Annotated in this window: 50 protein-coding genes (1 of these 50 running past the window's edge); 33 read left to right on the forward strand and 17 right to left on the reverse strand. The window is 42.4% G+C overall.

The window, feature by feature from the left end; translation table 11 throughout:
- Window positions 1-248: 248 nt before the first annotated feature.
- Window positions 249-602, reverse strand: a complete 354-nt coding sequence (locus AC1XUD_RS25250) for a hypothetical protein (protein ID WP_483363826.1) — start codon at window positions 600-602, stop codon at window positions 249-251.
- A gap of 179 nt (window positions 603-781) precedes the next feature.
- On the opposite strand from AC1XUD_RS25250, the gene AC1XUD_RS25255 reads away from it, so the two are divergent.
- Together AC1XUD_RS25255 and AC1XUD_RS25260 are read left to right on the forward strand one after the other, a co-directional pair.
- Window positions 782-3,076, forward strand: a complete 2,295-nt coding sequence (locus AC1XUD_RS25255; protein WP_483363827.1) for an ATP-dependent helicase — start codon at window positions 782-784, stop codon at window positions 3,074-3,076.
- A 128-nt stretch (window positions 3,077-3,204) separates the two neighbouring features.
- A complete protein-coding gene (locus tag AC1XUD_RS25260; protein ID WP_483363828.1) occupies window positions 3,205-4,701 on the forward strand; it encodes a DUF4301 family protein in 1,497 nt (498 codons plus the stop codon).
- Window positions 4,702-4,779: 78 nt separating this feature from the next.
- Here AC1XUD_RS25260 and AC1XUD_RS25265 read toward each other — a convergent pair whose 3' ends face one another.
- On the reverse strand, window positions 4,780-5,253 hold the full coding sequence (locus tag AC1XUD_RS25265; RefSeq protein ID WP_483363829.1) for an Lrp/AsnC family transcriptional regulator: 474 nt from the start codon (window positions 5,251-5,253) through the stop codon (window positions 4,780-4,782).
- A 461-nt stretch (window positions 5,254-5,714) separates the two neighbouring features.
- Between AC1XUD_RS25265 and AC1XUD_RS25270 the strand changes: the two genes are divergently transcribed.
- A complete protein-coding gene (locus AC1XUD_RS25270) occupies window positions 5,715-6,737 on the forward strand; it encodes a toxin-antitoxin system YwqK family antitoxin (RefSeq protein ID WP_483363830.1) in 1,023 nt (340 codons plus the stop codon).
- 15 nt (window positions 6,738-6,752) lie between these two features.
- On the opposite strand, the gene AC1XUD_RS25275 is transcribed toward AC1XUD_RS25270, so the two are convergent.
- On the reverse strand, window positions 6,753-8,030 hold the full coding sequence (locus tag AC1XUD_RS25275; RefSeq protein ID WP_483363831.1) for a D-alanyl-D-alanine carboxypeptidase/D-alanyl-D-alanine-endopeptidase: 1,278 nt from the start codon (window positions 8,028-8,030) through the stop codon (window positions 6,753-6,755).
- 53 nt (window positions 8,031-8,083) lie between these two features.
- Window positions 8,084-9,574: an ArnT family glycosyltransferase gene (locus AC1XUD_RS25280; protein WP_483363832.1), complete on the reverse strand. Its 1,491-nt coding sequence runs from the start codon at window positions 9,572-9,574 to the stop codon at window positions 8,084-8,086.
- A 177-nt stretch (window positions 9,575-9,751) separates the two neighbouring features.
- Between AC1XUD_RS25280 and AC1XUD_RS25285 the strand changes: the two genes are divergently transcribed.
- From AC1XUD_RS25285 to AC1XUD_RS25295, 3 genes are read left to right on the forward strand one after another with little or no spacing between them, the layout of a single operon-like run.
- Window positions 9,752-11,662 carry a RecQ family ATP-dependent DNA helicase gene (locus AC1XUD_RS25285; protein ID WP_483363833.1) on the forward strand — a complete coding sequence of 637 codons (1,911 nt, stop codon included), beginning with the start codon at window positions 9,752-9,754 and terminating at the stop codon, window positions 11,660-11,662.
- Between the two features lie 5 nt (window positions 11,663-11,667).
- The gene (locus tag AC1XUD_RS25290) at window positions 11,668-13,089 is read left to right on the forward strand and encodes a DUF5723 family protein (RefSeq protein WP_483363834.1); all 1,422 of its coding nucleotides are present in this window, start codon (window positions 11,668-11,670) and stop codon (window positions 13,087-13,089) included.
- Window positions 13,090-13,148: 59 nt separating this feature from the next.
- On the forward strand, window positions 13,149-15,488 hold the full coding sequence (locus AC1XUD_RS25295; RefSeq protein ID WP_483363835.1) for a CehA/McbA family metallohydrolase: 2,340 nt from the start codon (window positions 13,149-13,151) through the stop codon (window positions 15,486-15,488).
- Between the two features lie 8 nt (window positions 15,489-15,496).
- On the opposite strand, the gene AC1XUD_RS25300 is transcribed toward AC1XUD_RS25295, so the two are convergent.
- The 8 genes from AC1XUD_RS25300 to AC1XUD_RS25335 all read right to left on the reverse strand — a co-directional run bounded on the left by AC1XUD_RS25300 (window position 15,497) and on the right by AC1XUD_RS25335 (window position 25,471).
- On the reverse strand, window positions 15,497-15,805 hold the full coding sequence (locus tag AC1XUD_RS25300; protein WP_483363836.1) for a DUF6787 family protein: 309 nt from the start codon (window positions 15,803-15,805) through the stop codon (window positions 15,497-15,499).
- Between the two features lie 8 nt (window positions 15,806-15,813).
- Entirely contained in the window at window positions 15,814-16,545 is a 732-nt protein-coding gene (locus tag AC1XUD_RS25305) for an RluA family pseudouridine synthase (RefSeq protein WP_483363837.1), read from the reverse strand.
- Between the two features lie 39 nt (window positions 16,546-16,584).
- Window positions 16,585-17,403, reverse strand: a complete 819-nt coding sequence (panB, locus tag AC1XUD_RS25310) for a 3-methyl-2-oxobutanoate hydroxymethyltransferase (protein WP_483363838.1) — start codon at window positions 17,401-17,403, stop codon at window positions 16,585-16,587.
- Between the two features lie 87 nt (window positions 17,404-17,490).
- A complete protein-coding gene (locus AC1XUD_RS25315) occupies window positions 17,491-18,828 on the reverse strand; it encodes a murein hydrolase activator EnvC family protein (RefSeq protein WP_483363839.1) in 1,338 nt (445 codons plus the stop codon).
- Between the two features lie 95 nt (window positions 18,829-18,923).
- Window positions 18,924-19,775: a lipoprotein insertase outer membrane protein LolB1 gene (gene lolB1, locus AC1XUD_RS25320; RefSeq protein ID WP_483363840.1), complete on the reverse strand. Its 852-nt coding sequence runs from the start codon at window positions 19,773-19,775 to the stop codon at window positions 18,924-18,926.
- Window positions 19,765-21,510 (reverse strand): tetratricopeptide repeat protein, encoded by a 1,746-nt coding sequence (locus AC1XUD_RS25325; protein ID WP_483363841.1) that lies wholly within the window; start codon window positions 21,508-21,510, stop codon window positions 19,765-19,767. Before AC1XUD_RS25325 ends, lolB1 begins: the two co-directional genes overlap by 11 nt.
- 134 nt (window positions 21,511-21,644) lie before the next feature.
- Window positions 21,645-24,077, reverse strand: coding sequence for a TonB-dependent receptor plug domain-containing protein (locus tag AC1XUD_RS25330; RefSeq protein ID WP_483363842.1), 2,433 nt, complete (start codon window positions 24,075-24,077; stop codon window positions 21,645-21,647).
- Window positions 24,078-24,136: 59 nt separating this feature from the next.
- A complete protein-coding gene (locus AC1XUD_RS25335) occupies window positions 24,137-25,471 on the reverse strand; it encodes an APC family permease (RefSeq protein ID WP_483363843.1) in 1,335 nt (444 codons plus the stop codon).
- Window positions 25,472-25,562: 91 nt separating this feature from the next.
- Here AC1XUD_RS25335 and AC1XUD_RS25340 point away from each other — a divergent pair, with 91 nt between their 5' ends.
- From AC1XUD_RS25340 to AC1XUD_RS25360, 5 genes are all read left to right on the forward strand, one after another.
- On the forward strand, window positions 25,563-26,681 hold the full coding sequence (locus AC1XUD_RS25340; RefSeq protein WP_483363844.1) for a sensor histidine kinase: 1,119 nt from the start codon (window positions 25,563-25,565) through the stop codon (window positions 26,679-26,681).
- Window positions 26,682-26,702: 21 nt separating this feature from the next.
- Complete coding sequence (locus AC1XUD_RS25345) at window positions 26,703-27,389, forward strand: LytR/AlgR family response regulator transcription factor (protein ID WP_483363845.1); 687 nt, start codon at window positions 26,703-26,705, stop codon at window positions 27,387-27,389.
- A gap of 202 nt (window positions 27,390-27,591) precedes the next feature.
- A complete protein-coding gene (locus AC1XUD_RS25350) occupies window positions 27,592-28,320 on the forward strand; it encodes a dioxygenase family protein (RefSeq protein ID WP_483363846.1) in 729 nt (242 codons plus the stop codon).
- Between the two features lie 69 nt (window positions 28,321-28,389).
- Window positions 28,390-28,863 carry a hypothetical protein gene (locus tag AC1XUD_RS25355; RefSeq protein ID WP_483363847.1) on the forward strand — a complete coding sequence of 158 codons (474 nt, stop codon included), beginning with the start codon at window positions 28,390-28,392 and terminating at the stop codon, window positions 28,861-28,863.
- 11 nt (window positions 28,864-28,874) lie between these two features.
- Window positions 28,875-29,585 carry a pirin family protein gene (locus tag AC1XUD_RS25360; RefSeq protein WP_483363848.1) on the forward strand — a complete coding sequence of 237 codons (711 nt, stop codon included), beginning with the start codon at window positions 28,875-28,877 and terminating at the stop codon, window positions 29,583-29,585.
- 77 nt (window positions 29,586-29,662) lie between these two features.
- Here the strand turns inward: AC1XUD_RS25360 and atpC are convergent, their stop codons facing one another.
- Together atpC and atpD are read right to left on the reverse strand one after the other, a co-directional pair.
- Complete coding sequence (gene atpC / locus AC1XUD_RS25365) at window positions 29,663-29,905, reverse strand: ATP synthase F1 subunit epsilon (protein ID WP_483363849.1); 243 nt, start codon at window positions 29,903-29,905, stop codon at window positions 29,663-29,665.
- A gap of 53 nt (window positions 29,906-29,958) precedes the next feature.
- A complete protein-coding gene (atpD, locus tag AC1XUD_RS25370) occupies window positions 29,959-31,476 on the reverse strand; it encodes a F0F1 ATP synthase subunit beta (protein WP_483363850.1) in 1,518 nt (505 codons plus the stop codon).
- 170 nt (window positions 31,477-31,646) lie between these two features.
- Here atpD and AC1XUD_RS25375 point away from each other — a divergent pair, with 170 nt between their 5' ends.
- From AC1XUD_RS25375 to AC1XUD_RS25390, 4 genes are all read left to right on the forward strand, one after another.
- Window positions 31,647-34,310, forward strand: coding sequence for a tetratricopeptide repeat protein (locus AC1XUD_RS25375; RefSeq protein WP_483363851.1), 2,664 nt, complete (start codon window positions 31,647-31,649; stop codon window positions 34,308-34,310).
- Between the two features lie 67 nt (window positions 34,311-34,377).
- On the forward strand, window positions 34,378-34,830 hold the full coding sequence (locus tag AC1XUD_RS25380; RefSeq protein ID WP_483363852.1) for a hypothetical protein: 453 nt from the start codon (window positions 34,378-34,380) through the stop codon (window positions 34,828-34,830).
- 32 nt (window positions 34,831-34,862) lie between these two features.
- The gene (locus AC1XUD_RS25385; RefSeq protein WP_483363853.1) at window positions 34,863-35,576 is read left to right on the forward strand and encodes an ABC transporter ATP-binding protein; all 714 of its coding nucleotides are present in this window, start codon (window positions 34,863-34,865) and stop codon (window positions 35,574-35,576) included.
- 221 nt (window positions 35,577-35,797) lie between these two features.
- Window positions 35,798-36,520: an RluA family pseudouridine synthase gene (locus tag AC1XUD_RS25390; RefSeq protein ID WP_483363854.1), complete on the forward strand. Its 723-nt coding sequence runs from the start codon at window positions 35,798-35,800 to the stop codon at window positions 36,518-36,520.
- 84 nt (window positions 36,521-36,604) lie between these two features.
- Here AC1XUD_RS25390 and AC1XUD_RS25395 read toward each other — a convergent pair whose 3' ends face one another.
- From AC1XUD_RS25395 to msrA, 3 genes are all read right to left on the reverse strand, one after another.
- Window positions 36,605-37,126, reverse strand: a complete 522-nt coding sequence (locus AC1XUD_RS25395; RefSeq protein WP_483363855.1) for a hypothetical protein — start codon at window positions 37,124-37,126, stop codon at window positions 36,605-36,607.
- Window positions 37,127-37,231: 105 nt separating this feature from the next.
- Window positions 37,232-37,762, reverse strand: coding sequence for a hypothetical protein (locus AC1XUD_RS25400; protein ID WP_483363856.1), 531 nt, complete (start codon window positions 37,760-37,762; stop codon window positions 37,232-37,234).
- Window positions 37,763-37,904: 142 nt separating this feature from the next.
- Window positions 37,905-38,591, reverse strand: a complete 687-nt coding sequence (gene msrA, locus AC1XUD_RS25405; protein WP_483363857.1) for a peptide-methionine (S)-S-oxide reductase MsrA — start codon at window positions 38,589-38,591, stop codon at window positions 37,905-37,907.
- 143 nt (window positions 38,592-38,734) lie between these two features.
- Between msrA and AC1XUD_RS25410 the strand changes: the two genes are divergently transcribed.
- The 18 genes from AC1XUD_RS25410 to AC1XUD_RS25495 form a co-directional block, all read left to right on the forward strand.
- Entirely contained in the window at window positions 38,735-39,274 is a 540-nt protein-coding gene (locus AC1XUD_RS25410; RefSeq protein ID WP_483363858.1) for a CopD family protein, read from the forward strand.
- Window positions 39,275-39,626: 352 nt separating this feature from the next.
- The gene (locus AC1XUD_RS25415; RefSeq protein ID WP_483363859.1) at window positions 39,627-41,051 is read left to right on the forward strand and encodes an anthranilate synthase component I family protein; all 1,425 of its coding nucleotides are present in this window, start codon (window positions 39,627-39,629) and stop codon (window positions 41,049-41,051) included.
- 5 nt (window positions 41,052-41,056) lie between these two features.
- Window positions 41,057-41,446 carry a tautomerase family protein gene (locus AC1XUD_RS25420; protein ID WP_483363860.1) on the forward strand — a complete coding sequence of 130 codons (390 nt, stop codon included), beginning with the start codon at window positions 41,057-41,059 and terminating at the stop codon, window positions 41,444-41,446.
- Window positions 41,447-41,488: 42 nt separating this feature from the next.
- Complete coding sequence (locus AC1XUD_RS25425) at window positions 41,489-42,055, forward strand: anthranilate synthase component II (protein ID WP_483363861.1); 567 nt, start codon at window positions 41,489-41,491, stop codon at window positions 42,053-42,055.
- 55 nt (window positions 42,056-42,110) lie between these two features.
- Window positions 42,111-43,100: an anthranilate phosphoribosyltransferase gene (gene trpD / locus AC1XUD_RS25430; RefSeq protein WP_483363862.1), complete on the forward strand. Its 990-nt coding sequence runs from the start codon at window positions 42,111-42,113 to the stop codon at window positions 43,098-43,100.
- On the forward strand, window positions 43,097-43,687 hold the full coding sequence (locus AC1XUD_RS25435; protein WP_483363863.1) for a Uma2 family endonuclease: 591 nt from the start codon (window positions 43,097-43,099) through the stop codon (window positions 43,685-43,687). Before trpD ends, AC1XUD_RS25435 begins: the two co-directional genes overlap by 4 nt.
- Window positions 43,688-43,692: 5 nt before the next feature.
- On the forward strand, window positions 43,693-44,511 hold the full coding sequence (gene trpC / locus AC1XUD_RS25440) for an indole-3-glycerol phosphate synthase TrpC (protein WP_483363864.1): 819 nt from the start codon (window positions 43,693-43,695) through the stop codon (window positions 44,509-44,511).
- A complete protein-coding gene (locus AC1XUD_RS25445) occupies window positions 44,508-45,158 on the forward strand; it encodes a phosphoribosylanthranilate isomerase (RefSeq protein WP_483363865.1) in 651 nt (216 codons plus the stop codon). The genes trpC and AC1XUD_RS25445 overlap by 4 nt, the downstream gene beginning before the upstream one ends.
- Before the next feature lie 11 nt (window positions 45,159-45,169).
- Complete coding sequence (gene trpB / locus AC1XUD_RS25450) at window positions 45,170-46,369, forward strand: tryptophan synthase subunit beta (RefSeq protein WP_483363866.1); 1,200 nt, start codon at window positions 45,170-45,172, stop codon at window positions 46,367-46,369.
- Between the two features lie 136 nt (window positions 46,370-46,505).
- Window positions 46,506-46,706, forward strand: coding sequence for a hypothetical protein (locus AC1XUD_RS25455; protein ID WP_483363867.1), 201 nt, complete (start codon window positions 46,506-46,508; stop codon window positions 46,704-46,706).
- Between the two features lie 66 nt (window positions 46,707-46,772).
- Window positions 46,773-47,129, forward strand: coding sequence for a Dabb family protein (locus AC1XUD_RS25460; protein ID WP_483363877.1), 357 nt, complete (start codon window positions 46,773-46,775; stop codon window positions 47,127-47,129).
- Window positions 47,126-47,935: a tryptophan synthase subunit alpha gene (gene trpA / locus AC1XUD_RS25465; protein ID WP_483363868.1), complete on the forward strand. Its 810-nt coding sequence runs from the start codon at window positions 47,126-47,128 to the stop codon at window positions 47,933-47,935. Before AC1XUD_RS25460 ends, trpA begins: the two co-directional genes overlap by 4 nt.
- Before the next feature lie 281 nt (window positions 47,936-48,216).
- The gene (locus AC1XUD_RS25470; RefSeq protein ID WP_483363878.1) at window positions 48,217-51,540 is read left to right on the forward strand and encodes a coiled-coil domain-containing protein; all 3,324 of its coding nucleotides are present in this window, start codon (window positions 48,217-48,219) and stop codon (window positions 51,538-51,540) included.
- Between the two features lie 171 nt (window positions 51,541-51,711).
- Window positions 51,712-52,125, forward strand: a complete 414-nt coding sequence (gene ybeY, locus AC1XUD_RS25475) for an rRNA maturation RNase YbeY (protein ID WP_483363869.1) — start codon at window positions 51,712-51,714, stop codon at window positions 52,123-52,125.
- Window positions 52,126-52,179: 54 nt separating this feature from the next.
- On the forward strand, window positions 52,180-54,042 hold the full coding sequence (gene mnmG, locus AC1XUD_RS25480) for a tRNA uridine-5-carboxymethylaminomethyl(34) synthesis enzyme MnmG (protein ID WP_483363870.1): 1,863 nt from the start codon (window positions 52,180-52,182) through the stop codon (window positions 54,040-54,042).
- Entirely contained in the window at window positions 54,043-54,945 is a 903-nt protein-coding gene (locus AC1XUD_RS25485; protein ID WP_483363871.1) for a class I SAM-dependent methyltransferase, read from the forward strand.
- Window positions 54,946-55,013: 68 nt separating this feature from the next.
- Window positions 55,014-56,621, forward strand: a complete 1,608-nt coding sequence (locus tag AC1XUD_RS25490) for an Ig-like domain-containing domain (RefSeq protein WP_483363872.1) — start codon at window positions 55,014-55,016, stop codon at window positions 56,619-56,621.
- A gap of 439 nt (window positions 56,622-57,060) precedes the next feature.
- On the forward strand, window positions 57,061-57,671 hold the 5' portion of the coding sequence (locus tag AC1XUD_RS25495; RefSeq protein ID WP_483363873.1) for a tetratricopeptide repeat protein. Its footprint extends 1,207 nt past the window's final position; the window shows 611 of its 1,818 coding nt (coding positions 1-611); the start codon lies at window positions 57,061-57,063; its stop codon lies beyond the right edge, outside the window.

Raw genomic sequence — 57,671 nt, forward strand, 5'->3', positions numbered from 1 at the left:
ATTTTTAAACTTTTTCCCGAATTGGAAATACCTACTAACAGAAGTCTTGAATATGTCCCCAGAAGTTGCTTCAAGTGCGATATGAAATCAGCATAGGGGTTGTTAGAAGTTTATCAGAAGACGCGGTGAAAAGGTAAGCGACTATTGGACGGCGCCTTTGAATCGGACAGCAGCGATTAGGTACTTCACAGGTCAAAGGGGGAAAGCATTGGAATGAACTATAAATAGCATCACTGCTTCCAACGGTTTCACATTTCTTTGAAATACTCAATCGCATGCATTTTCAGGAGCATTTCCTGTTTTAATATATCGCCTTGTGGTAAAGCCCTTTCCAGGAGGTAATGTGGCCAGCCGTCTTTGTCGATATATTCCAGCTTATAATAAGAAGAGAGGCTCAATATTTTGCATATCCCGACATGCATCAAATCCTGCTTTTGGTCTTTGGAGAATCTTCTTGCACCTTTTCCCAGTTCCTGCACACCAATCAGAAAAAGTACACTATTAAGATCAGCTGGTTTTTTCCCGATTACCTGTTCCAGTTGATTTAGTAAAAATTCCCACTGTACATCCAAAGGCTGATCTTCTACCTGCGCAAGATTCATATTATTAAAAGTATTTTAAAGAATTATGATGTTGTAGTGACATATCCCGAGCAAACGTAATGAAATACCTTCACGTTCCTTTTACATCAGGCGAAAGCTTTATAAATAGCAGTCTATATAGGGGGATATTTCTAACTTTGAGGTTTGGTCGAATTGAGTAAAGAACAATATATATTATCGTGATAAAGGAAGGAGATCGCCATAGTAAGGCAGAAAACTATTTACAAACGTTAAATGAACCTCAAAGGCTTGCTGTTTTGCATGGCGAAGGGCCGTTGATGATCATCGCCGGTGCGGGATCGGGCAAGACGCGTGTGCTTACATATAGAATAGCTCACCTCATCGAAAATGGTGTGGATGCTTTCCGCATTCTTTCGCTCACCTTCACCAATAAGGCTTCGGGAGAAATGCGTCATCGCATCGAAGGTGCGGTTGGGATGGAGGCAAGGAATATCTGGGCGGGTACTTTTCACTCAGTTTTTGCGAAAATCCTGAGAATAGAGGCCCGATACCTAGGCTACACCAGCGATTTTTCCATATATGACACCGACGATTCCAAGTCTTTGTTGCGAAGTATTATTAAGGAATACAATCTGGACGACAAGGTTTACAAAGCCAATGTGATATATAACCGTATCTCTGGAGCGAAAAACCGATTAATTTCTGCTGACGACTATATCAATAATGCCATTATCCAGGCAGACGATGAGGCTGCGAAGATGAAAGAAATCGGTCGTATATATAAGACATATGCGTTACGCTGTTTTCAGGCCAATGCGATGGACTTTGATGATCTGCTCTTTAATACCAACGTTCTTTTCCGTGATTTCCCTGACGTACTATATAAGTACCAGCAGAAATTTCAATATGTAATGGTGGATGAGTTTCAGGATACGAACATTTCGCAATACCTGATCACCAAAAAATTATCCGATTTACATAAAAATATATGTGTGGTTGGAGACGACGCGCAGAGTATCTACGCTTTCCGCGGTGCCAATATTGAGAATATCCTCAATTTCGAAAAGGATTTCCCGAATGTCCGCACTATCAAGCTTGAGCAAAATTATCGGTCAACGAGTACCATTGTAAATGCTGCGAATTCAGTAATCGCAAGAAATAAGTCGCAACTGGAAAAGCATACTTTCACGGCGAACGAAGAAGGAGCGCTGATCGATGTGATCAAAGCGGGGTCTGATAATGAAGAAGGAAGGCTTGTGGCGACGGCGATTTTTGAAGAAAAGATGCAGAAAGCACTCAGAAACGAGAATTTCGCCATACTTTATCGTACCAATGCGCAGTCACGTTCGTTTGAGGAAGCTTTGCGCAAACTTGGCATCAAATACAGGATTGTCGGCGGCATGTCTTTCTATCAAAGAAAGGAAATTAAGGACCTTTTGGGATATCTTCGGTTTACAGTCAACCAACGCGATGAAGAGGCTTTTAAGAGAGTTATCAACTTACCAAAACGCGGGATAGGAGATACCACTGTTGCAAAAATAGCGGTTACGGCTTCTGAACAGCAGGTTTCTGTATGGGATGTAGTCGCCAACTCCGGATATTATATAGGAGGCCGGCTTGCCAACCCGATCGACCAGTTTGCCACATTGATCAAAAGTTTTAAACTGATGATCGAAGAGGGAAAAGATGCTTTTGAAATCGCCTCCCATATTGCCAAGGTTTCAGGTATTTTGAAAGAGTTATATGAAGACAAAACTGTTGAAGGACTTTCGAGGTACGAAAACGTTCAGGAGCTTTTGAACGGTATCAAGGAGTTTGTCGACAGCGAAACTACTGAGGACAAATCCCTTAGTGCATTTTTGCAATCGGTATCTTTATTGACAAACGCGGACGAACCGGATGAGAATGAGGATCACGATCGGGTAACGATGATGACGATTCACTCTGCCAAAGGTCTGGAATTCAGAAATGTGTTCATCGTTGGTTTGGAAGAAGATCTTTTCCCCAGCCAAATGATGCTGGAATCGCGGCAGGACCTGGAGGAAGAACGTCGACTTTTTTACGTTGCCATTACCCGTGCCGAACAGAAACTCTCATTCAGTTATGCCGAGAGCAGGTATCAGTGGGGGCGTTTGAAAATGTGTGAACCAAGTCGCTTTTTGATGGAAGTGGATCCGCAGTATCTGAATGTGTCGCGAATGTTGCAGATCAATAACGACAAGCCTGGATCTTCAACGTCCTCTAATTCATTTGTGCGAAACCTCACGCCCAGAAAACCGTCGGAACCCAAGAATATTTCCGGCACTGCCAGTCACAAACCAACGGATGGCTTTGTGCCAAGCGACACTTCCAGCCTTAAAGAGGGAGAGAAAGTGGAGCATATGAAGTTTGGATTTGGAGTCGTAACAAAGATGGATGTAAGCGGTTCTGATAGAAAAGCCACTGTAAAATTTGATACAGTTGGAGATAAAACCTTATTGCTTAGCTTTGCGAAACTGAGGATTATTGAGTAATAAAAAGGATATCTAAAGTATAAGTACAGTAAAGACCAAATATTGAACCCTTTAACCTATTGATACAGGTACCGGGAAAAGTAATCTCTCCATTCTGAAAATGTAAATTGAATTAAACATTTGCCTTTATGTTCCACGAAATTGATACCAAACAAATTAACGACCGCGGCAGTGATGTTGCCATAGTAAATAGTCAGATTGAATATTTCAAAAACGGTTTCCCATTTCTCCAGTTATCCAAAGCCGCAACAATTGGAGACGGAATTCTAAGCCTTAGTGAAAGTGAGATTACAGAAGTAATAACTGCTTTTGACAAGAGTGCCGCAGAAGGAGAGGTGACGTTATTGAAATTTGTCCCGGCATCGGGCGCAGCTACGAGAATGTTCAAATCCCTGTTCGGCTTCCTTCAAGAGGGCAAAAAAGATAAATCAGTTGATGAGTTTTTTGCCAAGTTGAAAGATTTCGCTTTCTATGAAGATCTGAAAACCGCTTTAGCAGCAGACGGCTTTGATATTGAAACAGCTGACCAAAAGGTGATTGTTTCTTATTTCCTGACAGACAAAGGTTTGGGATATGGTGAGTTGCCAAAAGGGTTACTGAAATTTCATAATGATCCTGAACGTCCGCGTACGCCGTTAGAAGAGCACTTGGTAGAAGGAGCGAAATATGCAAATGCAGGCAGCAGCGTTCAAATTCATTTTACTGTTTCTCCTGAGCACAGAGATAAATTTGAAAAACTGGTGGTCGAAATTCTACCATCTTACCAAAGCAAGTTTGGTGTAAAATATTTCGTATCGTTTTCGGAGCAGAAAAGCTCAACAGATACTATTGCGGTCAATCTGGACAATACACCTTTCCGTGAAAAAGATGACAGTTTGTTGTTCAGACCGGCCGGACATGGTGCATTGCTTGAAAACCTGAGCCAACTGGATGCTGATATTATTTTTATCAAGAATATCGACAATGTCGTTCCGGATAGAATCAAGGCAGATACTATAACCTATAAGAAAGCCCTGGCCGGGATAGTTCTTCAATATCAGGCAAAAATATTCGATTACATCGCGCAACTGGAAGCTGGAGCAACCGACGAATTATTGGCAGAACTCGACTCTTTCTTCAGGAAAGAACTGTGTGTTGTGCCTCCTGCTGGTTTTGAAAGTAACTCTTCCGAAGAGAAAAAACAATATTTCCTTGGGAAGCTCGACAGACCTTTCCGGGCTTGTGGAATGGTTAAAAATCAGGGCGAGCCTGGTGGCGGGCCTTTCTGGGCGCAAAATGCGGATGGATCATCGTCGCTGCAAATAGTGGAGTCCGCTCAGGTTGATCTTGATAACGAGGCGCAAAATGCCATTTTCAAAAATTCGACCCACTTTAATCCGGTTGATTTGGTTTGTGCTACCAAGAATTCGAAAGGCGAAGCATATGACTTACGCAAATTTCGCGATCCGCTCACAGGTTTCATTACCGGAAAATCAAAAGATGGTAAAGAGCTCAAGGCTCAGGAGCTACCAGGGCTTTGGAATGGTGCTATGGCCGACTGGAACACCATTTTTGTAGAGGTTCCGTTAATAACCTTTAATCCGGTAAAAACCGTAAATGACCTTTTACGCGAGCAGCACCAATAAAATTTGCTGATTGTATATCAAAAAAAGGAATTTGAGCGAGCTCAGATTCCTTTTTTTGTGAACCTAATTATCAGATGATCAAGGGATTGGCAATACCTTACTTTCTTTGAAAGTAGAAAGGATTACCATGGTTTGCGTACTTGCAACCTCTTCGATTTCATTGATTTTTTCCAGCATCAATTTCTGGTACGTACTGATATCCTTCGATATCACACGAAGCAAGAAATCTCCTGTTCCGGTTACGTGGTGGCATTCTATTACTTCAGGAATCGCATGAATTTTCTCTACGAAAGATTCCGTCACTGCTTTTCTATGACCTACAAGGGATATTTGAACAAAAGTGCTTACTCCCAATCCTACTCTTTCAGGCTCGAGTTGTGCGTGATAGCTTTTGATAATACCCGACTGCTCCAATTTCTTAACACGCTCCAAGGTTGGCGCAGGCGATAAACCTATTTCTTTAGATAGCTGTGCGTTGGTAATTTTTGCATTGGTTTGAAGAATCTCCAGGACTTTCCTGTCTATCTGGTCTAACTTTATTATGGCAGACATTTTTCTATGACTATGGTTTTTCTATATGCCTAAACTTAATGGCGGTGCAAAGCTATTAGATTTTCCCGAAGAATGTTATAATTATATATGGGAAATTTGTAATAATATAAAATTATAGTAGGCGAAAAACGAAAATGGTATCAAAATGTTAGGTTTTAACAATTTGCTGGGGTAAAATATGAAGATTATCATACCGACTTTTGACGCAAACTTTGTAACATACTGATAGTTAGTTTCTACCCCCAATATGAACTGGAAGTATCGAAATCAATCATAAATGCATAGTTATCTTTTTGCTCAGATCCCTTTTTTCGCTCAATCCTAATGTGCTCAAAGGGACTAACCATGAACTTGAGCTCGTTTTTACGACATGAATATGTTAATTTTGGTTAGATTTTGAATAATATTTTATTTCAAATCGTTAGTGATTTAGAGAATTGAAGAACATTTTCAATGTACACATGCAAAAGGTAGTTTGTCTGGGGCTTTTATTTATTGGCTGGGGTTGTAGTGTAATAGCTCAAACAGCGCCTGCTGAATCAGCTACGCCATCGTGGCTTCCAAAAGAAAAGCCTAAATCGGACACTGTTAAGGTTAAGCATCAAAGCGTTTTAAGTTCAATAGTTTCCAGTCTTGACCCGGTTGTCAGCGGTTCGGTTCCGGGAGCGGGAAAAAAATCAACTTCTGCTTCACAGTTATTTGGCGAAACGATACCAGATCTTGGCCTCAGGGTAAAGGAATTTCAAAGCCAGAAGGAAATCAAGAAAATAAGGAAGGAGCGGGCAAAACTGGCGAAAGTTCAGTATGAGGGCATTCCTATGGAAACGATGTCCATCAAATATGGTAGTGGAGATAAGGCGACCGTTGAAATCTTTCATGTTCTTAAGACCTACCAACCAATCAGTGCATACGTGCTGCCAGCCAACATCAGATGGTATGACGTCAAAAAAAAGAAATTGAGCTCGTCACTTATCAAGAATGAGGCGGAGGCTAAGCCACTTCATGGATCATATAAAAAATACTCGGGTGAAAATCTGATCGAAGAAGGATACTACTTTCTGGGATCAAAGGATGGCCGTTGGGTTAAATATGACTCGAAGTTTAATCTTGTTGACAAATCTCTCTGGGAAAAAGGGTTTCCTGCAGAATCCCGAATCACTTACTATGATTCAGCTCATTCGCACGTAAAAGAAGTGGTACCTGTCATGTTTGGCCAGGTGGAAGGCGATTTTCTGCAGTTCTATAACGAAGGTCAGTTAATGGCCAGCGGAAAATATCAAAATGGCCAGAAAATCGGCCGTTGGGTAGAATATTATCAGTTCAAACGGCTACGGAAAAAGGAAATTCAATATCCGAAAACAAGCTGGGACGGCGATTTCGAGCCATTTGTTCTCCGTGAATGGGACGATAAAGGGAAGTTGCTTTACGATTACACAAAAGATCCCCGCGCATCAGCAGCCGATGAAGAGGAAACGGAAAATTAGACCCGATTCGTCACTTCAATACTTATTATGAATATCCGTTAAAATACGCTCCACCTCTTTTCTTACTTCCCGCGTAGGTTTCGTAAAATTGTTATTCATGAAACTGAATACCAGCGTTTTTCCCTTTTTGGTAATCAGATATCCGCTCAGATTGTAGACATTACTCAAACTGCCTGTTTTGGCATATATAAAAGGAGCTTCTTCATTTTTGAACATATTTCCCAGTGTCCCGTTTTTGCCACCAGCAGGCAAAATCTGAAACAGCCTTTGAGATGGTACCTTTTCATATATTTTCTGAAGAAGCGCAACGATCGACCTCGGAGTAAACAGATTATATCGGCTAAGTCCCGACCCATCCCGCCAAACTGGTGCGTCAGGCAAGTCATTCATATAGGTACTTACCGCATGGTCAATTGCTTTTTGACTATTGAGCGGAAGTCCGTTTTTTGAAGCATATATAAGCATCAGCTGTTCTGCAAGCATATTATCACTAACCTGCATCATTCGCCGATATAATGAATCAGACGGAATGCTATATACTGTCTGCAACTCAATTGTCAACGGGATATTAATATGCCTTATCTCCTTTTTCAGAGTGTCACTCAACAATTTAAGGGCAAGCGAATCAGTCATTCTAATCGGAAGATCCTGCGACGTGCCTACTTTCAAACCTGCCTTCGGATATCTGAATGCGTTTGAAAATTCATCACGGGTTATCGCAGAAATCGTCGTATCGGCGGAAAGCTCTTTATTCCAATGGTTTGGAGTTCCTTTCGGCGCTCCATTTTTCCCGGCAGTGAATCTGACGAGATTGCCATACACTGGGAACGGCGATATCTCTGGCTGATAGTAATCGTTGTAATCACTCCATGCCCAGCCGGAACCATATCTGTTTTCCTGGAAGTTTGATGGAGTAAAGAATATCTGCTCCTTCCGACTTTTTAAAAAATCATAAACCTTACTTTTTGGTAGGTCAGGATGCATAAGTGATGGATCTCCTGTGCCCCTGATAATCAATAATTCGCCCCATTCTAGATATTCTAATCCGGGAATAGAGTCTCCAAGCACGGAAACTCCCGCGTAAAAGCTAAAAAGTTTGGTGTTGGAAGCCGGAACGAAATATTTATCTGACTGATATCCGGCAAGCTCTTTTTTATCTTGTAAACGGCTGATGGAAAGGCCTGTATGTTGTTGCTTTAAAACCGATGACTGCTTGATTTCCCGGTTGACATAGTGTGATATTGAACAGCTGGTAAAAACAAGAGCCAGCATAAGACACAAAATAATGCGCATAATTTTGATACAAAGGTTTGCCTTAGGCTAAATATAGATGTAAAACTGCTGTTTTATAAATGACTCAGCGATTCAGGTTGATGAAATTTCTTGGAAACAGGTGTTTTAATTACGAGAAAATAACCGCCTTCCAAAGTGATCTTTTCATTATCCTCTTGCCTGAAACTTTCCATACAAGACGAATCAGCCAATACAAATATTGTGGTGTCCGTGCGAGTAGTCAGAGAAAGATGATGATAGCGCTGCAAGCTAACATGCAAATCGGCCCGCTGAAATAAGTCGTGACATATCCCGATCGTCGCAGACTTTGGAACATATTTACTGATTTTAAGCGCATTATCTACAGAAATATCAGGAGCTGTTGAACTGATTTTACGGACGGTCATGATCCAACATCCTACTATCCCCAACACAGCCATAGAAAGACTTAAACGGCGGTTGAAATTTAAGATATAGCCGATTTTGTCCTGGAGCAATGCTGCAAAAGTAAGCGCAAAAAACGGAGTCGCCGGCAGCAAATAATGGTGATATTGCTTGATACTAATCAATAGAGGCAGAAAAGCCGACATAGAAACCACGAAACATGTACCAGCCACCCGCTTACCAGTTTCTGACATTTTGGTAGAAATTCTGAAAAAATAAAATATCAGAAATAACAGCCCGGTGATTATTAAATGAGGCTTTATACTTCGGAACAATTCAACGACCAAATAAAAATGGGCCGTCCAGTCTTCGCCTGCTGCTTCTCTTTCATGCATCAGCGCGCCTACTACTTGTCCATTGAAATATTTTGTCAGAAAAAACCTGGCTGGTTCATAAAATAAAGTGAGACAGATACATACCAAAAAAGTGGCAGACAAAACCAAACTCGGAGATATCGTTTTTCGAAATGATGCCCTATCGAAAATTAGAAGATATAAAGCCGTGAAAGCTAGGGGATATAACCCAACAGGGCCTTTTGTAAGAAAAGCAAGAAATATGGCGAGGCCGCCAAAAACCTGAAAAGCATGTTTTTTTAATGCTACATCTGAATGCTGCGATTTCAATTGAAAAAAGCATGACAACAGACAAAACAAAGACATCGTAGTATCCAGCAAATGGTTAGGTATGGCATACCAAACGATCAGCATGGAGTACCAGCATAAAACAGGAAGCCACTGATGTCGTTGAATGTCAGGCTTATTTTTAAAAAATAGGCACCAAATACCTGTGATCAGCAAAATAGAACAGGTCAAAATGAGGACATTGAACAAGTTTTCGACTAGTGGGGTATCTCCAAAAATTCCGAAGAGGAGAGCCTCTATCCCAAATTGCAAGGGTGGATGACCGTAAAAGAAAACGTCGTTGTCGTAAGGAAGCCAAAATGAGTCGGCAAAATACGGCTGCCAAAAAGACCCAAGCCCTTCAGCCATATTTCGAGCAATGGAAGCATATGCCACGCCGTCCATGAACATGGTACTATCAACGGATCGTGGTAAAAACGTAATTAAAATAAAGCTGATCGTAAATGTCCATAGGAAATGAGGCATGTATTTTTCAGCCATAATATTTCATTTATGTTGAGTGAAAATTGCGGTTGCTGGTTACAGCATTACAAAAATACAGTTACTGAGCAGCTGATTAAGCGTTTTTACTAAAAGAATCAAAAATTATCAAAGTCAGGTATGGATATTAAACCGTTATTTTGTCTTTGAAAACAGTTCGTCAACCCTTCGATATATATGTTTGGTCCTGAGTATATCCTCAAGCAGTATTGGAATTATGATTCTTTTCGCCCTATCCAGCGAGAGGCGATCGTTTCTGTGCTGGAAGGAAACGACACGCTGCTATTATTGCCAACCGGAGGAGGTAAGTCGATTTGTTTTCAAGTACCTGTCATGATGTCCGAGGGCGTATGTATCGTGATCACACCGCTGATCGCACTCATGAAAGACCAGGTCGAACAGCTCAAGCAGCGGAATATACCCGCCGCCGCTATCCATTCAGGCATGAATAAATTCGAAATTGATATTGCCCTTGATAATTGCGTTCACGGAAACACCAAATTTCTATACGTGTCCCCTGAACGCTTGCGGACCGATATTATGATTGAAAGGACGAAGCGAATGAAGGTTTGTCTGCTGGCTGTGGACGAAGCACATTGTATTTCCCAATGGGGATATGATTTTCGTCCGTCTTACCTGCAGATATCAGAATTTCGGGCGCTTATTCCAAAAGTTCCAGTCATGGCCTTAACTGCAACTGCAACCGAGCATGTGCGAAAAGACATTGTGGAAAAGCTGGAAATGAAGTCGTTACGTGTTTTTAAGCAGTCGTTCGCACGAGAAAATCTGTCTTATTCGACTTTTGGGGAAGAAAATAAAGAACGCAAATTAATACAGGTATTACGCAATGTTCCGGGAACGTCCATAGTATATGTCAAGACCAGAAAGCGCACAAAAGACGTGGCTGACTGGCTTGGAAAGCAAGGGATTAATGCGCAAAGTTACCATGCCGGTCTGAGTTTCAAAGATCGGGCAAACCGCCAAACCGCCTGGATCAAAAGTCAGGTGCGGGTTATGGTAGCTACAAACGCTTTTGGTATGGGGATCGATAAGCCCGACGTCCGCAGTGTGATTCATTTTGATCTGCCCGAGAATCTGGAAGCATATTACCAGGAAGCAGGAAGGGCAGGGCGGGACCGGAAAAAAGCATATGCCGTGGCTCTGTTTGCACCCGCTGATTTAGAAGATCTCAAAGATAGTGTTGAACGGAAATACCCCCCCGTGGAGCTTATCAAACGGGTTTACCAAGCCTTGGCCAACTATTTCAAAATTCCGGTCGGAGGGGGGCAATTTGCCAGTTCTGACTTTGATATTCAACGTTTTTGCGGAACATTCGGACTTGGATTAAGCGAGACACATAATGCCTTGAAGTTGCTAGAAGAGGAGGGATTTCTGCAACTCAGCGAAAGTTTTAATGAGCCTTCGAAAGTGATGTTTCTGGTCGATAACCGACAATTATATGATTTTCAAATACGCTATCCTGATCTCGATTCGTTTATCAAACTGATGCTTAGGAGGTACGGTGGAGAGCTTTTTTCTGAGTATATCCGCATATCAGAAGTGGAGCTGGGCCAGGTGTATTATGCTTCGGAGGACGAGATTATCAAAAAGCTGCTGTTCATGAAAGAACGGGAAGTAATTGATTATGAACCAAGAAAAGACAAACCACAACTCGTTTTCCTGACGCCCAGATTCGATGCTGAAACGCTTCCGTTGAACATTTACGAAATTGAAAAAAAGCGGGAACGAGACAGAACAAAGGCCAAGTCGGTAATTCAATATGCAACCCATCCGACCAAATGTCGCACCTTGATGCTGCTGGAATATTTCAGTGAGTTCGACGGACAAAATTGCGGAGTATGCGATAACTGTTTGAAAAACAAAAAGGCAGAAAGCGCCGACATTGAAGAGCTTGCCGATCAGATTTTAGAGCATATAAGACAATACGGTTCATTATACCCTCAAGAATTAAGCGCAAAAGTGAATTTCACTGCGGAAAAAAACTTGATTCAGGCACTCGCTCAATTAATTGAAGATGAGTTAATCATATATAATGAAGCCGGCAAATTAACAATAAACGAATATTAGCCATTTTGAAAAAAAGCACACACTTTCTACTTCTCCTTATCCTTACAACTTTATCCAAAACTTACGGCCAGCAAATCCAGGGTTTGCAAAGCAGCAATTATGGGGGTGTATATCGAACCACCTATAACCCCTCAGTTTTGGGAGGTTCTAAACTGAAATTTCAGATTAATATCGGTACCATTGAAGGGAGCATTAACCACCGATACTTCATTTTCATCGGGAAAAATTCATTGTTGTATCCTTTGCTGGCTGCGCATTCCACCAAGGAACTATACGGCCGATCAAGGACAATGGGCTCGTTGGTTGAAAAAGAGCCTGTTTATCTGACCAGTGAAATTCGTTGGCCTTCAGCCATGTTTTCTATCGGCAAATACCATGGGGTCGCGTTGCAATTTCGATCGCGAGGCTTTGTTCAAGGACAGAATATCCCGGAACCTGTCAGGAATTTATACTTCAAGCGGTTGGACACCGGAAGCACGCCAGCGGTAACAGAGCCTTGGGGACCATTTACTCTGACTCAACAAAGTTTTTCGGAAATGAGTATATCATATGGCCTGCAATTAATTGATATGGAGGATCATAAGCTAAAATTTGGGATTACTGGCAAACGCATTTTCGGTGCACGAATTTCGTATTTGAAAGGAAACGCACGTCAATACTCGATTCAGGGTGATGGAACGAACCCCGACAATAGCACCCTCAAACTGAGTAATTTAGACTATGAAAGCGGATATAGTCAAGTCACCAAATCTGTGAATATCGGAAGCCTGTTTGATGCTGATCAATATGGATTGGGCTGGGCATATGACCTCGGTTTCAGCTATGAACTCGGATCTTATTGGAAAAGTGAGACGGAAAAATTTGATGAGAATCCTTCTTATCTGTTACGCCTGTCAGGATCTCTTACTGATATAGGCAAAATAAAATATAAAACGCAGAACAGCAGGAAAATAACAGGACATGTTGACCAGGCAGTGATTGATCAGACAGCTTTAGAAAAGATAAGCGATGAAGGAGCGCAGGGTTTTATGGATATTTTCCCGGCTGAAACTGATACAACTTTCCGACAAACCGTAAAGCTTCCACAAGCTTTTCATTTGGAGGCGGATATACAAGTCTTTAAGAATTTTTATTTAAACCTGGCGCAAACCAAGCGATTGGCTGATACTCCAAAGGATCCTCTCAATATCTATATTCCCAATACTTTCACTATCACACCTCGTTTTGAGGACGAGGACTCGGATTTTGCATTTCCTATTTCATTTGTTCAGGGCAATAAAGGACCAATTTTCGGTGCTATGGCGCATTTTGGACCGATTTTTCTGGGGTTCAGTAACGTCAATGTAATTTTCAGCAAGAACAGCCGGGCAAGTATGGTATATCTAGGTGTATCTGCATGGAAGATCAACCGCAGGAAATCAAAATAGCCTTTCGGTAAAAAACTGAAACAGAATGCTTTGGTAAATATCACTTCGGCTTCTGATCCATGAAAACATACATTTTCCTGTTCGTACTTATAGCATATGGAACTTGCCTCAGATTGAGTGCTCAACATGTTCATAGCGAAGCCGTTGGCAATAGTAAACCTGCTAAAGTAGATGCTCAGCCACTGTTAGCCCAGGCCCTTCGCCTATCAGAAGCGCTTTCTTTTCTAGGAAGCTCGCTGTCGGAAAGTGATATTCAACGTCTGAAATCTTTACAAAACAAGCCTCTCAATGACGAGACAGCCGTTGATATTCAGAAAATTTTAGATCCATATTGTCTCAATGTTATTCATATCAATCCGGAAGCGCGTGTTAGCATCGAAAGAGGCCAGGCTCCGGCAGTTTTAGGACAAGGTGCCTGGAAAAGCTTTTTGGTGAAGATTCACAATGACGCAGGTTCAACAGCTAATCTGGTCGTACAGAGTCCCAATTCATTGAAACCATATCACTCGCCATCGATGGACGCGCGCGTGAAAGAGGAACATAAATTAAGTCAGGGGCAAGTAGAGAATCGCTTTCTGGATATGGCCATCTATCGTAATCGCCCGCTTTTGCCCAATTTATCAGGTCTGCAACTGGAATATGCAGTTGTCCAAATTTATAGTAAGGATGCAGGTCAACGTGAGGCTGAATTAAGTTATAATATAGGTCAGGGCTCCCAGGACATTGGTTTTCGAAATGCTATTTCTATTCTGTTCGATATAAAACCGTCAGTTCGCGTGAATCTGAGCGTCAAGGATGACGATGGAAAACCAACGATTGCATCTTTCCGTATTTCTGATGGAATTGAACGCATTGCAGGAAGACTAGAAAGCATTTACCCACTCCCATCTAGACGCGTGGCCGCATATGACGAATATCCCGACTTCTTTTTCCAGCCCCAGATATACCGTGCAGACGGCGAGCATATCAATTTGGCACCAGGAAAATATAAGATCACATATACGAGAGGCCCAGAATATCTCCCTCAATCAAAAGAAGTGGTTATTCCAGAAAATGTCAAAGCCATAGACCTGTCATTTCAGCTCAAAAGATGGATCAATATGCGGAAATTGGGCTGGCAGAGTGCTGATCATCATATTCACGGAGCCGGATGCAGTCACTATGATAGCCCGGAAGAAGGAGTGAAACCTGAGGATATGTGGCGACAAGTTCAAGGGGAAGACCTGAATGTGGCGGCATTATTAGCCTGGGGTCCCAACTGGTATCATCAAAAGCAGTTTTTTACGGGAAAAGATTTCAGGTTATCTGGAAATGGAGATATCATGCGGAGTGATGTGGAAGTTTCCGGATTTCCTTCTTCTCACGCAGGGCACGTCGTTCTTTTGAGAATCAAAGAAGATGATTATCCGAACACGACAGAAATTGATCAATGGCCAACCTGGACGTTGCCGGTATTGTCATGGGCAAAATCGCAAAATGGCGTGGTTGGATATGCACATTCCGGGTGGGGATTACAGCCAACAGAACCAACAACGGAACTTCCGAACTATATTTTACCCAAAATGGACGGAATTGGCGCCAACGAATATGTTGTAACGGTAGCTCAAAATGCTGTTGATTTTTATAGCGCCGGCGACACACCCGCGCCTTGGGAGCTGAATATGTATTATCATACCCTGAATTGCGGGTTCAAAACCCGTCTTTCCGGTGAAACTGATTTTCCCTGCATTACAGATGCGCGGGTAGGACAGGCGAGAAGCTATTTCAAAACCGATGGTGAAATAACGTATGATAATTATGTGCAAGCCATCAGGGAGGGACGAAGTTATGTCTCAGACGGAAAATCACATTTAATGGATTTCGCTGTCAACGATGTGGAAGCGGGGACAAAAGCCAGTACGGTGCAGTTAAAAGATGCCCAGAATATCAGAATTTCAGCCAACGCAGTGGCGTATCTTCCTGTCGAGCAAAGTACTGCCGGAGCGGAAATAGCAAAGAAGCCGATTGATGAAAAGCCCTATTGGGATATCGAACGCGCCAGAATTGGAACCTCCCGAAAGATTCGCCTGGAGCTAATTGTAAATGGAGAATCCGTGAAATCAACTGAAGTTGAGGCGGATGGGAATATCAGAAATATCAGTTTTTCATATCAACTAAAGAAATCATCCTGGCTGGCAATTCGGGTATATCCAAGTTCACATTCAAATCCGATATTCGTGGAGATCGGCGGAAAACCGATTCAGGAAGCAAAAAGCGCAGAATGGTGTCTGGCAGCTTTAAATCAATGCTGGAAAATGAAGGAGGCTAATATTAAATCTGAGGAAAAACAGGCGGCGGCAGCGGCTTATGAAAAATCCAGGAAGATATATCAGCATTTAATCACTAGCGGCTCAAAATAGCCAGGATATTATTTGCTTTTTCGTCCAAACAACTGTCCAATCCTTCCAAACATCCTTTTCTCAAATTCCCAAAAGAACGGAAACTTGCCCCATATCCAGCCCCAGGCAAGCAGAATAACCTGATACAAAGGCAATATGATCACTATATTGATTGTCCAGCGTATCCAGGAAGGAGACTCGGAATCAAGGCCCATTAGTTGAAACAGGCCTCGTTTCACATATAGGACAGAAAAGCCGGTGCAGGCGAAAACGATCAGAATGATTGCCACATCCCAGCCGTTTCTTACGTTCCAGCGCTGTTTCAGCTTTTCTATCATTCCGATTGCTATTCGTATAAAAATCCGAGGTTTTCTACCTTTATTTCCTCATCATCCAATGCCAGGAATTCCTCCCAGAACGCATTTTCAGGTAAACTTGCTCTGCATATGATCGGTTCCTTTTTTACAGGATGCTCAAAAAACAACCGGCGTGCATGCAAATTGATGCTTCCGTCAGGATTCCCTTTATCAAAACCATATTTCACATCCCCGCGAATCGGACAACCCATAGACGCGAGCTGAACGCGTATCTGATGCGGACGGCCCGTAATCGGAGATACTTCAATCAGATGATGCTTGTTTATTTCGCCCATCCAGCGATACGACAATTCAGCCTTCTGGCTTTCAGGCACTTCGTAGTCATATGCTTTAGTGGTATTCCTTTTTTCGTCCTTCACCAGCCAGTGGACCAACTTTCCCTTTTTCTCAGCAGGTTTTCTTTTAACAACCGCCCAATATGTCTTCTGAACATCCCTTTTACGGAATATCTCATTCATTCGTTCGAGTGACTTTGAAGTCCTGGCAAAAACCACCAAACCGCTCACGGGGCGATCTAAACGGTGAACCGTACCGAGAAATACAGCCCCAGGCTTATCATACTTCTTTTTGATATAATCTTTTACCATATCAAGGAGACAAACGTCACCCGTTACATCGCCCTGAACCAGCACGCCGGCCTCCTTATTAACGATGATGAGGTGGTTGTCTTCATAAACGACTTTGAATGGTCTCTTGGCCATAATATTATTATTTTAGGCCTGTTTTCAGGCCAGAGGTGGTCAATAGGATTCCTGTTCGCTTGGAAAGGACTTGCCTTTTACGTCTTTAATATAATTGGAAATGGCATCGTTCATGATACCATTTAGGTCGGCATAATGCCTTAAAAACCTTGGTTTAAATTCCTTGTTGATACCCAGCAGGTCATGGATAACCAAAATTTGTCCGTCCGCATGCGGTCCGGCTCCAATCCCAACGGTTGGGATCGTCAAACTTTCAGATACTTTTTTGGTGAGAACCGACGGAATTTTTTCAAGAACAATGGAAAAGCAACCGATATCCTCCAGCATCTGGGCATCCTCGATCAATTTTTGTGCTTCCTCATCCTGTTTAGCACGTACGGAATAGGTGCCAAATTTATAAATAGACTGCGGGGTAAGTCCAAGGTGACCCATTACAGGCACGCCAGCACTCAGAATTCTTGTAACAGAATCTTTGATTTCCAATCCGCCTTCCAACTTCACAGCATGCGCACCCGACTCTTTCATAATCCGGATCGCCGAGTTCAACGCCTCTCTCGAATTGCCCTGATACGAGCCAAATGGTAAGTCAACCACCACCAACGCTCTTTTAACAGCCCTAACAACCGATGATGCGTGGTATATCATCTGATCAATCGTAATTGGCAATGTCGTTTCGTGCCCTGCCATCACGTTGGAAGCAGAATCTCCAACGAGTATCAGCTCAACGCCGGCAGCATCAACAATCCCGGCCATTGAATAATCATATGCGGTAAGGCAACTGATTTTCTCGCCCCGGTTTTTCATTTCCTGGATAGTATGCGTCGTAACGCGCTTTATATCAGAACTATGTACAGACATGGTGATTGGCAATCTAAGTTTTTATTTCACTGTAAAACAAATGAACCGGCCATAAGTGCCGGCGCATTATTCAAATATTATATAATACTATCTATGTAGCCAACTTTCAGGATTCAGACGGGAAGTGTTTTTCCAAATCTGGAATTGCAACTCTGAGGTACCGTCCGGATCTGTCGCAACTCTTCCCAATGCTTCTCTTGCTTTCACTTTTTGACCCGGTTTCACGACCACACTGTTCATTTTAGCATAAATCGTCATATAGTTACCGTGCTGTATCGCGATCACATCGCCCATACCCGGCATTTCTGTTACGTCCAGCACCATTCCGTCATAAACGGAACGTACCGTTTCGCCAGCCGTTGTCTGAATATCTACTCCCAGGTTATCTACCATCACACCTTTTAATACCGGGTGCGGCCTTTGACCAAAATGACCAGAAACAAAGCCCTTTACAGGCCACGGCAACCGCGATTGAGATGCCTGGAATGATGAAGCAAGCGTAGTTTCCTCCTCGCTCATACCGTTCGATACTGTGATCGGTTCTTCCTCCTTCGGCGCTTCTACAATCTTCGCTTCTCCTTTCTTCTCCCTTTCGGCATTTTCACGCGCAAGCTTTTCTTTTTCAGCCCTTCTTCTCGCCTCTCTCTCCTCCTTCTCCTTCCGTTCTCTTTCCAAACGCTCACGACGCTCTCTTTCCGCAATCCGGCGAATATTGGCTTCTAATATATCAGTAGCTCTCTTGTTCTCAGCAATTTGTCTCCTCAGCAACTGCTCCTTTTGAGAAAGCTCCTGAATCACTACATTCTGCTGCACTTTAAGTCCTTCAAGTTTTGTGTTTTCCGTTACACGCGTATCCAGAACTACCTTCTGTTGATTTTTCTTGGCCGTAATCCGCTGTCTTTCTGCTTTTAACTGAGATTCAAGGGCCTCCATTTCCTTCGCTTGTTCTTTTCTGGCGTCAGTATATTGCTTCAGATACTTGTACCGCAGCACAAACTGATTGAAGGTCCCGGAAGAAAATAGAAAAACCAGCTGATTGAGATATGCATTCCTTTTGGCCGCTTCATAAATCATATGGCCGTATTCCACCTTTAATTTGGTCAGATTTTGTGCCAATTCCGTACGCTTGGCCTCCAGTACCTTTAACTCTTTATCAAGCAAACTTAAGTCATCAGAAAGAAGGTCTATTTGCCTCTTTTGAGTATTAATCTGCTGATTAAGCGCTTTAAGTTGTCCAAGGTTAACGTTCTTTTGTTTGGAAGTCTGATTAAGAATGCTTTGAATTTCCTTGATTTTTCCCTGGTTTTCCGATTTTTCCCGCTCGAGCTGTTCACGTGTTTTTTGTGCAAATACACTCAGAGTAGTACACAAGATGATCGTGAGCAGCAAAAAGGTATTACGGAAGTACGCTTTATTTAGGGGCATATTTTATATTCTTGCGACCAAAATAGTTACAGTGGCTGGCAAAGTTAAACAGACTTGTTCTTTTTGACCCTATCAACTGGCCGACAATCTGCATTTTACATCTTTCGTTTGTACGACGAAGGTATACTGAATGGGAATCCGGGGCTTTCTGAAAGGATCTCAACCTTATTGTGCTTGATACCAACTTCCGTTTTGTAAAACTGCTGATCTTTGGGAGATTTTACATCTAAAACCATATTACTTGCAAATGGGAAGAGTAGGTTACTCACAGATTTAAAATCCTCATAATCAAGAGAAAAAGTATTGTCACCCGGAGCCTCCGATGCTTTGAGTTTCAGAAGTTTCAAGGTCGATTCTGAAATAAAATTCTCTGCCGAAATCTTCCCTGCTTTCTGTTTCAATATATAATAATCTTCCTCCTTAGCTACCGAATCGTCGTCAGTTTGTGGAAAAGGAAGATTTCCAATAATGACTGACTGCAGGAGCGGAAAGTCCAGTTTAAAATTATACTTTTTGCTAAGCTGTTCGTAATCAAACAGAAAATAAGTCTTGTGAATCTTATCCATAAAAGCAATGGAATCCCTTGATATGAGGCCACGAGCGACTTCAAATCCCACCCCAGTAACCGAGATCCATATCAGACTATCTTTCTGAATCCGAAGGTTAACATTCACATTGTCCAGATCTTCTTTTTGATTTTTAAGGGAAAACTTTGACTTGGTGGTCAGAAAAGCAAATTCCGCATTCGATACGACCAATTTGTAAACACTTTCTGCCTCGGAATTATTGGTCAGAGAATCCTTTCCTGGCTCCGGATTTTTGGCCTCTACCACCAAAGTGTCCTTTTTTGCCTGAGTATTATCGCTTCGCGAAATTTTTTGCTTGTGACAGGAAGTTATACATACTGTTGAGGCGGCGAGTAGCCATATTATTAATTTACTGCTCATGAAGTGCGCCGGTTGCGATTTTTTTGTCTAGAAGTTCTGTTGTTTCACCCATTTTTTTTGCCTTTTTCCATTGTGCAACAGCATTTTCTCTTTGTCCCAATTTAAACAGGACATCTCCATAGTGTTCAACAATCGTGCCATTGAGACCCGCAGTGTCCTTCATCGCCCGTTCGAGAAATTCCTTAGCCTTTTTATAGTCTTTTCTGATATACAATACCCAGGCATGTGTGTCAAGATAGGTTGGATTATCCTTATGCAGTGTCACGAGTTTTTCTGACATGGCCAAAGCGAGATCCAGTTTCTCCTTCCTCAGGGACAGAAAATAACTATAATTATTCAGTACATGGTCATTGTCAGGATTTGCTTTAAGCGCGAGGTCATATGACGCGTCGGATCGTTGGTTGTCGCCCATGCCGTTATACGCATCGCCTAATTGCGCATATATAAACGGCACCAGATCATTCCGATCCCCAATCAGTTTGAGGCTTTCTTCCAGTGAGGAAATGGCTTCTTTGAAGTGCTTCTTCATCAGCTGAGCTGTACCATTGGAATACCAGAACATACCCTGATTCGGAAATAATTCGAGCGCTTTTTCCGAATGAACCAGCATACTGTCAGGCTGATTAAGCTCACCATCCAGTTGTAAAATGGCCACCCAAACCTCGAAAGACGAACCGTCCAGACTTGCACCTTTCAGATATTCAACCTGTGCTTCGCTCTTTTTCCCACTTCGCATGAGCATATCGCCATATATGACATGCACACGTGCCTCGCCGGGATGAGTTTCTACCAGCTGCTTTCCAAGGGATACAACTTCGATGTTTTCCTGTTCGGTTTTCAGCATCTTGATATACCCTGACAAAACCCTGATTTTGGGTTCAGAATCCAGATTCGGATTTGCAAAAACAGCGCGAAGCTCTTTGTTACATCTTTCAATATCACCGTTTTTACGGTATATATCCGCCAACAACACGTGTGCCTGGGATTCGTCTGGATTGATTTTTAAAGCTTCCTCCAATGGTTTAACAGCTTCCACCAATCGTTCATTGGCAATCAAAAGTTCGGCCAACTCGATCCGGTAACTCACCTCTCCGGGTTCGGAAGCAATCAGTTTTCTAGCCTCTTCCAAAGCTTTTTCCAACTTGTTTTGACGAAGATATAGCTGTTGCTTCTGACGAGTGATTTCCTCTGTGACACCAATCGATTTTTCCAGAAGGTTATAAGCGCCAATAGCCTTATCAAACTGATCACTGAAAACATATACCCCTGCTAGCTCTAACCCATACTGAATATTTGAAGGATATTGTTTTACCAATTCTTCATATACTTGGGCTGCTTCGTTGTATTTTTTCTTTTTGGCATAAATTTCACCCAATTGTTGTGCGTAAAATTCGTTGGTTTTGTTGAGTTCATGTGCTTTTTGAGCAGGTTCGACAGCTTCGTTCAGTTTATCTAACTTCAAGAGCGTTTTTGCAAGGAGATATTGCGCAGAGGCGTCGTTTGGTCTGAGCCCCACCATATTTTGAAATATAGTCAGCGCCTTCTCCGGTTCGTCCTTCATCATGAATTTCATCCCCTCCACCACAGTAGATTCCCGATCCAGACGAACACCAACAGAGTCGGTTTCAACAGCGGATACTTCCCTGTCTTTATTTTTGAGCTGGGCGTGCGAAAGTTGTGCTATTCCGCAAATAATCGTGATAAGAAGGGAAATTTTCAGAAGCGCTGTGCCCATATTTTTCAGGTTACCAAACCAGCCATTATCGTGTGAAGGTCAAAGTTACCAAAAAAACAGCGCTTTGACCACCTCAGCAAACTCGCGGGATGGGTTAATAACGAGAAAATACTAATTTTTGTTATCCGGGAAACCTATTGGACAGAATATTCCGAAGACCCGCTTCCCGGTGTTCCGTCCGGACTTAAAACTTCGGCTTTGATCTGTATTTTGGTGGTTGCGCTCGTGTTATAATAGCGTATTTTGACTTTTCCGTTCTTACCGGTTCGAAGCATTGGTGCCCAGAAAACGGTAGATCGGTAATCCGGAATATTGTCAGATAGGCCAGTAGCGTTGTATTTTGGTGCATAATACTCTTTTGGAACATCAAGCCCGGCAATTTTTGTCACTTCAACCCCCGGCGTATAGTCATTTGAATAATCATAATTCGCGTTCCCTCTTTTGGTCAAAATGGATATGACGCCGTTACCTCCGCGACTGCCGTATATCGCCGCGCCAGCACCTTTCAATACGTCAACCGACTCAATATCATTGACATTCATATTTATAACAGCCTCCTTATCCAATGTGATACCGTCGAGTACAAATAAGGGTTCTCCCTGCGATCCTCTTATAGAAACTCTCGCGTTCGGGCCAGAACCCATCACATAAACACCCGCCACACGCCCTTGAAGAAGATCTAGAACCGTTCTTGCTGACGCCGCCAATTGAGGGGTCACTTTTACTGTTGCGTCTGCATGGGTATACAGTTTTCGGCTGTCATGTTCCTCCACCTTTTTAGCCTTGATAGTTACTGTATTCAAAAGCTTTTCCCTGCTTGCCCTGATTCGCGCTTCTATGTCCTGATATTCTTTTGCCTGTGCCAAAAACTTCTGAAGTTTCTCTGACTCAACGGTGACTGGATAAAACGGAATTTGAAACAGCGTGACTTTTGCCGGCTCAAAAGGCAGAATATTAAAAGTGAGGCCTTGATTTCCCTTGCCCATTCCCTGCAGTCTGACAGTCAGCGAATCCGTGAAGACCATATTATGGACGGCAAAATTTCCTGCCATATCGCTCTGGGCCGTAAGCATGGTTTTAACGCTGTCGTTGCTCAGAAAAACTGACAACTGGACCTGCTCCGCCGCCTTCCTCTTCGATTTCCTGACTTCTCCCTGTAATGTAATTCCTTGTTCCACATATCGTTTCGGAGCTTCTAGCGAATCTTCCATCACATCCTCCCATTTGAAACGGCTCCACCCATTGACCATCATCACATTGTCCAAATTGATTTTGCGCTCTGTATTCGTAGTATCAAAATAGGACGCAGGTTTCTCGATATGGCCTTTAAGATCAGAAGTCAGCAAAAGATATGACAATATATGATTTTCATAGGGCTGCTTCGCGATCTGGCCTTGGTCTGTCACCGATACGGAAAGGTTTGCTTCTACGGGTTTACCGCTAGCGTCCGTCACCTCAACTTCCAGCTCAGTTTCACTTTTTGGGGTATACGTTTTTTTATCGGTATTGAACTTCACACGCAGTGCTTTATTGTTATTGACAAATACCAAACGCTCGGAAACAGGCCTGTTATTTTCACCAAAAAGCGTGATATGGGTAATTCCGTCGGGCAGTTCTTCAGTCGGTAAATTAAGGGCCAAGCCTTTAGCAGTTACCACACCTTTCGCCGCAAAGGCAATAATACCCCGGGCATGTCCAACAATATGAACCGGTTTATTTGACTGATCCGCAAAATTCTGGAAAACGAGGACACGCATTTTTTGCGAATAGGTCACGTTGTCCACGATCATGGTATATCCCCTTTCTGCAATTTTGGGGAACGTAAATTGCTTGTATTCACCCTTCTCCGTTTTGGCATATACGGCATACTGCTGAGTGAGATCTGGCGTAAAAGGCATTTTTCCCAACCCCAATTCATTACTTTTAAAGCTGGCCACGGTATCGTTCTTCTGATTGATCACGAACCCTTTTGCCGCTATCCCCAGTCCGTTCTGATCAATCGTTTTGAATGCAATTCGGGTATTAATTCCGTTCACCAGATCACCTCCCTCAGGGAAAAATTGCAGGTCAAATTCTTCTTTGATGTTATCAGGAGGCAAACCCGCCTGAGTATCAAATACGTAGATATCCTTTTTAAAGAAAAAATCTTCGGAATAATTGCGCATCCAATTGGTATATGCCCTGACGGTATATGCACCAGCCCCTAATTGAGCGCTTAACGTAAAATTTCCCCTCCCAATACCGCCATACAACGAAACCCGCTCCAGCCCCACAATTTTACCAGTTCGTTGTTCAATGAAATCGACGTAAAGCACCTGACTGGCACTATCCGGCAAGTGCAGCGCCCCCTCCACCAGATATGCGTTGAACCAAAGCGTATCACCAGAGGCATAATAGGGTTTGTCGAGATGGAGATATGCTTTTTCCTGAGCATAAACGCTGCGGTAGGCGAGGAGCTTTTCTGCAATCCATTTGCTGAAATCTTCGTCTGAGCTGGTAAAAGCAAAGGTTATTAAGAGAAAAATAATAGAGGATATCTGATGAAGTGGTTTCTTGAAAAATAACATTTGTCCTGTTTTGGCTAATATTTATGCAAATTATTGTTTTTTGTAAAACTTAATTTGTCTTAACTGTTAAATTTTTTCACCCCTAAATACAACGGATAACTAATAACAAGAAACAAAAGCGCGTACAGGCTACTGGAAATATCCTGCACAACAGCCCCAACCAAAAAAGCAATGGAGATGATTAACATCAAAATCGGGAGCACTGGATAGGCAGGCACCTTCCACGGACGCGGCAGTTCAGGTTCCTTTTTTCGGAGTGCTAAAAGCGAGGCAAAACCGGACGCATATCCCAAAACGAAAAAGAAAGTGGCAATATCAGAAAGCTTTTCGCAAGTGTCTTTCCCAATCAAAATCAGCCCGATAGCAATCACGGAAGTAATGATCATGGCCAATGAAGGCGTTCCTCCTTTATTAATTCTGGTCGCCGCATTGATAAAAAGGTGATCCCGACTCATGGAATAAAGTACACGGGGATTGAATAACAGCTGCGCGTTGACTATGCCCAAAATCGATATCATCAAAAATATCGTAACTATTTTTCCCGAACCTTCTCCAAAAATCAGTCTTATGGCATCGGCGGCGGCGAGTTTTGAGTTAGCAAGGACGTCGTATGGCAGAATATATAGTATTGCAAGGTTGCACAAGAGATAGATCACGATAATCAGTAAAACCCCGCCGATCATCGATTTGGGCAGGTTTTTTGTCGGATCGCGGTCTTCTTCAGTAAAATATGCTGCCGTGTGCCAGCCGTCGTAAGTATAGAATATGGCCTGAAGGGAAAATATCACCGGTGCGATCCAGCTTCCTGTAGCCACAATCTTGCTGGTAGTGTTACTTATTTGCTCGGGAGAGACTTCTTTTCCATACACATAACAAATGATAATAAAGGCAAAAAGTCCGATACCTTTCAGCACGCTCATCACATTTTGAAAATTGCTGGCCAAAGCAACTCCATACCAGTGTATACACGTGAGGATGAGCAATATAGCAGCAGCGACAAATGGCTCTTTTCCGACGAGCGAGGGCACTAGCAAAGCCAGGTATTCGCTCATGGTATATACACCAAAACCAAGCGCGGAACAGGTGCCCAGCCAACTATTGATACCCACCACAAACCCCGCGTAATCTCCAAATGCTCTCCGTGCATATACGTACCAGGCTCCGGCCTTTGGAACCGACGTTCCCAATTCAATTGTGCATAAAGTTCCGAGAAAAGCATATAGGCTAACGGCCAGCCAAAGACCCATAATGAGCCAGGAATCGCCAAGCTGAGCTGCAATTGGTCCGGGTTTGCGGAGTATGCCCGTTCCGATGGTTCCTCCCAAAGTGACGGCAATACCAAAACCAACACCTAAAATTTTAAACAACTCGTTCTTGGGAGCCGACTGCTGCATGGGATAATGGGAAAGGTAGTTTCCCGAAAATAGCGAAAGTTTTTGTCTGTAGGACTTATATTGCTGCTGATTATCACTTTAAGGGTCGGTTATGTTCAAGAATAAAAACGGTTGGTGGCTGCAGATAGTAGGCTGGCTGCTTTTCATATGCCTTCCATTGGTAGTGATGTCTCGGGAGCCTAATGAATCGATATATTTTCAAGTTATCGCGTCGCCCTGGTTCTGGGTTTTTATTCTGCTGTATGCGGGCATATTTTACTGCAATTCGAAATTGCTACTTCCTTATTTGTTCCTCAGACGGAAGTATGGCCTGTATCTGGTTTCGGCACTTACCTTGTTCATACTGGTATTTTTTACAAAACCATTTGAAACGCTGGTTTTTGAGAAATTTCATCAACACGATATCGTAGAAAATTTCCGGGAACCGGAACGACCACCTAAACCGCGAGATAATATGTTCAGCGAAAGAACGCCACCTCCGCCTCCCAGAGGTGCTCAACCTTCCGATAATGGAAATTCAGGGCTGGATTTCGTAAGCCTTTTGCTTTTTGTGGTTGTTTGGGTGGTCAGTTTTGCGGTTAAAATATCGGAAAGCTGGCAAAATTCTGAAAAGCAGGTAGTTCAGTCTGAAGCAGATAAGGCGCAGGCGGAGTTGTCGTTTTTCAAAGCACAGATCAACCCTCATTTTTTGTTCAATACGCTTAACAATATCTATTCGCTGGCAGTAAGTCAGCATGAAAATACTGCTTCGAGTATTCTTCGGTTATCGAGGATGATGCGGTATATTACCGAGGAAGCGACGGAAGATTTTGTGCCGCTCGAAGATGAAATTGAGTGCATTAGAAACTATATTGACTTGCAAAATTTACGTTTGAATGATAAAACAAAAATAGATTTCGCGGTGCTAGGCAGTTCTTCCGGATGGCAGGTAACTCCACTAATATTCATCACTTTTATTGAAAATGCATTTAAATATGGCGTGAGCGGTCACTATAATACACGAATTGACATCCGTGTCGAGACTACTCCGACTGAGCTCCAGTTTTATTGCAAAAACACCATTTTCGGAAACCGACCCGACACGGAGCGGGTGGGAATCGGAATCGTCAATACAAAGAAAAGGCTGGAATTTCTGTATAGCGGAAAACACGATCTACTACTCGACCAAAGTGAGGGTTCATTTACAGTTCGATTAAAATTGGAAAGATAAGTATATCAAAATGAACACGTTATGAAATGTGTGATAATTGACGACGAGCCGCTGGCTATCAAAGTCCTTGAAGGATATATTGATAAAACGGCGGATTTGACCCTTGTAAAATCCTTTGACGATGCAATTTCCGGCGCTTCGTATCTTGCCTCTCAAAAACCTGACCTTCTTTTCATAGATATTGATATGCCGGATCTTTCCGGATTGGAGATTGTCGCCAGCCTTGAAAACAGGCCGCTGATCATTTTCACAACCGCCCATAAAAAATATGCAATCGACGGTTTTGAACTTGAGGCTGTGGATTTCTTACTTAAACCTATTGTATATGAGCGTTTTGTAAAAGCCGTAGTGAAAGCACGTTTTTTTAAACAACCAAAACAGATTGCTGATAATGAGGCGATTATAGTCAAATCAGAATATAAGAAAGTCAAAATCCTGCTTTCAGAAATTGAATACATCGAGAGTATGGAAGACTATATTAAGATATACATTTCGGGAGCATCGCACCCCGTTCTTTCGCTGATGTCTTTGAAAAAAATTCTGGAAACCCTCCCATCCGCACAGTTTAGCCGCATTCACCGAAGCTATATTGTACCCCATAAAAAGGTAGTCGCGATTCAAAATAAAAAAGCGATACTCGAGAACGGAAATGAGTTAAACATAGGTGACAGCCACCTGGATTTCATTGAAAAATGGAGGAGTTTTTAAACGCAGAGTTCTGGGAGTGCCACGCAGAGTAACGGGGAGAAGAGATTCCACTGCGCAACCCTGCGTTTAAACTCTAGCAAACTCTGCGTTTAATATTCCGTTCACCGATAAAAACATCCTGTTGACCGATAACTGGCTGAGGCCATGCAACAAATTAGCCATTCCAGGCGATTTCCTGTATATCATCTAATTGATTATCATCATGGAACGCAAGGAATTTTTAAAGAGAGGTTTTTCCGCACTAAGTTTTACAGCCATTTTACCCTTAATGGGATGCTCGAACGACTCTGTTGAACCCACATCGACAACTAGTACTGACGAAACAACCACAAGCGGTTCAAGCAACGACTCTTGTTCTTCGACACCTTCCGAAACTGCTGGACCTTTCCCGACAAAAACGCCAAGTTCACTGGTACTAAACGATATCCGTTCCGACCGGGAAGGCACTCAATTGACGGTGAAAATTACGATTCAAAACAAGACAAACAGCTGTGCAGGGTTGGCTGATGCTCTGGTTGATATCTGGCATTGCGACGCGGCAGGGAATTATTCTGAATATGGAGGATCAGGGATGCAGTCAACAAACTATCAGAGTGTACACTTTTTAAGAGGGCGCCAAACAACTGATGCTAATGGTTTGGTTACGTTTACGAGTATATATCCTGGCTGGTATTCGGGTCGTGCGCCGCATATTCACGTCCATGTCTATAACAGCTCCGGCAAATCTTTATTGGTAACACAAATCGCTTTTCCGGAGGATATTTCTAAAATAGTATATGCACAGGGAGTATATCAAAGTCACGGGCAAGCTGATACACAAAACAGCAACGACAATGTATTCAGCGATGGTTTTTCACTTGAAATGGCCACCGTTTCTGGTAGTGTATCGGCGGGTTATGTCCTGACACACAACGTAGTTGTGACAGCATAATATGCTATTAATAAGCCCGATAACTCATCTGTCATGAAAGGAAATATTCGTTTTTGTTATCGAAAAATAATGAATTTTGAGTCAGCTGATCCGTGGAGCAAAGCGATATTTGATGCGACGCATATGGAGTTTTATATGCAGGCCCAGAGAGTGGATTCCGAAGGTAAGCACCCCACTTTCAATGAGATAAGAAAGGCGGGAGTCAATGTCGATCAGCTCCAGTATCTGACGAGCACGGCTGCCATTGGATATATCGTCCAGCTCAACGGACTTATTCCGGATATCGCCAACGCGATTGGAAAGCCTTGCTTGCCATTTACCGATTTCAAATTCGAAATCATTGACTCACACATCACGGATAAGACCAAACACCGGATTGCAATATTGTTTTTCAGCGATTTCGTGGATTGGATCGATACGATTGGCAACCAGATATTGATTGCTTACAAGGGTGAAAAAAGCGGCGTCACAGGCGAAACCGATTTGATTCCGTTGGTTCCTTATCTCAATATCTCAACGTTTATACCTCCCACGAATTCATAAAACTTTTGACAATGATCTCCCAAACAGAAGCCCGGATATATATTGGAAGTCAGCGTGGTTGTATCGAGTCGGTTGGCGTGCGCAGCCTTCATACTTTCAACTTCCATCAATATCAACGAACTGGTGCTGAGCCATTTGGGAAACTTTTGGTATGGAACGAAGAAACATTGGCTGCGGGCAAAAGAATTAAAATTGAGACCAAAAAACCAACGGACGTCTTCATTCTGCCGCTGGTAGGAGGCATTGAGTTAATGGATGGCCTGGGTGACTCCGTTTTTATATCAGCAGGCGAATGTTTCAATTTTTTGTCATTTCCGGAAAGCATATTTGAACTGATTAATCCATATCCCAAAGAGGTCATCAGTTATCTGCAGATCCATACGCAACCCGACTTTCCTGAAATCTCTTCAGAATTAGATGAAAATGAAGCGCTTATAGCTTTTTCATTGGAAAATAGGAATCAGCTGAACGCAGCATTTTCCAATGCTTCCAAATCAGTACTAGCTTGGATCGGGCGATATAGTGGCAGGCAAGAGGGGTTGTATAATTTGAACAATTCCGATAACGGCGTTTTTGCTTTCGTCATTGAAGGTGCATATGAGCTAGCGAATAGACTGCTGGAAAAAGGGGATGCGCTGTCTCTCCGCAATTTAGAAGAGGTTGAATTTGAGGCTTTGTCTAATGATGCAATTATATTGTTGGTTGAGGTAAGGATTTTATAAACAGATTATTATAACCCGCTAAAAACGAGAGAGGCCACGAATTGTGGCCTCTCTTGTTAATTCCAAAAATATGTTTCTTACAGAACAGCTTCTGCCAAAACAAGCACTTTGTTGTTTAGCACTTCAACTACTCCGCCATCGATGACATATGTCTGTTTGGCAGAACCAGTATCAACTACCAGATTCCCTTTGCCAAGCGTACTTACCAACGGAGCATGGCGGTTCAGTACCTGAAACTGTCCTTCTGAACCTGGTAGGGTAACAGAAGTTGCTTCTCCATTGTATATTTTCTTGTCAGGTGTTATGATATCTAAATGCATAGTTTTCAGCTATTAGCTATTGATCACCAGCCTGTTGGCCGATATCAAAGTAGTTATTTACTCGCTTCTGCAAGCATTTTTTCTCCCTTCGCCTGAGCATCTTCGATGGTTCCAACCAGGTTGAAAGCCATTTCAGGAAGGTGGTCATAACCTCCGTCCATGATCAGGTTAAAGCCTTTGATGGTATCGTTGATATCAACCAAAACACCCTTCAAACCTGTAAACTGTTCTGCCACAAAGAAAGGTTGTGAAAGGAAACGTTCTACACGACGTGCTCTTGTTACGATCAACTTATCCTCTTCGGAAAGTTCTTCCATACCAAGGATCGCGATGATATCCTGCAATTCTTTATAACGTTGCAAAATATTCTTAACGCGTTGTGCGCAATCGTAGTGAGCATCACCCAAAGTTTCAGCGTTCAAGATACGAGAAGCTGAATCCAAAGGATCCACCGCAGGGTATATACCTTTTTCTGCAACTTTACGGCTAAGTGTTGTCGTTGCGTCAAGGTGAGCAAACGTTGTCGCCGGAGCCGGGTCAGTCAAGTCATCAGCAGGTACGTAAACGGCTTGTACAGAAGTAATTGATCCACGTTTTGTAGATGTGATACGCTCCTGCATCTGTCCCATTTCAGTAGCCAAAGTTGGCTGATAACCTACCGCCGATGGCATACGACCCAAAAGAGCCGAAACCTCAGAACCAGCTTGTGTAAAGCGGAAGATATTGTCAATAAAGAAAAGGATATCACGTCCTTGTCCTTCGCCATCACCATCACGGTAATACTCGGCGATTGTAAGTCCGGATAACGCCACACGAGCACGTGCTCCAGGCGGTTCGTTCATCTGACCAAAAACGAAGGTTGCTTTTGAATCTTTCAGTTCGTTGTAATCAACTTTTGAAAGATCCCATCCGCCTTCTTCCATGCTGTGTTTGAAAGCGTCGCCGTATTTGATAATACCGGCTTCGATCATTTCACGCATCAGGTCATTTCCCTCACGGGTACGCTCTCCAACACCTGCAAATACTGACAGACCGTCATATGCTTTTGCGATGTTGTTGATCAATTCCTGAATCAATACTGTCTTTCCAACACCGGCACCACCAAACAAACCGATTTTTCCTCCTTTTACATAAGGTGCAAGAAGGTCGATTACTTTGATACCTGTGAAAAGAACTTCGGTTGAAGTTGCAAGGTCTTCATACTTAGGTGCACCGCGGTGAATTGGAAGTCCTCCTTTTGAAGCATCAATTGGAGTAAGTCCGTCAATGGCTTCTCCAATTACATTGAAAAGGCGGCCTTTGATCAATTCGCCAGTTGGCATCTGGATCGGCGCTCCCAGTGGAGTTACCGCCATGCCACGCTGCATACCTTCAGTACTGTCCATCGCAATGGTACGTACCCTGTCTTCACCTAAGTGCTGCTGACACTCAAGTACTACTCGTTGACCGTTTGGTTTGATGACCTCTAACGCATCCAGAATAGCAGGAATACGTCCGCTGTCTTCAAACGATACGTCTACAACTGGGCCAATTACCTGCGTAATTTTTCCTATGTTTGTCGCGTTTGCCATTATATGATTATGAATATTTTCGATGAGGTTTTTTTCAGACCGCAAAAGTATGAGATAATTTGGTCAGTACCAATAGCATGTTGCATCATTTATTGGATATTTTTTAGATATCCGCATTGATTTGCCAAAATCTGTATAGAATTTTACAGAATTCAGTATAAAAATATATAATGAAGGAACTTTTTTTCTGGAGAGTCTGGTCCGCTTCCGAGCGTCGGCTTGCAATCTCAATACTAATAATTATTGCCCTTTCTCTGCTTTTTTTACTTTTTAAAAGTATTAATTCTCTTGAAAACGTCACGAACTGGAACGTTTTGAGTGAACTACAGGAAGTAAACGCTGTGACAGACAGGCTGCTGATTGGTCAATGGCAGTTCGGGGTTCCTAATCCAATTCAGCTCGTGTCTGAGCAGTTCATCGCATCGGTTATGCAACTGGATCATTCGCTATTGTATGTATTCACTGCACTCACTATTTTAGGTATCTCCCTTATTCTGGCTGCACTGACGACTCTGCCCAGATTTTGGTATCTAACCGGAATGGTGATATTCATTCTTCTTCTCGCCATTTCCCGAATGGAAACTTTGCAGGTTTTCGGAGATGGAAACAGAACATTATTTATTCTGACGATCCTCATCTACGGAGGACTCAGTTACTATCTTCAGGCTTTCAATACCAGCGCTGGCACGGCTCTGCGCGTCGGGATAATGCTGGCCGCATCTGTTTTAATTGCGGCTATAATAGGTCTGCTATCTCCCGTAAAAGAAGTCGTGACTGTCTGGGTGGTATATTCCTATCCACTTTGGCTCACGATAACAGTGCTCTTCTTTTTGATGATCTCAACAGAGATCATGGCCGGTTTGGTTTGGCTTACTTCAAGCGAAGAAACCGCCAAAGGAAAAAAGGGGATTACCAATTTTTTAGTAATCAGCATTTTATATCTTATTTATCTACTGATATATTACCTGAAAAACACGCGTCAAATCGATTGGGATATCACGATGCTAAATCCGGTATACCTCACGGCGTTGTCTGCGGTTATCGGCATATGGGGTTTTCGCCGGCGCGCGGAGTCGACAGGCGGCGTGATGACCTATCGTTTTACCGGCTTTTGGCTGTACGCAGGCGCCATGCTTGTTGCAATATCATTTGTGGCATTGGCGGCAGGTATGGCAAACGATCCGACCCTGGAAGCGCTTGAAGATTTTGCGATTGAAGGACAACTGGCGATGAGCACTGTATTCCTTTGCTATATCCTGGTCAATTTTTATCCGCTGTTTATGCAAGGTCTGGCCGTTCATAAGGTTTTATATAAACCTATGCGTTGGGGCTTGACGCCGGTTCGTCTCTTCGGTTTTACAGGTGTTGTTATATTGATATCCGTTCAAAAACTGTTGCCGCTCAATCAAAGTATAGCAGGCTATTTCAACGGTTTGGGCGATTTGCATACTGAAACAAATGAGTTTGTATTAGCGGAGCAATATTATAAACTCGCAGTGCAGCAGGAATTTCAAAACCATAAATCAAATTACTCTCTGGCATCCTTAGCCTTAAAACAAGGCGACCGGAATGCAGCAGCGTTTTATTTCAGACAAGCACTTCTTAAAAATCCATCACCTCAGGCATATGTCGGCTTAACCACCGTTTTGATTGACGAAAATCTGTTTTTTGATGCTATTTATAGTTTGAAAGAGGGTATCGCGAAATTTCCGGCAAGTGGCGAGTTGCTCAACAATCTGGGAATCCTTTATACTAAAACAAACCTCACGGACTCGGCTTACTATTTTGTCGAAAAAGCGGAACGCGTTTCAAACCGGCCGGAAGTTGCCGCAACAAATCTCCTTTTTATATTAGGGAAAAACGGTGATCCAAACATTTTGGACTCATTATCTATTGAAAACAAATCGAGTAATTATTTGTCGTATAACGCAAATTGGCTGGCAATCCAGAGCTTGAAACAGGATTTTTCGAAAAGTGGATTTGTCAATTCTTCCATTCCTGCTGATTCACTTTTAAGTGCGGCCTCATTTGCATACCTGGTCAACTATAGTGTCAATCAGGCACGTCATGATAGCATACCTGCAACATTACTCCCAAAACTCGCTACGTTAAACCCCGTTTTGTCGGAAGACTTAACTTTCGCAGGTCTTCATGCTCAGTTTTACAGTGGTAATAAGCTGAAGGCACTTGAGATATTACAATCATGGGTTGAAGAAGGAGGGAAGAACGAACAATTATATAGAAAAACGCTGGGTCATTGGTTTTTGCAACTCGGCCTATATCAACAAAGTATTGATCAATTTTCCAATGTAGAAGGAGCGGAGGGAAGTATTGGCATGGCGATCGCCAATTCGCTGGCAGGTAATGATGCCGTCGCGACGATCATTCTTGACAAACTTGAAAAAGAAACCCCCAATGGAACGGCGAAACTTTTAGCTGAAACTTTACAAAAGGGAGACAAACCCAAGTCGGTGTCAGATTCTCTGCTTTCCGTTGCAATTAAATCTCCAACGGCCCGAAATTTCGATTGGGCTGTCAGTGCAAACCCATTCGACGCCAAAGCTGTGAGTGCGGCGGCGAAATTCTTCAGACAACAAAAGCAGACTGGAAAAGCATATGAGCTTGTTGTGAATGCGCTGAGATTCAACGAATATTCGCCAGAAATATGGGAACAATATGCATATCTGAGCCTCGACCAGGGGATTCTGGCGCAGGGTGATGAGGCAAAGGAAAAAGTAAAGCAGCTGGCAGACGCCGCCGTATATCAGCAATTTGACGCCCGCTATCAGTCTATGCGTGCTCTTATCGAAAAACAGCGTGCAGAATTTCATTGATTATTTATTTTAGCAATTGTACCACGGAGAAACTGCCAAATTAACTTTCCCCGTCACAAATCTCGATATGGGTTTAAGCTGGAAATCATCATTGGGAGGGACCGAAATCAGGATTTTCAATGAAAAGCAAATTGTAGGTATCATCAAAAGCGAGTTGATCAAAACAGCGGCATATGGTGAACTATATGGTTCGATGCTGAGATTTAAATCCAAAGGGTTTTGGAAAAGGCACACTGAAATTTTAGATATAGAGGGTCAAAAAAAGCTCGGTGAAATCCAATATAATCTGGTGAAAGGAACCGCGGAAATAACTTATGAAGGCCATACTTATCAATGGAGCTATGATAATTGGTTTCGTAAATCGTGGCAAATCAAAAATGCCGTAGAAAGCGTGTCTTTCGTGAAGACCAGCATATGGAAAAACGAGGGCGATATTGAAAACGATGATTTTCCAAGACCAATTTTGCTGATTGGTTTATATATTAATACTGTTTTTCAGAATTTATCGGCAGGCGCCTGACAACATATTCACTTTTTCAAAAGAGAAATACAATGAAAATTATTGATACTACGGAAATAGCAAAGCGATATGTGATGGGTGCTGAAATCATTCAGGCACTAAAATCTGTCACTATTTCTGTGGATAAGGGTGAATATGTGGCCTTTATGGGCCCGTCGGGATCCGGCAAATCGACTTTAATGAACATCATCGGTTGCCTGGATACGCCCACAAGTGGCCGGTATATCCTGAATAATAAGGACGTCAGCGATATGACGGAAAGCGAGCTTGCCGAAATCCGGAACAAAGAAATCGGGTTTGTTTTCCAGACATTTAACCTGCTTCCCCGTATGTCTTCACTTGAAAATGTAGCGTTACCGTTGATCTATGCGGGTTTAGGAAAATCTGACCGGATTGAAAAAGCCATGCACGCGCTTAAAAGTGTCGGACTGGAAAACCGAGCAGGACATAAACCTAATGAACTTTCCGGTGGTCAAAGACAGCGTGTTGCCATCGCTCGTGCCCTTGTGAATGATCCAAGTATACTACTGGCTGATGAGCCAACAGGTAACCTAGACTCAAAAACCTCTTACGAGATTATGGATCTTTTCGATCAGCTATATAGCAAAGGAAACACGATCGTAATGGTTACGCACGAAGAAGATATTGCTCATTACGCCCATAGAATTATACGCCTACGAGATGGATTGATGGAATCTGATACTATTAATCCTAATCCTACCAAAGTGAAGGCCTTGGTTGAGTAGGTTTGTTTAAACGCGGTGGAAAGGGAGTTAAGCGCAGAGTGCCGCGGTGAAAAAACTCAGCGTACACTGCGTATAACTCTTGCAAAATCTGCGTTTCACAGTAACGTCAATAGAAATCAATTAAATATACGGATGAAACTAAAGGGCTTAGTACCTTTGTATTCTTTACAGGTCAAAAACGAACAAACCTGACCGCAAGCCATTGGCCAACAAATTTTTATATGAAAATTGATTTTAAAGACCTCATTATTTTTGAGAACGAGGACTTTCTTTTAGTGAATAAACCACCTCATCTTGCCACATTGGATGAGAGAACTGCTGACAGAGGAGGAAGTGTATTAAGATTAGCGAAGGAATATAATTCCGAACTACAGGCTGCTCACCGATTGGATAAAGAAACTTCAGGCGTATTGGCTTTTGCCAAAAATCCGGTAGCATATCGCCACTTGGCGATGCAATTTGAGCACCGCGAGGTTACGAAAAGATACCATGCCGTGGCAAATGGGGTTCACGATTTGGAAGGAATCTCTGTATATCTGCCAATTTTGCCCCTCAAAAACGGAACAGCGGTGAAAATTGACCGTGCCGAGGGAAAAGTAGCGGAGACTATTTTTAATACAATAAAGGCATATCGTGGCTATTCCTTAATCGAATGTATTCCGATCACCGGACGAATGCACCAGATCCGTATCCATTTGTCTTGTCTGAAAGCCCCTATCGTTTGTGACCCGCAATATGGCGGTGAGCCTATATTTCTTTCCAGTCTCAAAAAGAAATTCAACCTGAAGAAAGAGACAGAAGAACGACCTCTTATTCAAAGAGTCGCACTACATGCCCGATCGCTTTCTTTCGCACTGCTCGACGGAGAAAGAATCAAAATTGAAGCGCCATATCCCAAAGATTTTGATGTTTTGGTGAAGCAGCTTGATAAGTTTGGCAGCTAATGTCTTTGTTATAAAAAATCACGTACCCGAATCTCAAATGAGCGGGTACGTGGAAATATTACGCATTCTGTCGTATATACCTTCTCAGAACCTGAAGGCCATCCCGGCTTTAAGCCATGATATATTCTGACCTAACTCTGCAAACAAGCCAAATTTTGGCGTAAACAAATATTTCACTCCGGCATATAGGCCAACAGACAGACCTCCTTGTTCCCCATACAAATATCTCGGATTTCTGTTCTGACGATAGTCCCACCACTCATTGCCATATACGCCAACGGCCGCACCCGCGTACAGGTCTAAGTTCTTCTGTTTCAGGAAATGTTTCCCGTAATGGTAGGTCGCACGCAAGGAGGTAGGAAATACCGTGTGAAGCTGCTGCTCGCGCCTATGACGGTAGGTGTAAACGTCCGTTTGAATACCGGCACTGATATACTTCCCAAAACCATATTCAAAGGAAACGTTTAACGGAATTGTCTCTGCATATGCCCCTGCGCCAATACCCAGATTCAGAAGAAAATCACCTTTTTTGTATTGTGCAAAACTAGGGTCGCTAGCAAACAATACGATGATAAAAGTGGGGAAAAGTAGTTTGAAGAATTTCATTAAGATGTTATTTTTGATGTTAATATGAAAAATTAAAAAGTCATACCAAGACCAAAAAAATAGCCGCCAGTAAACCGGCGGCTATAAATAAAGATTTCCTTTAAACTAGAATTTGAACGCAACACCAACCTTTAGTGGAGACGCGTTATAACCTACCTCAGCAAAAACTCCCAAATTAGGTTTGAAATAATACTTTGCTCCGGCAAAAGCTCCAAAGAAAACACCACTTCCGTAATTGTCCGTATAACTTCCACCATATCCGTCAGGTGATTTAAAAGATGCTGCACGATATCCTAAAGCTGGTCCAGCGTAAAGATCAAGGTTGTCCATTTTCAGGAAATGCTTTCCGAAGTGATATGAACCTCTCGCCGCAACAGTAAAAAAATTATACTTCCATTTGTACCCGAAAACACCATTATTCCAGGTTACGAAGTCTGCCTGAGCACCAACGCTGATAAAATCGTGAATACCTTGCTCATAAGAAGCACCGACTCCAACTCCGCCGCCGCCGTAAGTACCACCGAGGTTAAGTCCTAAGTTCAATAATTTATCTCCCTTTTCGTATTGAGCAAATGATGTTCCGGATGTGAAGCTCATCGCGGTAGCAACTAGTAATGTAAATAAAAACTTTTTCATGTTTAACAGACTGTTTATTGTGTGAATATATGTGACAAAAATATGTGATTTATTCTAACGCATCAAAACAGTTATGCCACTTACTTAGTTAGTGGACAAAAGCCGGTTGATAATCAGGAATTAATTATCAACCGGTAATAGTTTACTTCACGTCTTCTTTAAGCTTATCCTTAAATACTTTCTTAAATTTATCCAGTTTTGGCGCAATTACAAACGCGCAGTAGCCTTGTTCAGGATTATTTGCGAAATAATTCTGGTGATAGTCTTCCGCTACATAAAAAACAGGTGCTTTTGACACCTCCGTCACGATAGGTTTCGGATATGCGCCGGACTTGTCAAGTTCAGCAATGGCTTTTTGAGCGACTTCTTTCTGCTCCTCGCTATTGTAAAAAATAACAGAGCGATACTGCGTCCCGATATCATTACCCTGTTTGTTCAGAGACGTTGGGTCATGGCTTCTAAAGAATGCTTCTAGCAAATCGGCATAACTGATCACTTTCGGATCGTATGTGATTTGGGCACATTCTGCATGACCGGTGCTACCAGTGCACACTTCTTTGTAAGATGGATTTGCGACGTGGCCGCCTGCATATCCCGAAACTACTTTTTTTACACCGTCCAGTGACTCAAAAACGGCTTCGGTACACCAAAAGCACCCTGTTCCAAAGGTCGCGATCTGGGTTCCGGTAGTATCAACATTGTTTTCGTCAGTGGTTGCTGCTTCTTTGTTCATTTTCTTTTTTTGTTTTTTGTCAGACTGCGCACAGGAAATGGCTACCATTCCACAGAAAAATAGGATCGTCAGGAATGGAATGATTGTTCTTTGCATGATGAAATCGATTAGTTACTTTTTAACGTTCGAACGACCAAGAAAGTTTATTGGTTGATACGCCATATATTTACGAAATTTGAACAAAAAAGGATCATTTCTACCATCTTGCCCTCTTAAGTGGGAAAGTTTTTCTCCGTCATATGACCTATCTGCACTTCAAGGCCCTCCATATCATATTCGTAGTAAGTTGGTTTGCGGGGTTATTCTATATGCCGCGACTTTTCGTATACCATACCGAAGCCAACGACAAACCAAACCCGGAGCGTGAAATATTGTTCGCTCAGTTCACCAAAATGGAAAAACTCCTTTGGAATGCGATCATGACGCCTGCCTGCTGGCTGTCCTTACTTTGTGGGACCGCAATGCTCTACCTCAATCCGGCCTGGCTGGATCAGGACTGGATGAAGCTAAAACTGCTTTTTGTTGTAGGCCTTCTGGCATATCATTCCTATACCAGAAAGATATTGCTGGAAATAAGGCAGGAAAAATTCCGCTTCACATCCTCACAACTCAGACTTTTCAATGAAGTTGCTACTATATTCCTTTTTTCCATCGTCTTTTTGGTAGTTCTCAAAAATACCGTCGACTGGCTCTGGGGCGTGTTGGGACTACTCGCTTTCGCCGTGACAATTATGGGTGCTGTGAAAATGGTGAAGAGATTGAGGGAAAAGAAAGGGTAGAGGTTATACTCGAATTTTCTCTAATATCACGGCCAACTACCTGTCTCACATCAAGAGGAAGTCAGGCATTCGGACAAGAAATAATATTAATAAAATACCTGTGTAGAAAATTTTAATTATTTCTACGCTTGCTTTTTTTATTCTCCTTTCCATATATTTGTTTATCAATTCAAAAAACGAAATAATGCGTAGTCAGTTTAATACTATATGGTGGTGGCGTACTAGTCCAAACAGGATGGGCAAGTAGGCTATTGTATGGTATAGAACTAATTATATACTTTATAAGCGGCTCGCTGTTCATCTGACAGCGAGCCGCTTTTTTTATTGTCATACCCTTATTTTTAAATATCATATGGAATTGCTGACTAAACGTTATCCTATCACCACCCAATACAAAAAATTACTGGCGGACATGCTTACGCCCGTCTCCATCTACCTGAAACTGAGAGACAAATTCGTTAATACCATTCTTCTGGAAAGCTCTGATTATCATGGAAATGAAAACTCATATACCTATATCTGCTGTGATCCGGTAGCTTCTTTTAAACTAAACAACAACGTCGTAACAGAGAAATATCCCAGCGGCGTCACCGAAAACTATACGCTCGCAAAGCCCAAGGATGCTGTAAAAGCACTGTACAATTTTTCGCAAAGCTTTGAGCCTGCTAAGCAGAATTTTCCTTTCATTACCAACGGATTATTCGGCCACCTTACTTACGATGCGGTTCAGTATTTTGAAGATATAGAGATTCAACCATCCAGTCCGGAAACAGAAGTCGATCAGGTTTTTTACCAGATTTATAGATATGTAATTGTAATTAATCACTTCAAAAATGAGCTTTACATTTTTGAACACAATTATGGAGATATCGACGGAAAGGAAAGTCAGATTGAACAGATTGAAATTTTGATCAAAAACCGGAATTTCCCTCAATATGGCTTCCAATTGATTTCTGAAGAAACTTCCAATACCACTGATGATGAAATGCGCGCTGTGATCAAAAGGGGTATTGACCACTGTTTGCGTGGCGATGTGTTTCAAATTGTACCTTCGCGACGTTTCAACAGAAGCTTTCAGGGCGACGAATTTAATGTATACCGCGCGCTGAGATCGATCAACCCGTCTCCATATCTTTTCTATTTCGACTACGGCAATTATAAAATATTCGGATCGTCTCCTGAAAAACAGATTTTCATTAAAAAAGGACAAGCTGAAATCCACCCGATTGCGGGAACGTTCAGAAGAACCGGAGATGACCAGGCCGATGCGATTGCTGCTCAGGCACTTTTGGAAGATCCGAAAGAAACTGCAGAACATGTGATGCTGGTGGATTTGGCCCGAAACGATTTGAGCAGAAGTTGTGACGCAGTAAAAGTGACAAACTACAAGGAAGTTCAATACTATTCCCACGTGATTCACCTCGTTTCCAAAGTAGTGGGCACCATGAAAGAGGGTGTAAATCCATTACAACTTGTTGCCGATACGTTCCCGGCAGGAACGTTATCAGGAGCGCCGAAACATAATGCGATGAAGCTGATTGACCAAATGGAAAACAGCAACCGAAGTATATATGGCGGTGCCATCGGATTTATGGATTTCAACGGTGATTTCAACCACGCAATCGCAATCCGGACGTTTCTGAGCAAAGACAATACGCTGTTTTATCGTGCAGGAATGGGAGTCGTGGCAAAGTCGGATATCGAAAGCGAGTTGCAGGAGATCAATAATAAACTGGCCGCACTACGCAAAGCCATCGATTTCGCTGTTGATCTGTAATAGTCATGGGACAAGTGAAAATCTACGGCCTGAGATCGCTTCTTGAACCGATCCGCGAGAAGCTTTCGGGTGTATTGCATCAATGTGTTGTGGATGCATTTCAATATCCGGCTGATAAAAAAGCACATAGATTTTTCTATATGGAACCGGAAGACTTTTACTATCCCGAGGGCAGGAGCGAAAAATATACAATTATTGAAATATTGCTTTTTGAAGGTCGCTCAATATCAGCCAAAAAAGACTTGTATCAGCATATTTTCAGACGTTTTGAAGAAGAACTGAATATTACACCTAACGATGTAGAAATCACGCTTATAGAAACTCCAACACATAATTGGGGAATCAGGGGTAAAGCTGGCGACGAACTGGTTTTGGGATATCAGGTTCAAATTTGACGAAATATTGGCACGTATTAACTTATTAATCAGAGTATTGAAATGAAAATTCTTGTTTTGGACAATTACGATTCCTTCACCTACAATCTGGTATATATCCTGAGGGAGTTGAATGATCAGGTGGATATTTTCAGAAATGATAAGATATCACTGGAGGATGTTGGAAAATATGACAAAATATTGCTCTCTCCAGGACCAGGCATCCCCGCAGAGGCTGGTATTATGCACGACCTTGTGAAAGAGTATGGAGCAACAAAAAGTATATTAGGCGTCTGCCTCGGCCATCAGGGAATCGGAGAGGTTTATGGTGCCACACTTGAAAATATGACCGACGTGTTGCATGGGATCGCCGATACGGCTTATATCACAGATGCCAACGAACGGTTGTTTAAAAACCTGCCAAATCAGATAAAAGTGGGACGATATCACTCATGGACTGTAATGCCAACGATGTTTCCCGATGATTTAACAATCACTGCTGTAGACGAAAAACAGCAGGTAATGGCACTTGCCCACAAAAAATATGACGTAAGAGGGGTACAATTTCATCCTGAATCCGTCCTGACTGAACACGGGAAGGAAATGCTGGAAAACTGGTTGAGTATCTAATTTTATTTTCAAATATCTCCGCACTGTCACTTGTAATTTAGCCGATGCTCCAATTATGAAAAGTATTCTTAGTCAACTTTTTGAGTACAAAACTTTAACAAAAGAACAAGCCAAAGAAATCCTGATAGGAATTAGTACGGGCCAGTATAGCAATTCCGAAATCGCCTCATTTTTAACCATATATGCCATGCGCAGCATCACCGTTGGTGAGCTTGAAGGCTTCCGCGATGCGTTGCTGGATATGTGTTTAAAAGTCGATTTATCCGCCTACGACCCCATTGATGTCTGCGGAACGGGTGGTGATGGGAAAGACACTTTCAACATTTCGACCTTATCCTGTTTTGTCATCGCCGGAGCCGGTCAAAAAGTGGCTAAACATGGTAATCATGGCGTTTCTTCTATCTGCGGATCGTCCACAGTACTCCAGTCACTAGGTGTTAAGTTCACCAATGAAGCCAGTACTTTGGAAAGGCAGATTGCCGACGCAGGCGTTTGCTTTTTACATGCTCCTTTGTTCCACCCGGCCATGAAAAACGTTGCGCCTGTGCGGAAAGAACTGGGTGTTAAGACGTTCTTTAATATGCTGGGTCCAATGGTCAATCCCGTTTCGCCCAAAAAACAGCTGGTTGGCGTTTTCAGTCTTGAATTAGCACGTCTTTTTACATATCTTTACCAACAGACAGACAAGCAGTTCATGGTTCTGCACGCACTAGATGGTTATGACGAGGTTTCGTTGACAGGACCTTTCAAAATCATTACCGGGCATACGGAGCAGGTGCTTAGTCCTGCCCATCTTGGTTTACCGGTTTTGGAGGCGGAAGATCTGAGTGGAGGAACAACGGTAGAAGAATCAGCCAGAATTTTTATGAACGTTTTGAATGATCAGGCCACGGAAGCTCAGAAGAGTGCTGTGCTTGCCAATGCAGCTATGGCGCTGATTTGTGCAGAACCTGGTTTAAATCCGCTTGATGCTGTGGCGATGGCCAGAGAGTCGCTGGAAAGCAAAAAGGCATTGAACAGTTTCAAAAAACTTGTTGAAGCATGATTACAAATATTGACCAGCTTGATCTTCAAAAATCATACTCCTACGCAGATTATCTAAAATGGCGTTTTGAAGAGCGTGTGGAGTTAATAAAGGGTAAGATTTTTAAAATGTCGCCTGCTCCAGCACGCCGACATCAGCTTATCTCAGGTGTTTTTCATGGAGAACTTTATAGATTTTTGAAAAATAAACCTTGTCAGGTCTACCAGGCTCCATTTGATGTGCGGCTAACACCACGTAAAAGCGACAATACCAATAAAATTTATACGGTTGTCCAGCCGGATATCTGTGTGATATGCGATCCTTTTAAACTGGATGATCAGGGATGTATAGGAGCACCTGACTGGATTATTGAAATCCTCTCGCCGGGAAATTCACAAACCGAAATGAAAAACAAATTTGAGGTTTATGAGGAAAACGGTGTCAAAGAATACTGGCTCGCAGATCCTACGAGCGAAGTTGTTTTAGTATATGTTCTGAATGAAGCAGGTAAGTACATTGGTTTACACCCATTTACGTTGGAAGATCAGATCACAAGCTTTGTTTTTCCAGATTTTCAGTTGAGTGTAGCAGACATTTTCAAGGAGTAATTTGCATGAATATTTTAGATAAGATCGTCTCACGTAAGCAAGAAGAAATAGCTGACTCAAAAAAGCTGATTAGTATTTCTACCCTTGAAAAGGAAGCGTTATTTCAGCGCGAATCAACCTCATTAACAGCAAGTTTAAGAGGTGCCCAACTGCCTGGAATTATTTCAGAATTCAAAAGAAAATCTCCTTCCAAAGGCATTATAAACGGTATTTCAGAACCCGAGATCGTCACTGCAGACTATGTCAGCGCAGGAGCTGTTGCTTTGTCCGTTCTGACAGACAGTGATTTTTTCGGCGGATCATTTGACGATTTCAAGAAGGCCCGGCTTGCCAATCCTGTAATTCCGATGCTCAGAAAAGACTTCATGGTAGACGAATATCAGGTTTACGAAGCAAAGGCTATCGGAGCAGATCTTATCTTGCTGATTGCTGCTTGTCTGAGTGCTCAGCAGGTAAAATCGCTCGCAACGCTTGCGCATCAGTTAGGCATGGAAGTATTGCTGGAAGTACATAATCTGGAAGAATTGCAAGAAACGCTTTGTGACGAAATTGATATTGTCGGCGTTAATAACAGAAATCTAAAGACCTTTGAGACGTCCATTGAGACATCATTGGCTTTAAGTGAATATATACCGGACTCTTTTGTTAAAATTTCTGAAAGCGGCCTGCAAGAGCCGCAGACTATCCTCGATTTATTTAAAACAGGATATACTGGATTTTTAATAGGAGAAACCTTTATGAAAACAGCAAATCCTGGTGCCGCACTGACAGGGTTGCAAAAAGAATTGTATCAGGCCTGTAACCCAAATCCCTTGCTCCTATGAAAATTAAAGTATGCGGAATGCGCCAGCAAGATAACATCGAACAAGTTGTCGCTTTACAGCCCAATTTTATTGGATTTATTTTTTATGACAAGTCTCCTCGATTTGCGGGCAACGATTTGAGCGAGAGTTACGTCAGATCCATTCCCAATCAGATAAAAAAAGTTGGCGTATTCGTAAATGCTAACCCGGGTTATATCCTTGATATGGTCAAAAAATATGACCTTCAATATGCCCAGCTTCATGGGAACGAGCTGCCGGATATATGTCGCAGCCTGCGTCAAAAGGGAGTAAATATCATCAAGGCCTTTTCAATTGATCAGACTTTTAACTTCACAATGCTCAATAATTACAAGTCATTTTGCGATTTGTTTTTGTTTGACACCAAAGGAGAGCATCCCGGCGGAAACGGTAAGTCTTTTGATTGGAGCGTGTTAAGAAAATATGATAACGACAAACCTTTCTTCCTCAGCGGAGGAATTGGCCTTGACAATATCGAAGAGGTAATAAGCCTGTCGAAAACTTTACCGGTTTACGGAATTGACGTCAACAGCATGTTTGAAACCGAACCAGGAATAAAAGATATTAAAAAGCTCGAGCAACTTTTTAGTATAATACGTGTTAAACAACAGGAAGAGGCAGAAGCCTAACTATATATCCAATGGAATTAACTACAGAACAACAATCCTACCAAGTTAGCCAAAATGGGTACTACGGAACATTTGGCGGTGCGTTTATACCAGAAATGTTATATCCGAACGTGGAGGAGCTTCGTGAGAATTATTTGAAGATTATTAGTGAAGATAGTTTCCGGAAAGAATACGACGATTTGCTGAAAAATTATGTGGGGCGCCCAACGCCGCTCTATCACGCTAAGCGTCTTTCGGAAAAGTACAACACCAATATATACCTCAAAAGAGAAGACCTTTGCCATACTGGTGCGCACAAAGTCAATAATACCATTGGTCAAATCCTTCTCGCTCAACGACTTGGCAAAAAGCGAATTGTAGCCGAAACAGGAGCCGGACAACACGGCGTGGCAACAGCCACCGTTTGTGCACTTATGAACCTGGAATGCGTGGTCTACATGGGCGCTCTGGATATCGAACGCCAGGCACCTAATGTGGCAAGAATGAAGATGCTTGGCGCCGAAGTTCGGTCTGCTACTTGTGGTTCCCAGACATTGAAAGACGCGACAAACGAGGCAATGCGCCACTGGATCAATAACCCCGTTGATACTCATTATATCATCGGATCAGTCGTCGGTCCTCATCCATATCCGGATATGGTAGCCCGTTTTCAATCCATTATTTCGGAAGAAATGCGCTGGCAGCTCAATGAGCAAACCGGTCGCGAAAACCCTGATTTTGTGATAGCATGTGTAGGTGGCGGAAGTAACGCCGCAGGAGCATTTTATCATTTTCTGGATCAACCTGATGTAAAACTGGTAGCTGTCGAAGCGGCTGGTCAGGGGATCGCTTCGGGTCATTCAGCGGCCACCACCGCGCTTGGAAAACCAGGTGTACTTCATGGCAGCAGAACGATATTGATGCAAACTGAAGACGGACAAGTTGTGGAACCTTATTCCATATCAGCCGGACTAGATTACCCTGGCATTGGCCCTCAACATGCCTATTTATATGACAGCGGACGCGGAATCTTTCTTTCGGCGACAGACGAAGAATCGGTAGAGGCGGCATTTGAATTGACTCGCCTGGAGGGTATCATCCCTGCACTGGAAACTTCTCATGCACTGGCTGTTTTAGGTAGAATCGGCGCATCTCCAGATGACGTAGTTGTAGTCAATTTGTCGGGAAGAGGGGATAAGGATATGGCTACTTACATGAAGTATATAGACTAATTATTGGTCTGTTTTCCGATAAGACACACAGGCTCTAAGATTGAAATGCTCAAAGCGTGTCAGTCGTTTTCAAGGTACTTCGGACCATTTCTTAAATACTAATAGCTAAACACTAACACCTAAAAGCTCGTAGAACATGGCAACACTTACTCTACCTGAGGTCTTTGACACGCGTTTAAAAATTCAGGAACTGGAAACCAAAGTAAATTCGGGAGATCTGTCCCTTTTTGAAAGATGTGACCTGGAAGACGAAATTCTTGCTCTAAAAGAAAAACTTGGTGAATTTGACCGACTCAAATTTTCCGACGATGGAGAATGTCTTAATTGTTCAGCCTAGTCGCCAGCTTTATCCATCCTTAAATTTTTTCAAATGAAATTAAAACTATTCCTTCTTGCCAGTCTGATGATGTTCGGCTCTATGGCATTTGTTACACCTGAAAACTCTGCTCCTAAAAAAATGCTTCGCCACGTAGTTCTGTTTAAATTCAAAGATTCGTCCACGCCGGCGCAAGTAAAAGAAGTAGAAGACGCCTTCAGAGGCTTACCAGCCAAAATAAAGGAAATCCAGAGTCTGGAATGGGGTACCAACAACAGCCCTGAAAATCTGGCTCAGGGGTTTACACATGCCTTTTTTGTTACATTTAAAAGCGAAGCGGATCGCGCGGCATATCTTCCGCATCCTGCACATAAAGAATTTGGAAAAGTACTTGGACCGCATTTGGACAAAGTATTAGTTATCGACTATTGGACACAAGAATGAACCGGATTGTAAATCTTTTTGAAGGACATATCAGCTCGGAAAATAACGGTCTTTTGAACGTCTATTTTACCGCCGGATATCCTCAATTAAATGACACTTTAACTGTCTTACAGGCGCTTGAGAAAGGGGGTGCTGATCTTGTTGAGATAGGTATGCCATATTCCGATCCCGTGGCAGATGGCGAAACTATCCAGATGAGCAATGATCGGGCACTCGAAAACGGCATGTCTGTGAAGGTACTATTTGAGCAGTTGAAAGACATGCGCCAGACTGTTAAAGTGCCTGTATTACTGATGGGATATGTAAATCCTGTATTGCAATATGGTATGGAAGAGTTCTGTCAGAAATGCGCGGAAATCGGTGTAGACGGGCTTATTTTACCTGATATGCCAATGGATGTTTATCTCTACGAATACAAATCTATATTCGACGCTTATGGCCTGCTCAATATCTTTTTGGTGACGCCGCAAACCTCCGAAGCACGTATCCGTCAGATAGATAGCATTAGCTCTGGATTTATCTATACGGTATCTTCCTCCAGTGTTACGGGCTCGAAATCAGGAGTTAGCAATGATATGGAATCTTATTTCGATCGATTGAATGCGATGAATCTCAAAAATCCGAGACTGATCGGGTTTGGAATAAAAGACCATGCAACTTATAGCAAAGCCTCTAAATATGCTGCAGGTGCCATTATTGGAAGCGCTTTTATCAGAGTGCTTGAAAACAGCACAGATTTGGAAAATGATATCGTCAACTTCGTTCAGGACGTCAAAAAGCCATCCAATGAAGTAAGTCTGGTTTAAAGAAATACGATGGTATAAAGCAAAAGCCCTTCCGGAAAGTTCGGAGGGGCTTTTGCTTTATACCACTACCTGGATTTTGTCGTTTTTTATGATTAATTTACTTCGTTTTCGATATCAGATTTGCGGTGTACTAATTCATATCGCTCGTCGTTAAGAAACAGTAATGAATTGATATATACAAATTGGTGACAATCAAGCGGATAAAAATCGAAAGCTGGTGTCACCATTATACATAACTCCTCATCCTGAACTCATTAGGCATGGCTGCTTTTACACCCGTGATGCAAGGACTTTTGACTCAGATTCAAGGGTACAGGCAAAAGTATTACCAAAACCAGCTTCTGAAAGGAATCATCTTTTCAGCTGCCCTTCTTTTCACAGCCTTTATCTTTTTCAATACACTGGAGTATTTCGGAAGATTTAGCACCGGTATCCGTGCTACTTTCTTCTTTGGTTTTCTTGCGGTACTTCTCTTTTCAATATTTCAGTGGATTGTTCGTCCGTTTAGCCATCTATCGGGGTTGAGAAAGCCGATTTCAGATCAGGAGGCTGCTATCCAGATTGGACAATATTTCCCGGAGATCGGTGATAAGCTGGTCAATACCTTACAATTACAAAATATCAGCGGCTATCAATCCGATCTGATCGAAGCTAGTATTAAGCAAAAGTCAGGTCAATTATTAATTGTCAAATTTTCGGACGCGATTCGTTTTAACGAAAATAAGAAACGACTTAAATATGCTGCTTATCCGCTGGCTGTTATAGCCTCCATTTTACTTTTTAATCCTTCGTTTTTTAGCTCGACTTCTGAAAGGATTATCCATTTTCAAAAGAACTATACCTACGCGCCGTTCTCCTTTCTAGTACAAAATAAAACCCTCTCAGCCTTTAAAAATGAGGACTTTACGCTCAACCTGGCATTAAAAGGAAGTGCTTTACCACAGGCTGTATATCTGGTCCAGAATGGTTCGAGATTTAAATTAAACCAAAAGGACGGTCAGCATTATTCATACGAATTCAAAAATATCCAAAGAGATATAGCCTTTTCATTCGAAGCTGCCGGATTTACATCTGATACCTACCAAATCAAGGTTTTGGAGCGACCATCAATGCTATCTTTTGATGTCAATCTGCACTACCCGGCATATCTGAACAAACCTTCGGAAACATTGTCGAATGTTGGCAATCTATCGATTCCGGAAGGCACCACTGTGGAATGGAATTTTAATACCTCTTCTACCAATTCACTGGGGATACGATTTGATAATGATTCATCCGTCATCAATTCCCGTGAAACGGATGGAAGTCATTATGAAGTGCGCAAAACCGTTCGAAAATCTGCTCAATATCAGGTTCTTCTGAAAAATGAGCAAACCACAAATCAGGATAATATTGGCTATTATATCAATGTTATTCCAGATAAATATCCGGTAATGACGCTGGAAAATTTCCAGGATACAACCTTATACAACTACTTCGTAGTGGGAGGCTCTATCAATGACGACTACGGATTTTCACAATTGAAACTGTTTTACAATGTCCAGCGCAACGGTGATGATAAGGTCTCAGGACCGCCCAGAGGCATTCCAATTCCATTTAATAAGACTGTTAATGCGCAGAGTTTCTTTTTCCAATGGTATGTAGATAGTCTGAAACTTGAGCCGGGTGATAAGATTGAATATTATGCCCAAGTGTGGGATAACGACGGTGTGAATGGTCCGAAAAATGTCCGTTCAAGATCGGTTTATTTCACCGTTCCATCAGAAGATCAGGTGGAAGCGGAAATAGCGAAGTCTGAACAGGAAACCGAAAACCAAATCGAATCTGCATTCAAAAAAGCACAAAGCCTGCAAAAGGATATTAATAATCTTGACAACAAGCTGAAAACCAACAAGGAACTTGATTTCAAAGAACAAAAGCAAATTGAAGAGCTTTTGAAAAAAAGGGAAGAGTTGATGAAGGATCTCCAGAAATTGCAGGAACAGCATCAGAGCTCAAACGATAAATCAAAACAATTCAACCAGCAAAGTCCCGAACTTCAGGAGAAGATAGATCAACTTCAAAAGTTGATGAACGATCTCATGGATGAGAATACAGAGAAAATGTACAAGGAGCTGCAAAAACTCCTGGAACAAAAACAAAGTGAACGGATGTCGAGCATGATGGAGAAGCTCAAAAACAAAGAACAAAATCTGGAGAAGGATCTGGAGCGCGCTCTGAAGCTGTTTAAACAAATGCAGCTGGAACAGAAAATGGAAAACCTTGTCAAAAAAATGGATGAACTGGCAGAAAAAGAAGAAAAGCTGGCAGAAAAATCTGAGGAAAACGACAAAACCAAAAGCGATGAAGAAAAAAAATCAGCCAATGAGGATCTGAAAGCTGAGCAAAAGAAGATACAGGATGAGTTTGAAAAAGCGAAAGAAAAAATAAAAGAAGCTGAAAAGCTGGGAGAAGAGGCTGAACAAAAAATTGACCCGCAGGAAAATGAGCAGAAAGAGGCCTCTGAGCAAATGGAAGAAGGTCAGAAGCAACTCGATAAGCAACAGAACAAAAAGGCTTCTCAGGCGCAAGAAAAAGCAGCTAAAAGTATGAAAAAGATGTCCAAGTCGATGCAGGAACAAATGGAATCTGCCGAAATGGAACAAATGGAGGAAAATATCGATGGGCTCAGAGATATCCTGGAAAACCTGATAACGCTTTCCTTTGATCAGGAGGCACTTATGAAAGACTTCCGGAGCGTAAACCTTCAGGATCCGCGCTTTGTAAAACTAGGTCAGCAACAGCTAAAATTGAAAGACGATGCCAAAGTCGTTCAGGATAGTCTTTATGCTTTGGCCAATCGCGTGGTTCAGATACAATCGTTTATCACCCGTGAGCTGAATGATATGAACGGCTATATGGATGAAAGTGTGAAAAGTATTCGCGACAGACATTTGAATATCGCGACCGCCAAACAGCAATCAGCGATGACGTCTATGAACAACCTCGCGCTGATGCTCAGTGACGTGTTTAACCAAATGCAACAACAAATGGCGATGGCGATGCCTGGATCCGGAAAAGGTAAGAAAGGAAAGCAAAAGGGAGAGCAGAAGGGTATGGGAGAAATGCAGGAAAAATTGAACGGTGAGATGAAACAGCTCGGGTCAGGAAAAGAGGGACAGGGAAATCAATCTGAAAAACTGGCAAGAATGGCCGCACAGCAGGCGATGATCAGAAAAATGGTGCAGGACTTGATGGAATCTCAGAAAGGTACAGAAGTCGGCAAACAGCTGAGTAAAGAATTACAGGAGATCGCCGACAAAATGGACGAAACCGAAACTGACCTGGTCAACAAAAGAATAACACCGGAGCTTATCAAACGCCAGCAAGAAATAAAGACACGCCTTCTGGAATCAGAAAAGGCGGTAAAAGAGCAGGACGAAGACGAGCAACGAAAGGCACAGACAGCCAAGCAAATGCCGCGTCAACCACCAGCTGCGTTTGAAAAATATATCCGTGAAAAGGAAAAACAAACCGAATTGCTTCGCACAGTACCCCCAACTTTCTCCCCATTCTACAAGAGAGAAGTGGACACATACTTCCGAAAATCTCAGGCAAAGAACTGAAAATCAGTAGATCATGTTCTCTTGTTCTATGCAATTTGCGTTATTATGCTAATTGTCCGGTGCAAGAGAGCCTAATCGAAACATATTTAGATAGTTAGTATCTTTGCTCTAATTTTCTTTTTTGTTATTAGTTGTACCCAAATGGGCACAGCAGTATTCGTATTAAATTTCATGATAGCATTCTTCTCAGAAGATATTGAATTTAGTGTCCCAAATCCGGTCAAAACAAAAAAATGGCTTGTAAATATCTCTAAATCAAATAGTTATGATATTGAAAATCTGAATTATATCTTCTGTTCAGATGAGTATCTGTTATCTATTAACCGGCAGTATCTGGATCACGATTACTATACAGATATCATTACATTCGACAACAGCGAGGAAGAGGGGATTCTCGAGAGTGACATATATATCAGTGTCGATCGTGTCCGCGACAATGCCGCAAGTTTTAACGCAGATTTTAACACAGAACTGCGCAGGGTAATAGTACACGGTCTCCTGCATCTCATTGGTTTTGAGGACACCAGCGACGAATTAAAAGCCCAAATGAGGGCAAAAGAAGACGAGTGTCTTCTGCTATTTTAAAAATTCCACGTGGAACACTCGAGTTGGAGTAGCCACAAAATATACAACCATAATATGTTTCCAGAATATGACGTCATTGTAGTTGGAGCCGGCCACGCTGGATGCGAGGCCGCTGCAGCCGCTGCGACGATGGGCTCAAAGGTCCTGCTGATTACAATGAATATGCATACCATTGCCCAGATGTCCTGCAACCCCGCCATGGGTGGAGTTGCCAAAGGACAGATCGTCCGCGAGATCGATGCGCTGGGAGGGCAGTCCGGGATTGTAAGTGACAAGACCATGATTCAATTCCGTATGCTTAACCTATCCAAAGGGCCAGCCATGTGGAGCCCAAGATGCCAAAGCGACCGAGTGCTCTTTGCTCAGGAGTGGCGCACAATTCTGGAGAACAATCCGAACGTCGACTTCTGGCAGGATACTGCGAAAGAAATTATCATTGAGGACAACAAGGCCAGGGGCGTCCGGACAAGTCTGGGTATCGAAATAAAATCTAAATCTGTAGTCTTAACCAACGGAACATTTCTAAACGGACTGATCCATATCGGCGAGAAAAATTTCGGCGGTGGAAGAACGGGCGAAAAATCGGCGACTGGCATTACCGAACAGCTCACTTCAATAGGTTTTGAAGCTGGCCGAATGAAAACCGGAACGCCTCCGAGAGTCGATGGCCGCTCGCTTGATTACTCGAAAATGGAAGAGCAACCGGGCGACGAAAATCCAAGTAAATTCTCATACACCGACACAAAGCCTTTGGCTAAGCAGCGGAGTTGTTGGATCACTTATACCAATAATGAAGTTCATGAAGTTTTGAGGACAGGTTTCGAAAAGTCTCCCATGTTTGCAGGACGGATCAAAGGCCTTGGTCCAAGATATTGTCCTTCCGTTGAAGACAAAATCAACCGCTTCGCGGACAAAGATCGTCATCAGATTTTCGTAGAGCCAGAAGGGTGGGACACAGTCGAGGTATACGTGAACGGCTTCTCGACCTCATTGCCTGAAGATGTGCAGTATGCAGCTCTCCGAAAAATTCCTGGCTTCGAAAATGCCAAAATGTTTCGTCCCGGATATGCCATCGAATATGACTATTTCCCACCTACTCAATTGAAGCTTACGCTTGAGACCCTATTGATTAAAGACCTCTTTTTCGCCGGCCAAATCAATGGAACAACAGGATACGAAGAAGCCGCTTGCCAGGGGCTCATGGCCGGTATCAATGCTCACCAAAACGTACACCAGAAAGAGCCATTTATTCTAAAAAGATCGGAGGCATACATTGGAGTTCTAATAGACGATCTCATTAACAAAGGCACAGAAGAACCTTACCGGATGTTCACCTCACGTGCCGAATATCGTACCTTGCTTCGTCAGGACAATGCCGATATCAGGCTCACTGAAAAGGGTTACAATATCGGATTGGCCAGTGCGGACAGGCTTAAAACAGTTCATAAAAAACTGGAACAAGTTGAAGAGCTCTCGAAAACATTTTCTGAATTCAAACTTCAGCCCATCGAAATCAATCCGGATCTTGAACTGATTGGCACTGCTCCTGTAAGAGAAAAGGTATCGCTCACTCAGCTTCTGAAACGTCCACAGATATCTATCAATAAACTGGCCGAAGTCAATGAGAACGTGAGAACATTGCTTCACAATTTCAATCAGGATGCGATAGAACAAACCGAAATCCATCTCAAATATGACAGTTATATTGAGAAGGAAATGCTGTTAGTTGAAAAAATGAACAGGCTCGAAGATCTGGCTATCATAGACAATTTCAATTATGACCAGGTTACCTCATTATCGTTTGAAGGCAAAGAAAAACTGAAAAGAAAACGCCCTGCAACAATCGGCCAGGCCTCGAGAATAAGCGGAGTAAGTCCGTCCGATATATCTGTATTAATGCTTTACATAGGAAGATAAATGCCGCTAGAAACCATTAAAAACTGCCCGATTTGCGAATCGGCCAGTTTCAGTAATTACCTGAATGTTGAAGATTACACTGTTTCTCACAAAGAATTCACAATCCAGCAGTGTAATAAATGCGACTTCCTTCTTACCAATCCCCGTCCGCCCGAAGGCGAAATCGGACCATATTACGAGTCTAAAGAGTACATATCACATCACGATGAATCAAAAGATTTGATCAGCAAAGTGTATAAATCTGTTCGGGATTACACTTTAAAACAGAAGCTTAAACTCATCAATTCACTTCAATCTGCCAAAGGATCAATTCTGGATGTGGGCTGTGGAACCGGCAATTTTCTTCATACGATGAAGGCAGACGGCTGGCAAATTTCTGGAACTGAGCCGGATACTGGTGCCAGAAAAGTCGCTGGATCCAGGGTGGGAGTGCCTATTAACTCATCAATTAATGATCCTTCTTTTGAAAATAAACAGTACGATATCATTACACTATGGCATGTACTAGAGCATATTCATGAGCTTAACGACACCGTAAATTGGCTAAAACAACACCTAAAAGATGACGGGAGACTAATCATCGCAGTGCCCAATCCACAATCGGCAGACGCTTCGCAATACGGTCGCTTTTGGGCTGCATATGACGTTCCGCGTCACCTATATCACTTTACAAAACGTTCCATGACCAATTTGATGGAAAAACACGGAATGGGAGTGCAAACAGTGAAACCCATGTGGTTTGATTCTTTTTACGTGAGCATGCTTAGCACCAAGTACAAGAACGGCCATACCGGTCTCTTAAATAGTGTTAAAACTGGCCTGAAGTCAAATATGAAGGGTAATTCCAGCGATGACAAATCGTTAAATACTTCCAGCTTGATTTACATAATCAAGAAGAAATAACATATCAATTAAATCTAATGACCCTCAATGCCCGGCAAGTATTGAGGGTTTTTATCTTAAAGAATAACATGATTACGAGAACGATTTTACTGGCCGTATTTTCATTAATAATCTTCGGTAGGTGTGCACAAACCGTTGCACCTACCGGCGGAAAAAAGGACACAATTGCCCCAAAATTGGTGCAAAGCATTCCCGCAACAAAGACATTAAACTTCACAGGTAATCGTGTTGAACTGTTCTTTGATGAGTACGTGATTGTAGATAATATCAATCAGAAATTGGTTATCACTCCGGAAGTTGAAAACCCATATACCTACCGGCTCAATGGGGAGTCAATCGTTCTAAACTTCAAAAGGAAGTTCCGGGACAGCACTACATATACCCTTAACTTCGGAGATGGAATAAAGGATTTCGCTGAAAAAAATCCGGCCAAAAACCTCAAACTTGTTTTCAGTACAGGCGGCAGTTTGGACTCTGGAAGAGTGGATGGAACAGTAAAAGACATCAAATCCAACAAGCCAATACTCGATGCCCTCGTTGGTCTCTATCACCTTTCGGATACGCTGAATATAGCCAAACAAAAACCCTACTATTTCTCCCGTACAGATAGTAGCGGGCGATTTTCAATCGAGAATATTGAGATCAAAGATTACAAACTAATCGCTATTGACGATAAGAATCGTAATATGCTCTATAACGCGAAAGACGAGCGAGTAGGCTTCATTAGCGATCCTGTCCACGCTGGCAAGGACTCGGTAAATCACAAGATATCCATGTATATTTCCGACGTATCGCCTATGAAAATTCAGCGCACTATTCCGAAAGTAAACAACTACACCGTGATGTTCAGCAAAGGCGTAGAGCGCGCTAATGTTTCATTCACAACAAAAGACACTATTCCCTATATTCAAGAGCCTACGCAACTCAAATTCTTCAACGTTCAGCCTCATTCCGACACTATACAGGTCCGTCTTGTAGTTACCGACTCACTTGGCACCGACAGTACATTTCAACAAAAAATAGCCTTTATGGCACCAAGGGGCAAAGACCGGCAAAAAGAACCTTTTTCCGTCGCATCTAAACCAGAACAAAACAAACCAATCGCGAAAGATTTTCGATATACACTCACTTTCAACAAACCAATAGCACGTTTTGACAGCCTCGCCATTCAATTGCGAACTGACAGCCTGGACCGTAAGTCAATTAAGGAACTAGGCTATATTTGGAATAAATATCACAATGAAATCACGCTAAACTCGTCGACCACAGCGAAAGATTCTATCAAATTCGAATTTCCAAAAGGTAGTGTTTTGAGTGTGGAGGGAGATACCTTGGCAACGCTTTTACTCAAACATCCGATCATGAACGACGAAAGCTATGGCCTTCTCACGGGTACTGTAATCAACGCAGACACTTCTATGCACCCGTTCGTTGAGTTATTAGATGAGCAACTGAAAACGCAGCAAATCTCTTATGGCATTAAATATAAATTTGAGCATATCCCACAAGGAAACTACTATCTGCGTGTCACATTAGATCTGAACAACAATAAAAAATGGGACACAGGTAGGGTAGATGCCAATCGCCAACCAGAACCTATCTACTTTTTGGGAACCAAAACGTTGATCAAAGCCAATTTCGAGCTCAACGATATTAACATCACTGTTCCTAAATAACCAAAAAATCGAAAATCTTATCTACAGTGTGTGGATAACTATGTTAATAACCCCAGAATTTTGTTTATAAACCGCTTTAGTTTGTTGACAAATCTGTGGATAACCTCACTTTCATGTGGATAAAATTCAAAATTTCTCTCTATCGTGGATAACTCGAAGTTAAATAGAAGTTAACATAGTGTTAATGCACTATAGATTCTGTGGATAACCAAAATCAGCCCTTAGGTTGACTTACCCACACTATGATGTAGACAAATAAATATATATCTTGTAGATCAACTACTTAAATGTGGAAAGAAGGTATGTGAGTTGTGGATAAATCAACATAGTTATCCACAAAATGTTAATAACTATGTTGATCTCTAGTGGATAAACACTTTATCTACATATCCACGTCCCTAATAATGATGATAAATAGAAACAAAAGTTTTTTTCTATTATGAAAGGGTTCTTAAAATGTGTGATGGTTTGTAATATTTTAATTTCCGGGGCGGCCGGCGGGGTGGCCGCGCAGTCAGCGAAGGAAATGGCAGATGAATACTACAAAAATGACGACTGTCCGAAGGCAATGGTCTACTACACGGACTTGCTGAAAAAGGAGTTTGATAAAACCTCGCTTCGAAACTACATCCAATGTGTAGCCAAATCCAGGTCCTGGAATGACGGTGAGCAATTCGTAAAACGCCAGATAAAGAATGATAATCAGAATTCCGCCTGGTACTATCTATACTGGGGAAGCCTTTTAGACGCACAAGGAAAGGCCCAGGAAGCCACCAAAAAGTATCAGCAGGCCATCACCGCTACCGCAGGCAATGTAGATCAGAAACGCGAATTTTCGGAGGAATTCCGCACGCTGAACCAGCCGGAGATGTCGCTAACCGCTTTGCTGGATGCAAGACAAATGACGAAAAGGGATGATCTATTTCAGCTGGAAGTTGCGAGTGTGTACCGAGATCTCAACCAGCCTGAAAAAATGATTGATGAGTTGTTGTTATATGGGACAAGGTACCAGAATACCGAAGTGGTTCAGAATATGCTGCAAGACTTTCT

This window comes from Dyadobacter sp. HNCC25DJ184, assembly GCF_056895215.1.

Coding starts and splice junctions, on each gene's coding strand:
- AC1XUD_RS25250 (WP_483363826.1), bottom strand. CDS start 602: ATGAATCTTGCGCAGGTAGAAGATCAGCCTTTGGATGTACAGTGGGAA.
- AC1XUD_RS25260 (WP_483363828.1), top strand. CDS start 3,205: ATGTTCCACGAAATTGATACCAAACAAATTAACGACCGCGGCAGTGAT.
- AC1XUD_RS25265 (WP_483363829.1), bottom strand. CDS start 5,253: ATGTCTGCCATAATAAAGTTAGACCAGATAGACAGGAAAGTCCTGGAG.
- AC1XUD_RS25270 (WP_483363830.1), top strand. CDS start 5,715: ATGCAAAAGGTAGTTTGTCTGGGGCTTTTATTTATTGGCTGGGGTTGT.
- AC1XUD_RS25275 (WP_483363831.1), bottom strand. CDS start 8,030: ATGCGCATTATTTTGTGTCTTATGCTGGCTCTTGTTTTTACCAGCTGT.
- AC1XUD_RS25280 (WP_483363832.1), bottom strand. CDS start 9,574: ATGGCTGAAAAATACATGCCTCATTTCCTATGGACATTTACGATCAGC.
- AC1XUD_RS25285 (WP_483363833.1), top strand. CDS start 9,752: ATGTTTGGTCCTGAGTATATCCTCAAGCAGTATTGGAATTATGATTCT.
- AC1XUD_RS25295 (WP_483363835.1), top strand. CDS start 13,149: ATGAAAACATACATTTTCCTGTTCGTACTTATAGCATATGGAACTTGC.
- AC1XUD_RS25300 (WP_483363836.1), bottom strand. CDS start 15,805: ATGATAGAAAAGCTGAAACAGCGCTGGAACGTAAGAAACGGCTGGGAT.
- AC1XUD_RS25305 (WP_483363837.1), bottom strand. CDS start 16,545: ATGGCCAAGAGACCATTCAAAGTCGTTTATGAAGACAACCACCTCATC.
- panB (WP_483363838.1), bottom strand. CDS start 17,403: ATGTCTGTACATAGTTCTGATATAAAGCGCGTTACGACGCATACTATC.
- AC1XUD_RS25315 (WP_483363839.1), bottom strand. CDS start 18,828: ATGCCCCTAAATAAAGCGTACTTCCGTAATACCTTTTTGCTGCTCACG.
- lolB1 (WP_483363840.1), bottom strand. CDS start 19,775: ATGAGCAGTAAATTAATAATATGGCTACTCGCCGCCTCAACAGTATGT.
- AC1XUD_RS25325 (WP_483363841.1), bottom strand. CDS start 21,510: ATGGGCACAGCGCTTCTGAAAATTTCCCTTCTTATCACGATTATTTGC.
- AC1XUD_RS25330 (WP_483363842.1), bottom strand. CDS start 24,077: ATGTTATTTTTCAAGAAACCACTTCATCAGATATCCTCTATTATTTTT.
- AC1XUD_RS25335 (WP_483363843.1), bottom strand. CDS start 25,471: ATGCAGCAGTCGGCTCCCAAGAACGAGTTGTTTAAAATTTTAGGTGTT.
- AC1XUD_RS25340 (WP_483363844.1), top strand. CDS start 25,563: ATGTTCAAGAATAAAAACGGTTGGTGGCTGCAGATAGTAGGCTGGCTG.
- AC1XUD_RS25345 (WP_483363845.1), top strand. CDS start 26,703: ATGAAATGTGTGATAATTGACGACGAGCCGCTGGCTATCAAAGTCCTT.
- AC1XUD_RS25350 (WP_483363846.1), top strand. CDS start 27,592: ATGGAACGCAAGGAATTTTTAAAGAGAGGTTTTTCCGCACTAAGTTTT.
- AC1XUD_RS25355 (WP_483363847.1), top strand. CDS start 28,390: ATGAATTTTGAGTCAGCTGATCCGTGGAGCAAAGCGATATTTGATGCG.
- AC1XUD_RS25360 (WP_483363848.1), top strand. CDS start 28,875: ATGATCTCCCAAACAGAAGCCCGGATATATATTGGAAGTCAGCGTGGT.
- atpC (WP_483363849.1), bottom strand. CDS start 29,905: ATGCATTTAGATATCATAACACCTGACAAGAAAATATACAATGGAGAA.
- atpD (WP_483363850.1), bottom strand. CDS start 31,476: ATGGCAAACGCGACAAACATAGGAAAAATTACGCAGGTAATTGGCCCA.
- AC1XUD_RS25375 (WP_483363851.1), top strand. CDS start 31,647: ATGAAGGAACTTTTTTTCTGGAGAGTCTGGTCCGCTTCCGAGCGTCGG.
- AC1XUD_RS25380 (WP_483363852.1), top strand. CDS start 34,378: ATGGGTTTAAGCTGGAAATCATCATTGGGAGGGACCGAAATCAGGATT.
- AC1XUD_RS25385 (WP_483363853.1), top strand. CDS start 34,863: ATGAAAATTATTGATACTACGGAAATAGCAAAGCGATATGTGATGGGT.
- AC1XUD_RS25390 (WP_483363854.1), top strand. CDS start 35,798: ATGAAAATTGATTTTAAAGACCTCATTATTTTTGAGAACGAGGACTTT.
- AC1XUD_RS25395 (WP_483363855.1), bottom strand. CDS start 37,126: ATGAAATTCTTCAAACTACTTTTCCCCACTTTTATCATCGTATTGTTT.
- AC1XUD_RS25400 (WP_483363856.1), bottom strand. CDS start 37,762: ATGAAAAAGTTTTTATTTACATTACTAGTTGCTACCGCGATGAGCTTC.
- msrA (WP_483363857.1), bottom strand. CDS start 38,591: ATGCAAAGAACAATCATTCCATTCCTGACGATCCTATTTTTCTGTGGA.
- AC1XUD_RS25410 (WP_483363858.1), top strand. CDS start 38,735: ATGACCTATCTGCACTTCAAGGCCCTCCATATCATATTCGTAGTAAGT.
- AC1XUD_RS25415 (WP_483363859.1), top strand. CDS start 39,627: ATGGAATTGCTGACTAAACGTTATCCTATCACCACCCAATACAAAAAA.
- AC1XUD_RS25420 (WP_483363860.1), top strand. CDS start 41,057: ATGGGACAAGTGAAAATCTACGGCCTGAGATCGCTTCTTGAACCGATC.
- AC1XUD_RS25425 (WP_483363861.1), top strand. CDS start 41,489: ATGAAAATTCTTGTTTTGGACAATTACGATTCCTTCACCTACAATCTG.
- trpD (WP_483363862.1), top strand. CDS start 42,111: ATGAAAAGTATTCTTAGTCAACTTTTTGAGTACAAAACTTTAACAAAA.
- AC1XUD_RS25435 (WP_483363863.1), top strand. CDS start 43,097: ATGATTACAAATATTGACCAGCTTGATCTTCAAAAATCATACTCCTAC.
- trpC (WP_483363864.1), top strand. CDS start 43,693: ATGAATATTTTAGATAAGATCGTCTCACGTAAGCAAGAAGAAATAGCT.
- AC1XUD_RS25445 (WP_483363865.1), top strand. CDS start 44,508: ATGAAAATTAAAGTATGCGGAATGCGCCAGCAAGATAACATCGAACAA.
- trpB (WP_483363866.1), top strand. CDS start 45,170: ATGGAATTAACTACAGAACAACAATCCTACCAAGTTAGCCAAAATGGG.
- AC1XUD_RS25455 (WP_483363867.1), top strand. CDS start 46,506: ATGGCAACACTTACTCTACCTGAGGTCTTTGACACGCGTTTAAAAATT.
- AC1XUD_RS25460 (WP_483363877.1), top strand. CDS start 46,773: ATGATGTTCGGCTCTATGGCATTTGTTACACCTGAAAACTCTGCTCCT.
- trpA (WP_483363868.1), top strand. CDS start 47,126: ATGAACCGGATTGTAAATCTTTTTGAAGGACATATCAGCTCGGAAAAT.
- AC1XUD_RS25470 (WP_483363878.1), top strand. CDS start 48,217: ATGCAAGGACTTTTGACTCAGATTCAAGGGTACAGGCAAAAGTATTAC.
- ybeY (WP_483363869.1), top strand. CDS start 51,712: ATGATAGCATTCTTCTCAGAAGATATTGAATTTAGTGTCCCAAATCCG.
- mnmG (WP_483363870.1), top strand. CDS start 52,180: ATGTTTCCAGAATATGACGTCATTGTAGTTGGAGCCGGCCACGCTGGA.
- AC1XUD_RS25485 (WP_483363871.1), top strand. CDS start 54,043: ATGCCGCTAGAAACCATTAAAAACTGCCCGATTTGCGAATCGGCCAGT.
- AC1XUD_RS25490 (WP_483363872.1), top strand. CDS start 55,014: ATGATTACGAGAACGATTTTACTGGCCGTATTTTCATTAATAATCTTC.